Origin of the sequence: Acinetobacter sp. MF4640 (assembly GCF_002018895.1) — a bacterium.
GTDB lineage: Bacteria > Pseudomonadota > Gammaproteobacteria > Pseudomonadales > Moraxellaceae > Acinetobacter > Acinetobacter johnsonii.
Genome location: NZ_MVOM01000024.1, coordinates 1 through 54,755, shown reverse-complemented (window position 1 = coordinate 54,755; position 54,755 = coordinate 1). Strand labels below are relative to the sequence as shown.

Genomic DNA, 54,755 nt, shown 5'->3' with positions numbered 1-54,755 from the left:
ACTCTTTGTATCTTTCCATGGTTTCGCATTTTTTCTAGGTGGAATCACCGCATGCGCTTGCCGATCTGCAATGACCTGACGGCATTGCTTGGTGTCATAAGCTCCATCGGTATAAACAGAGTCAATCCGCTCATCTTGTGGAATCTGATTAAGTAAATCACCAAGCACCTGTGAATCACTGACATTATTGGTTGTAAGCTGAACTGCTCGTATTTGTAGGGTTTTAGCATCTATACCAATATGAAGTTTACGCCATTGGCGACGATATTCAGATCCATGTTTCTTGCGTTTCCATTCGCCCTCACCTAGAAACTTCATGCCTGTAGAGTCCATGAGTAGATGCAGCCCATCGCTACTTTTTTGGTAGCTGATTGCAATATCAATATGCTTTTGTCTTCTACAAAGCGTACTGTACGAATATCACTGATATTCGGGGCTGCTCAGCCGCAAAGTTTAATCAGACTTTGCACAAAGCCAGTGACCATATGTAAAGATAGACGGAATAAGGATTTAATCATTAAGCAGCATTGGATAGCTGCGTCGGAGTAGGTTTGATTTCGCCCTTGTTTGCCTTTTGATGGCGCATACCATTGCGTAGCAGGATCAAACCAAATGGCAATATTTCCGCGACTCATGAGTGCTCGGTTATATGCGGGCCAATTGGTTGTGCGGTAGATTTTGTGTGTAGGCTTCTTCATTTGAAAATTATATCGCTGAAAAACCCTTTACAGATAGGTTTGTGCAACAAAGCCCTTAAAAGATTAAAAACACTATATATAGTGAAATTTACAATTTAATAACACAATATAGGGTGCGCAACCCTTGACTCTCCTATAAAAAATACGTGAATATTATAGCTTATTTTTCAGCCACTTGGCATAAATATGGGGAGACATCAGCATATGTCTATAAAAAAAAAGCTATTAAAAGTCATCGTGTATCTTCAAAAAACTTACAATTAATGTGTTATCCAAAATGTATGCATGCCTACCAAATCTGGATTGCTCTATTTTTTCAGCTTAATGAGAAACAGCAAAACTATCACTTGAATTTAACTTTTAAACAGAATATCGAAATTCCTCTTCTGACAACAGACAAAGCTGATCACTATTTTTTTAGTAGTCATTTCAGCTGGATCTATGCTTATTTTTACAATAAGTATAAAACTGAATTTACGTTTAGAGCTTATGAAAAAAATAATTCCTACGAATTCACCATCATGGCTTTAAGCGAAGTAAAGGCATTACTATGTTCCGGATTACATCACTCAATTCATGGCTTAGATATCATCGCACATTGGCTAAATGAACAATACTTAGCCGCACATCTTCAGGAAGTTTTCGGTCAGGAAGTTCTAACTATCAATCATCTACGAGAATTATCAGGGCTGTCTAAATCCAAAAGTCCAGTAAGTCCTATTTCAAATTATGCTGGTCCACTTTCATTAGAAAAAATTCTGGCTGGAATATCATCATGAACGGATATAGTTACTTAGAAGATACTCAAGAATTAAAGCTTGAGCCGTTTCGAGAATTCTATCAAACACTAGCAGAAGCAAAGCTGGAAAGTTTTCAAAATTCAATCAAACTCAATGAGTTCATTAAACCTACTAAAATTATTGAACTTAACAATATTATAAATCAAAAACTTGTAGAACAATCAATCAGTGAATATCCTCTCGTTCATTATCTTATTGCAGTCATTAATACGCCTTCAGCATATCAAGCCAATGCCCTGAAATGGGCCATTTTTAATACTCGATGTATTGAATTGCTTGATAGCAAAGAACATGCAGCCACTGTAGCTAACCTCTGTAGACGTTTTCGTTTAGCCAGCAAAAAACAGGAATACCATTGGCTTTATAACTTATTACCACCTCTCCCTATTGAGTTGGAGGATCTTCTTAAGTTTTTAAATAAAGCTGAAACAGAGAATAGAGAGTTACTTAACCGCTCCACACCAAATTTAGATGAAAAACAAATTGGCCAGCTGGCAAATCTACGTGTCATCTATCAATATGTCTTTACTCAGTCTGAACGTTTAAAACGAAATCGCCAAAGCAGTTCAGGTGCCAAAGAAGCTCCTCAAACTGATGTTCAAAAGATATCAAGAATATCTCTCGATGATGAACAAACGTATCAGACTCATTTTGAACAAGGTACAGCTAAACAACCACGCGAAGATAAAACTATAGAAAAAGTTGAAGATCATAATTTTGAATTTAACTCACTAGAGCAATGTTCTATCACAGCTCAGATCAATAATCTCAAAAATCAAATTCTGCATCAAAACAAGAATGAGCTAATGAGCAAGCCGAATCCTCGGGTCTTCGATTTGCCTACCGCACAGTACATTATGCAAATTTTATTAGAACAGGCAGAAAACTCTCCAATTCATACCCTGCTTTTATTTTCAGTCCTCAGTCTTACTCATTATAAAGATCTGCCGGTATTTCAAAAAAATTTACGAGTCAGTACAAAAAACAAAGAAGTATCACTGCAACCCCAAAAATGTTTCTTTAAGCAAAGCTTTGAAGTCTCTAAATTCAAGGATTTTGTTTTAAGAAAACATCGGTTGAATACCGTGAATTCTTTTACGATTCCTCTGCCTCAATATTATCTGGAAAATCTAAGTCAGTTGAAAAAAATGGATGGTGTTGAGATTGATTCCAAGATACAGGAGTATTTACAAAAAATTAATAAAGGGCTGACCTTCCAGTTAACAACACAAAATCTTCCGCGCTTACTCAGTGATATTGCATTGAATGAACTTGAGTATGAACTGGAAAGCAAATTGCTTAATGGAGAAAGTGTTCAGCACTATATTCCATGCCATTACTCTTCAACACAAATCGTGGATATTATTAATATTTATACTCAAATTCTAACTTTGACTGTTCCTCAGCTGGAAACTGAATATCTTGAAGAATTCAGTAACCCGCATTCTTTTGGTAGTCAGCAGACACCTAATCTACCATTTGTTAAATCATTTTTTCACCAGCTTGACCAACGAGTGAGGGAACATCCGAATCCTTTTGAGACTTTAAAATATTATTCAATCTGGCTATGGCATATTTGCATGCTGATAACGTCAGCACGACCAAGTGAGTCCTTCCCGCCCAATCTAGATTATATTGACCTCGACAATCAATTGATGGCTGTTGCAGATAAAGAGCAGCGTTATTCGGGCACCATTGGACGATATCTACCGTTTAACGATTATCTTCGTGATGAAATACAGCATTACCTAAAATATTTAAAACACTTTCTCTACCTCACAAAAGCCTATCTGTCCAATGAACAAGTACAAGCAATCCATGAGGTCTTCGAGGGTGAACGCCCCTTTCTATTATTTTACGATCCACAAGGATATATCCGAAATTTAGAACTTTCTGATATTCAAAAATACTGTACAGAAATAGCCCTTCAGCGCAATTGGACCCGCCACTTTGCTCGTTATTTTTTTGCACAAGACTGCAATGAAGATGTAGTTAAAGGCATCTTTGGTCATGACGAAGCAATGCAGGGACTGTTTGACCGCTATTCAGCTTTTCAGGCGACTGATTACGATCAAATCAGAACAGCACAAGATAAGCTAATTGAAATATTAGAGCTTAAAAGTATGTCGACATTCAACGGGATCATGATTAAATGAGCAGACATCCACACTCCCTAAAACGACAAAAAAAACTTATAAAAAATAAGGAATTTCTTCTTAAATTATTTAGTGAGAAATGCCTAGAGCTTACACCTGAAAACTATTCCGATGTATATAGACAAGTCGATAATCAACTTTTGGAAAAGTACAAATCTAATACTCGTAGTCATAAAATGGCACGCTTAGAATTCGCGAAATATATCAAGCGTTTTAATCGTTTATCAAATCAAAACTACCCTATTCCTGCAACACCTGTTCGTCATGAAAGCCCCCCACCCCAACAAAATATTGAGACTTTAAAACATGGTAAAAGGGTGACTCAATTTGCCAAAAATTTGATTGCTCACTGGACAGAACATAATGACTTCAGTCCAACTCAATCCCTCGCTTTTTGTTTGATCAGCACAATATTATTTAATGGCATTTATAATGAGAACGAACTACAAAAGTTTTTAAAAATCATTTTAAAAACAAAGAAATTTCAAAGCTTTTCAAACCTAAATCATATTGTTTCACTTGAGATCCCGAACCGGCATTTCGGTAATCAGCGTATAAATAACCTGAATTTTTCAGTGAGCTATACAAAAACGTTTGTGTTAAACGATATTGTGAAATGCTGGATCTACAGACTAAAACATCAAAAATTTGATTTATTTTCAGATATTGATGACGCAGAACAAGTGATCAACACTTGCATCATCGAATGCTTTCCTGAGGAAAAGGTACGTTATAAAGACCTGTTAAAATATGGTTTTTACTACACACAGTTCCTAAAAAACAGTGGACTGGATCAAATGTCCATTTGTATCTTAAAAAATGAAATTTACAGTTCCAGTCCTCTCGAAAAACAATTAGCAGCTTATTTTATTCAGCCTGAACCCACGCCTACCCATACGATTCAGGAAGTTTATGAAAACCCTCAAGACCAGTCTAAAGTCACTATTGCATTAGATGTTGCCGATATTTTAGTAGAAATACGTCAAGCTATTCGTGCAAAAAACTATAGCGATCAACTCATAGAATTATATGCCAGAGAACAATCTTCAGCCTTGGAACGTTTGCTGCTGTGGAGCATTCTACGCTCAAAATTAACGGAACCTCAACTGGACCTTCTCAATCATATTATTCAGCAGCAGCAACGATTTAAGCGCAAGCTTATACGTGCAGATTTTCAGCCGCTCAAGCAAAGTTCTCTGAAGACCATGTTTTCACAGTTTGCAGTCCATTGGCTGCAGGCAACGCAAGACAAAGATATTTCATCATTTTCAGATGCTGATTTTGAAGATCTGTATGGAGAAATGCTTTTATTAAAGAAAGAAACAACTAGAGCGACTTTACAAAAATGTCTACAGGAGTTTCATCACAAACAGACCTTATTCTTTAACGCACCCACTATCGATCTAGATAATTTAATCCAGGTAAAAATCTGCAGAACCGCATTGATCTCGCCCCATATTTTTCACCACATGCTAGAGCAGCTCGAAAATACTCAAGATATTTCGATTCAGGATAAAAATATATTTAAACTGATTTTTATTCTAGGATTCAGAGTCGGACTACGGATCAATGAAACATTGAATATCTTCGTACGTGATCTATTTATTAGTGAAGATGCTGTGATACTCACCATTCGCAACAATCGCAATAAAAATCAAAAAAGCTACTCAGCTTACCGCAAGATTCCCCTGCATCATCTACTTAAAGCCGACGAATTACATACATTTAAAACATATAGTCAGAATAGAAAACGTCTGCTAAAAGAACAGGGAAAATCAGTTACACAACCGCTGTTTTTAAAACAGTCCTTAGAAGAAACTCATGAAAATGAAGTGAATTCCCTATTGAAACAATTGATCCAGACAGTTTTTGGAGAACACAATTTTACTTACCATAGTCTGCGCCATTCTGCATTTAATCATCTTTACCTGATTTTAAAAAACTCAACACTTGCAGATGCATTTACTGACTATAGCCCACATGAGCAATTACGTATCCGTTATGCATTGTTGCGAAACAGAAATACTCAGCAAACCTGGTATGCACTTTCTCATTTTGCCGGGCACCTAACGCCTGAAACCACTTGTTCAAGCTATCTGCATTTAATGCATCTAGCAATTAGCTACCAGCTGAATCAAATGCACAGCCCGCTTCCTAAAGAAGCCTATTTTAACATTCTGAAACATGATGATGCCATTAAATATCCTGTTCAGCAGCGGGCGATCAAACAGTTTTTATTTCATCAACTCACTAAAGACCGTTACAGGCAACATGATCATCAATTTCAACTAGGTCAACAGAAATCGCCTGATTCACTGATGCTAGGAGCTCATGACTCAGAGATGACTTTTGAATTATTGCATCACATTCTTGCAGTAGAAAAAGAACAAGACCTTATGTTACCTGAAACTATTCCTTTGCAAATCGCGCAAAAATTACGTGCTAGAGCCAAGCATTTGAAAACCTCCTGTGTAAACCAAAAAAAATCATCGAGGTTATTTACCACAGATTTTTTAAGGAAAACTCCGAATGCATTGGTCACCATGTTGCCAACCAATCAGGAGGAAAAAAAGGTCATTCAACATGTTCAGGAGCGTTATGCAAATGTACAAAGTAAATACAAAAAACAGCTTCATACAATCTACTCAATTTATCTTGAAAAAGCTCAGCCCAATTCAGCCCAGTTAATTTTTGAACTCAATGAAAAACGGCAACTGAAGAAACTTCTTTCTTTTATTCATAGCTTATTTCCCAAAAAATATCTTCATTTAGAACTCTCTCAGCAGAGCAAAACAGAGCTCAAAAAGACATTACAGGATTTAACATTACGGGCAGAAAACTTCAGCCTGACTGAAAATGAAAGGCGAATTAAGTTCTGCTTCAAGGGTAAAGATGCAAAAGCACTTGGGGTATTCAAGTTACTGATGTATCTGATGATAGTTTCTCATCTTTAATGCAAATTATTGGATAAGTTTGCCACGCATTCTTATTCGTGGTTTACCAGTCATTCCTGTAATGATTTAATATAGACTTCCAAGCGTGAGTGGTAAAATTAATCATCTTAAAGAGCAATAACTGTTTGTCCCACTAGCCAAATAATGTCTGTCCAAGTTAGCACAAAATTTAATGATCATTTAAACAAGAATTTGCAGTATTAGTTTACAATTCGAAGTGAATAAAAAGCATAAATTGCCGCAGCACAATGAAATTGAAGAAATATTTTCAGAATATGATGAATAAGTTGTGAATCGGTACCCAATAAGTTATCTGAAAAGATAAACCCCTGCCCATAACCTCATTGCTCCAAACCACTTGTGCCAAATATTTCAGATTAACCTGATAGCAAATACTGGTTCCTCGCGACATCAGGCGAAACTGATTAAGCTTAAAGCAGGTTGTTAGACTCTATTAAATTGTAAATGTCTAATTAGACTTCTTTAGTCTAATTAGATCTAATCAGGCCAATTAAGCACCCTCCTTACATCAAATGGTTTATTTTTATAAATTCATTATTTTGTGTTTTAATAGACATATATAGATATAAGACCCAATATTATGGATTTAAAATTCAAAAAGCCTGAAGAGGTTGTCACGTTATTATGTGAAAGGCTTCGCAAAGAACGACTTTATCTGGAAATGACTCAGGCAGACGTCGCTACACGTGCTGGTATTAGTGTGAATACAGTATCTAATCTGGAAGCCGGTCGAAATGTTTCATTTGAAAATTTAGTACGCGTTGCCATGGTATTGGGCCGATTAAAAGAATTAGAGGAACTCTTCAAACCTCATTTAAACAGTGTAAATGACATTCTCCGCTATGAGAGCAATACGGCTCGCCAACGTATCAAAAGGAAATAAGTCCATGCTCAAAAAACTTAATGTTTACTACAATGGATGGGGTGAATATTGGCTTTGGGGTACACTGGTCTCCTCAACCGCAATCACAGGTCGGCCATTAATTGCCTTTGAATACAGTGCAGAAGCGATCAGTAAAGGTTTAGAACTTTCCTCTTACCTACTTCCATTAAAAGGTGACTCATTAAGAACGAACTTTCCTACACATCAAATGGGATTGCCAGGTCCTATATATGATGCCTTGCCCGATGGTTGGGGCATGCTTCTTATGGATCGCTTATTTAAAAAAAATGGATTTAATCCTGCGCGGATTGGGCCATTAGAAAGACTCACGTATATTAATACACATGCGATGGGAGCATTATCCTTTGAACCTTCAGCAACTGAGTTCGCATTAACTGAAAATATCCCACTGATTAAACTCGCTCAAGAAGTTCAGGAAGTTCTCAAAGGAGAAGGTGCAGAATTTTTACAGCATTTATTAATTATGGGTGGATCTCCACAAGGTGCAAGGCCAAAAGCGCTCATCTATCGTGATCCTGTCACCAACGAATTCTCAACAGTTAGCTCACATCAACATGAAGCTTGGCTGATCAAATTTCCCGCTCAGCAAGAGCATCCTGAAGTTTGTGCAATTGAAGCTGTTTATGCAGAATGTTTGCGTCATTGTCATATTGATACCCCTGACACTCAATATTTTACTCTTCCGAATGGATTAACCGCATTTGCATCAAAGAGATTTGACCGCCACGATGGCATGCGTATCCCTATGCAAAGTTTAGCGGCCTTCACCGGAGCTGATTTTAAATCACCAGGGAGTTTAGACTACAGTAACTTTCTTCGCGCTGCACACTTTTGCACCAATGATGTTCGCGAAAAAGCAATTGCATTCAAGCGAGCTGTTTTCAATGTAGTCTTCAATAATCGAGATGATCATTGCAAAAACTTTTCATTTCTGATGTCCCAAAATGGGCAATGGAAACTCTCCCCTGCCTATGATGTTACTTTCTGTGAGGGGCCAGGTGGATATCATCAAATGGATATCATGGGTGAGGCACTGGATATTCCTCGACAAGCTCTTGTAAAACTTGGTACTCAGGAAGCGGAACTTTCTGCCCAAGAAGTCGATGAAATTATTGGCTCGATTTGTAAGGTTGCAATCCGATTCAGCAATATCGCTCATGATCTATTACCTGGACAAATTCAAACAGAGACTCTCCAGATGATCCAAAATAGGATTGAGCATAATATTCATTTATTGAATTGAATATAAAAAATTTTCATGAGGATCAAGAATCATTATATTAAATTATATAATGTTGTTGTTTCTCATGAAAATTCGCACCAAAATACAGGTGACTTTTATAGACTAAAATTTCCAATATGAAGTGACCAAAATACCCTAAAATGATCTAAATTGCTAAAAATTTCACCGCATTAAAAACTACACACAATCAATTAAATCATATACTTATAGTTAACATCATTTAATGGCATAAATCTCGGTAACCTTGCCAAGGTTGGGGTCGCGAGTTCGAGTCTCGTTTCCCGCTCCAAATTCAAAAAAGCCCTCATCGAAAGATGGGGGCTTTTTTACTATCGAATTGAGCACTGCGTATAAGCAGTATTATATTAAGTCGTGCTTTTAAAATCATTTTTCAGTCATGAAATACTTCAGCAAAAATAATATTATTTATTCTCAATAGAGTTTCCATCAAGGTCATAAAGATTTACTGCTCGTGCACCAGTATCAAGAAATAATTCTTTAAAAGCTCGTATTTCAATCTTAGCTAAATTAGCCTGTATTGGCTCCATTATTTGGACAATTGCAATAGGAGCTGTAAACTTGAAAAAAGATAAACTATTAGAATGATGTTTCATTAAAGCTTTCAATGTTGTTGTAGCACTTTCAAAATCTGCCAAAATCATTCTCGGGTGATCATAAGGTATTTGAGGAATTTCTGTTGCCTTGACAGTACCATCCCCTGACATCAAATCCATACGGTTTTTATAAAAATGTACCCATATTGCTTTAGGGTGTTTCTTTAAATCGTCGCTTATCATCTTGGTTCTTAATTTTCTCTAAATTAACATAATACTCTTATACGAAGTGCTTGAAATTTTCCTTTTAGCATCAATTCCCTAGCCAAAAAAATTCTAGGAGTCCGCGTACTAGAACAGCTTTTCATCATTAGTTTTGCTTCACATTTATTGTTTAAACAAGATAAAGCCACTGAGCCTAACCGCTCATGAAAACCGCTGACTTGAGCGATAAAACCATGATTATCTTATATCAAGCCGAGCCTTTCTCTTGTTTATAGAAAGACCCAGCCCACTAGATCACATTAGAATTTTACCAAATCCCCTTTCAACGCCACACCCGCCATAGCTGTGCCTTTCGCGCATTGGTAAGTCGTCGTACTACGTGTTTCGTTCGACTTATAGAAACTCACTAGATTGGTCACAGCATTTGCGCCATTGGCTTTAGCTGTATTTTGGAATTGAATCAGTGCTGAACGAAGTACATGGTCACATGAACTTTCCGCAGATTTGGCAAAACCATTGGTCTTTTTATTGGTCACTAGGCCCTTTTCAATCACCTTTCCGCCCGACTTGGTTCCCGCCAAATAAAATTTTACCGAGCCATCTAGCACGCCATCTGTAACTGCACGGTTTACAGCTTCTTGAAATTTAAAATCATACATTTTGTCAGCCGCTTGAGCCGATGCAATCGCACCTAAAGACAACACAGCGACTGCACAGATTTTTTTGAATAACATAGTTCTACCCTTATTTTATTAGACACGTTTAAAAATCAGGGAGGTATTAATCCCCCCAAAAGCAAAATTGTTGCTCATCATCATTTGCGTTTCTGCTGAACGCATGTCTGAAACAATATAATCCAGATCACCACAAGCGCTGTCAATCTGATCTAAATTCAGTGTAGGCACCAACTGATTGCGTCGCATCATTTCAATACTCAGCCATGCCTCAATGGCGCCGCACGCCCCGAGCGTATGCCCAAAATAACTTTTTAATGAGCTGATCGGCTTTTTCCCCAAGATGCGCGCGGTTGCTTGTGATTCTGCAATATCCCCCTGATCGGTCGAAGTGCCATGCGCATTGACATAATCAATATCCGCGGCAGTAAGCCGTGCATCTTTCAATGCCAACCGCATACAACAGCCCATCATTTCAGAATCAGGTCGGGTTACATGCTGACCATCGGTATTACTGCCATAGCCAACGATCTCGGCATAAATGGTGGCCCCGCGCGCTTGAGCATGTTCATATTCTTCTAAAATCAAACAGCCTGCGCCCTCACCCACCACCAAACCATCCCGGCCTGCATCAAACGGGCGTGGCGTTGTCTCAGGTCGATCATTTTGCACACTGGTCGCCAACAGCACATCAAACACGGCAGAACCGGCAGCACTGAGCTCTTCTGCTCCGCCTGCGATCATTACGGTTTGTTTGCCATATTTAATCGCTTCATAGGCTTGACCAATGGCCATGGAACCTGAAGTACAAGCACTGGAGGTCGGCAACGTTAAACCTTTTAGGCCAAAATACACCGTCATATTGACTGCACTGGTATGTGACATCATACGAATGTAGGTCGTGGCATTCAGTTGACTCATATTGTGCTCAATCAACATCGAGCCAAACTCACGCACCGCATCCATACTGCCCGCAGAGGAACCAAAAGCCACGCCTGCATCACCACTTTTTAAGATATCCGCATGCAGTAAACCTGCATCTTCCAATGCTTTTTCAGCACATACGGCAGACATTAAAGCAACACGTCCCATACCACGGGTCACTTTACGGTTAAAATGCTTCGGTACGGTAAATGACTCCACGGGGCCAGCCAATTTACTGCGTAAATCAGGATAAATTTCCCAGTCAGGCATATAGCGAATGCCGCTTTTGCCTTGTGCAAATTGTTCAAAAATTTGCTCTGCGGTTTCACCCAAAGAGGTAATCCCAGACATGCCTGTCACAACAACACGTTTCATTAGATTAGGCCTCCATTGACTGAAATCACTTGGCGGGTGATATAACTGGCATCATCACTGCATAAAAACTTCACCGCTTTTGCGACTTCTTCCACCTGCCCCATCCGCTGCATCGGGATCATTTTCAAAGCATGTTCTTTCACTTCTTCCGTGACCATTTCGGTTTCAATCAAGCCCGGAGCCACACAGTTCACCGTGATTTTGCGTTTGGCCAACTCCAGTGCCAATGCTTTGGTCGCACCAATTAAGCCTGCTTTGGCAGCACTATAGTTCACCTGACCACGATTCCCCATGATTCCTGACACTGAAGACAAGGTCACAATACGTCCGCCCTTTTTTAAGCGGATCATCGGCATCATCAAGGGTTTCAGCACATTATAAAAACCGTTCAGAGAGGTTGAAACCACTTCATCCCAATCTTCATCAGTCAGTGCGGGGAAAGCACCATCACGGGTCAGCCCTGCATTCAACACCGCACCATAAAAAGCGCCATGCTGTGCCATATCTTGCTCTAAAATGGCGGCAATCTTTTCACGCTCATTCACATCGAACATCAATACATGGCTCGCCTGCCCAAGCGCTTGAATCTCCTTCGCTACTGCTTCGGCCTCAGACTGTCTTGAACGGGCATGTACCGTGACATCAAAGCCTGCCTTTGCCAACTCCAAAGCAATCGCTTTACCTATTCCACGACTTGAACCCGTAACTAAAATTCTTCTGCTCACACTAATTTTCCAATGATTTCATTCATATTTTCTGGCTCAAATACGCTCAACATGGCGCTGAACCGATGTTCTTGATATTCAATTTCACAATTAAACTGCCCCAAACCTTCGTGCAGATAACTTTGTTCTACTCGAATCCGCACGATTGTACCCAAACTAAAATAAGCACAAGGCAACTGCATTTTACGCGTTCCCAATAAAAAGCCAATTTTTGGTGGCAATCCCTGAGTTTGTCCTTTATAACCGGCATAGACGCTGATAGTCTGCGCCATCAATTCAATACTGCTCCATGTGGGCAAGCCTGCTGGCTCACAAAACATCAAATCTGGTTTGATGTGAAGTTCTGCAATCGCAAACGTATCATTGGCTTCAATCAGATGACTCACGAAAACCATCGGTTTTTCATGCGGAATAAATTGTACTGCATCCATCATGACAAAGCCGTCCCGAAAATTAAACTGATATTACTGCCGCCAAAAGCAAAAGAATTACTCATCGCATAGCGAATGGGGGTATTCAAATGCGGTGTAAACACATAATTTTGCCCAGCCAAAGCATCGTCCAATTCGCCTGCGTGATGCAGCGGCAACCAGGATTGATCTAATAAAACCTGCTGGCAAATAAAGGCTTCGATTGCACCCGCTGCCCCTAGACAATGTCCCGTTTTATGTTTGGTGCTGCTCAAGGCCACAGCTGCATCTGAAAAAACGGTCTGTACCGCCTTAATCTCCATCGCATCATTTTGCGGTGTGGATGTTCCATGCAAATTTAAATAACCAATATCGCCTGCTTCAAGCTGTGCCATATCTAACGCTTTTTGCATCGCCTCCGCCGCCCCTTTCCCTTCTGGATGCGGCGCTGAAATATGCCATGCATCCATTGACTCGCCACTCGACAACAACATCACGGGGGCAGGCGCTTTGGACAGTAAAAACAATCCTGCCGCTTCACCAATATTAATGCCGTCACGGTTGGCACCACAAGGCTGACAAATTCCGCTCGATAAGCTTTCTAAACTATCAAATCCATTTAAGGTCAGCTTGCATAGGGTGTCGACTCCACCCACTAAGACAGCATCAGCCAGATCTGCATTCAGCAGACGTTGCCCCGCCGCCAGCGCTTTAGCTGCCGAGGAGCAAGCGGTAGAAATGGTATAGGCAGGCCCTTCCCAGCCCAAATACTGTTGTAAAGCTTTCGCTAAACTGCCCATTTCTTGCTTTTGGTGCTGTACAGACTGCGATGTTGGTTGTTGAAACTGCGTTTTTAAGACCGGCTCATTATCCGCGATGCCTGAGGTTGACGTGCCAATAATCACAGCGAGACGTTGTTTGGGAAACTGTGCAGTATAAGCACGAATATCAGTTTCAATCTGCGACAAAGCAGTCAGGGCAAAGCGTAAATTCCGTGAGTCTGCATCGCTCAAGCTTTCAGGGACTGCTTGAACTAAGGTTTGATCAGATGCGCCGACCCAGACCGTACGCCCCGCAATCAGATCCTCGCATGGTGACAGGGTATTTTCTGTGTGTGTTAATGCATGTTGAAGCTCAGCTGCATTTTGTCCCAAAGCCGACAGCGCCGCACTGAACTGAATACCAACGGCTGAAATAGGTTGTACATTTTTAGTCATGATGGTCGCCTTGATCATCTTCTAAAGTATTGCTCACTGTACTAATGACCATCTGATAAGGCACTTGCAGATTATCCAGTTCAATTGCCCCCTCATTTCCCTGAATTTTCAACACAGGCTGCTGCTGTATATAAATGGTATCAGCTTTCTGTACGACCGCATTTTGAGCTGCATGTAACGCAGCAAAATTTGGATAGGTTGCATACAGAATATCGCGCACCACATAATCAAAAGGCAACAGTTTCATCGGCTCAATCCGTTGTTCAACGTCTACCTTTTGACCATCAAAACTGAGCTTAAACAACTGCTGCCCCGTAAGGCTGAGCGCTAACATGTCAAGCGACTGTCCCCGCTGTTGCTGGTACAGTAAAAAGCTGAAACTCTGGCTTTTCCACTGCACTTCAATTTGGTCTTGGCGCTGGTAATTTTGTGCCCCCCACTGCGGAGTTGCGAGCCCTTGCGCTTCAGGAATCCAGCTTTGGCAAGCACTACAAAATAATGTACTGGCTAAAATCCAACTGACGGTCTTTAAACGCAGCTTAAGTTTCATCGGTCAGCGACTCTTTTTTAGGTTGTTCTTCTCGGCAATATTCGGCCAAAGTGCTCAAACGTTGCTTGGCATTGCGATGAATCGGGTTGCTCGTATCCCATGCATAACCTGCCAGTAAAGATGCAATCATACGGCGAATTTTTTCATCCTGCTGAGTCGAAAATACCACATCCTGAAACTCACCTGAATACCATGATTCGACATAGGCACGGAACACTTGAATGCCTTTACGTAGCGGCTTTTCATATTGCTCCATCCAGTCTACCGTCTGACCTTGCAGCACTTGCTCGACCAATGGCACCGCTAGACTGGAAGATTTTAAGGCAATCGTTACCCCTGAAGAAAAGACAGGATCGAGGAACTCACCTGCATTGCCAAGTAGTGCATAGTTTTCAGATGCCAAGTGTTTCACATCGGCAGAGTAGCCCACCAAAGTACGTACAGGAGTATCATGTTTAGCATGACGCAGCACATGCGACAAGCTGGCATCATCGGCCAAAATACGCTTCTGTAAGGCTTCTAAGTCATAGTCCGCACTGCCGTCATAACCATATTTTTCAAAGAAATCTTGCTCCGCCACAATGCCAAATGAAGAGCGTCCATCAGCAAAGGGAATTAGCCAATACCACGCACGGTGGTCTTTTTCATGCACAGTAATTAAAATTTTCTCGCGGTCAAACTCAGGGTCATTCAATAGACCGTCTTCAATGTGGGTAAAGACCGCACGGCGCACGGGAAAATCCGATGGGCTTTCTAAGTCAAGAAACTTCGGCAAAATGCGGCCAAAGCCGCTGGCATCTAAGAGGAACTTGCCTTGAATTTGATAGCTGTCGCCTTGCTCACCTTTCACCGTCAAAATCGGTTGTGTAGATGCCACATCGACCGCCAAAACTTCATGACCAAAACGGATATCTGCGCCCATTTTTTCGGCTTGCTGTGCCAAAAGCTGGTCAAAGTTGGCACGTCTTACCTGCCATGTAGTGCCTGGACCTTCGCTAAAGTTTTGAGTAAAGTCATAAAAACTGCGCTGCGTACCTCTTAAAAAAGCCGCGCCATTTTTAAACTGAAAGGCATATTCACCGGCATGTGCGCGAACGGTCTCCAACAAACCCGCTTCTTCCAAAAACACCATACACTGCGGCAATAAAGATTCACCAATAGAAAACCTCGGAAAATATTGCTTTTCGATGACCGTGACTTGGTAACCTTTTTGACGCAGCAAAGCTGCAGCCGAGCTGCCTGATGGTCCTGCCCCAATAATTAAAACATCTGTTTGTTGCATGGTGCTCATTGCACTGTACCCTTTGACTCAGCTCTTTGGCTGATATTGTTGAACCACCACATGTTTTGCATCGGAGGATGTAAAAAGTGTGGCATAAATAAATGAAAAAATAACGCCCAGCAACACCGTTAAGCCAAAACTGTGAATAGCATAGGTGTGACTAAAAGACAGCAAACCAAAACTAAAAAACGTCGACATCATGCACAGGAACAAAGCCATGCCCACCACCTGCGGGTGATCATGTCCGTGGCGGTAGAAAATCGCATAGTCCACCCCAATTCCAATGATCAGGAAGGTACCCATAATGCTGAATAAATTAATTTCGACACCCAGCCATGCTTGAATCGCAAACGTGGTCATTAAAGCCATGCTGACAGGTAACACCAAAGGCAGAATTGATTTTTTGCCATAAAGTGCCCCTAAGCCAATAGCTAAAATCACCAAAGCGCTGAGTAATAGCCACTGTGCCTGCTCACGGTGCTGTTTAAACAATTCAGACAGTTGATGAACGGGACGTAACAGCTGTACATCAGCATTCTCAAGCTGTTGCACAGCGTGTACATCATGCACATTTTGCAGCATCACCAAACGTTGTGTCGGGCTCATCTGCAGAAAATGTAGAGGATGATCTTTAAAGACTGCTTCGGTCAGCAATGGTTGGTCTTTTAATCGTGCTTGCCAGTTTAAAACATCGGCTGTATTGAGCTGTAACGCTTGCGCATATTTCACTAAAGCGGGCTGAGGAATCGCCTGTAACATCGCAATATTGTGTTTTTGCTGCTCAAGCGAGGGAATCCACTGCCCTAAAGCCTGCACAGCATCCAACTTGCCAGCCTGCTGCAAGGGCGTAAGCTCTGCCAACAGTTGCTGTTCATGCTGTTCTAACTCTGCTGGGGTTCTGCCCTGTACCACAAAATATTCGCTGCTTTGCTGTTGCATAAAACGCGAACGAATATATTGATCTTCCTGCTTTAAGGTGGCATCCATACTTTGCAAATTGCGGATGTCATCATTGCTTTTCAGAAGGACGAGACTACTACCCGTCACCAGTAGAATCAGTGTAATCATGCCATAACGTAGCGTGTTGTGGCTCTGCACATAACTACGTGCTTTGCCAATAAAGCCCAGTGCACGTATCGCAGGTTCCGCATTCAACGCAGGCAAACGTGGCAGCAGTAAAATACTGGTCACCCATGCGGCACTCAGTCCAACCATAGAAAAGACTGCAATCTGTTTAAAGCCCGGAAATGGGGTAAAACTCAGCACCACATAGGCCAACAGCGTGGTCATTAGCCCCACAAATAAACTCGGCAATAATGGTTTTAAAACAGTAAATCCATCGATCTGTCGGTGCTGAGACTGCATGGCCATGAAGTAAAATGAAAAATCGACACAGACCCCAATCAAACTGGCACCAAAAACCAGTGTCATCAGGTGAATTTCGCCGAAAACCCAATAGGTCACAGCAAAGGCCACTAAGCTGCCTGTGCCGACTGCAACCATTTCCGTCAGCATGGGTCGTATCGAACGGAAGCCAAACCAGACCAGAAGCAAAATCCCGATGGTCGAACCGACGCCAATGGTGGAAATTTCCTCTTTAGCAGAGTTAGTGCCGAACTGTGCAAACAGCAGCGTACCTGTCCAGTGCGGTTTAACTTGCAACTGGCTAAACTGTGAATTGATGTGTTGAATAAAGGCAGCGGTCTGCTCTTGGTAGGCAATGTTATAGGGACTATTGTTAAGCTGAAGTACCATCAGGCGCGAGATGCCTTGCTCATCACGAATCGTGGCGAAGCCCTGCTCTAAATTGATATCGGCATTGCTTTGTAAAGCACTTAAACCCACGACATAACGAGGAAACAACAGCAAGGGATCTTGCTTGAGCATTTCAGCCGTGATCGGCATGCCGGGACTCATCAGTTGCAATAAGCCCTGCTCCATCAAAGCAACATCATCTTGCCCTTGCACAATCTGCTGATCGGTCTTGGATAATAACCCCGCCTTGTGCTGATACAGCGTTTGGGCAAATTGATCAGGATCAAGCTGCGGACGAACTGGTAAAAACAGCTGACTTTGGTCGGCTTGGGTTTTGAGTTCTTGCGTTGCCTGTTCAAGTTGCTGATCCGTTTTGGCATCCAGCACCACAAAGACTTTGTCATTTAACTGCTGACTGACATATTGCTGTGCTTGTTCCAGATGCGCATCTTGATGTGCCTCAGGCAGCAAAGCAAAAATATTGGTCTCAATCTTAATGCCTTTATTCAGCCAAGCCGCGCCCAGTGCCAAAGCAATGACACACAGCACCAACAGCCATAGGGCGCTAAATTTATTTTGCCAATTGGAAAAGCGCATTTTCCGCAGCCGTTAAAGTTTGAGGTTGAGCCGTTTGCTGGCTAAAACGAATGATGGTGCGATTATTGGCTTGTTCCAAAATCGTGATACGGTCCACATAACGCTGACCTTGGGCATCGACTTGGACAAAAAGCTTTTTAAACAGGCTGCTTTTCGGCGTTAAGCTGACATTCCACTGCGTCGGGCTGTAATTGGCAGACACCACATTAAAGTTTTTAGCGAGCGCCGCTTCGTTGCCCGACATCAACTGTAAAAACATTGTCGCTACAGAGCCATACGGAGTCTTATCGACTTCAATTTGACTGCTAGTCCGCTGTGTCTTTTGTACCAGCTTACGCGGTGTCACCACCAAATCGGCTTTGACTGGACTTTGAATCTGCCACAGCACGCCTTGGTTTTTGCTGAACAGCACCGTGCCTTTGGACACATAGATTTTATTTAAAGAGGCCAGTTTTTTCTGTTGCTCAAATTGAGCACGCACCACAGGCATTGCACCGAGCTGAGCAAACGCCTGCTTCAATTCAGTACTTTGTGCATTCGCTGCGGGAGCAAGCAAAGTCATCATACTGGCTGTACAGGCAACAAAAATCGGCTTAGAAAATTTGTATCGAATCATGCTCGCATTACTCCAGTTTAAACTCAGGCCATGCATTTAAACAGTCCAACAACACCTGTGGGGATTGAAAACACATTTCACGTTTTTTAATGTGTACCGCCACTTGCGAGGTATAGCCCTTGGTCAGCTTTCTGCCCGAAACCGCATCGAAAATCAGATATTCAATTTTCAGGCGGTTTTCCCATTCTTTTAAAATGGCGCGCACGCGAATTTTTTGCTCAAACTCAATACCTTGTACATAGCGCACATGACTTTCAATCACTGGCCATGCATAACCCGAGTCACGCATTTGGTTATAGTTATAGTGAAATTGATCCAGCAGTTTGCAACGCGCGATTTCAAAATATTTTAAATAATGCCCGTGCCACACCACGTTCATTGTGTCGACATCATGAAAGGGCACTTCAATGATTACATCAGCATGCATGCTCATTTCCTATGAATATTGAACAGCAACGCTGTCTAACAGTTCTAAATCCTCAAAGCGATTAACCAGCGCCTGAAGCTCTTGTTGCAAAGGACGATCTTCCTCTACATAGGTGAAGCTCTGAAGCACCCAGTGTTGAAATGCTGTTAAAACAGGGCTGAGTTCTGTATCTACACCTTTGAGTTTGACCGCCTGAACTGCTGCACAACTGAGTGCCGCAATCACTTGTTCAGTCAGAGTAATGACACGGCTGGCGTCACGCGCGGCAATGGTACCCATACTGACTTTGTCTTGATTATGACATTCGGTTGAACGTGAGAAAATCGACGCAGCGAGTGTGTGTTTCAAAGCTTCTGCTGTCCATGCCGAAACCCCGATTTGTACGGCTTTAAAGCCATGATTCAGCGGCAAGCGCTCAGGACTAGAACCGGTTAAATTACGCGGTAAACCATTGTTCATTTTATAGTCCACCAACTGCGCCAACTGACGATCCATCAAGTCAGCAATATTCGCGATCATGATTTTTAGACTATCCATGGCTTGAGCAATATGTCCGCCATAGAAATGTCCCCCATGCAGTACCCGCAGGTTCACTGGGTCAATCAATGGGTTGTCATTGCTTGAATTCAGCTCATTTTCAATAAACTGACGCAGCCACAGTTTAGAGTCTTCAAATACCCCGATCACATGCGGTGCACAGCGTAGTGAATAACGGTCTTGCAAGCGTGAACTTTGGTGTTCGGTCTGCACTTCACTGTTTAACCAGTCACGTAATTGGGCTGCAATATGTTGCTGTCCCGGATGTGGTTTTTGCGCAAACAAGACTTCATCAAAATGGCTTGGATTCCCTTCTAAAGCCAAAACATTCAATGCAGTAATTAAAGTACTGGCAAAAGAAATCTGTTCGGCTTTTTTATAATTCAGGCAAGCGATAGCAGTCATCACCGCTGTACCATTCATGAGAGCTAAGCCTTCTTTAGGACGCATCACCAAAGGCTGCACACCTTTTTCGGCATACACTTGCGCAATCGGCACGATCTGACCTTGATAGTACACATCGCGCTCACCAACCAAGGCCCCAGCGATATAAGACAAAGGCGTCAGATCCCCACTGGCACCAACCGAACCTTCCGAGGGAATCACAGGAATCACATCTTCATTCAACATCCAGACCAACCGCTGCAACAAGGCATGCGAGACACCCGAATAGCCGCGTGCCAAAGAACATAAACGCACTACAACTACAGCACGCGCCGTAATCAAGTCTAAGTTTTGCCCCATGCCACAACCATGAAAACGCGATAAATGTAGCGGCAGCTCATGCACTTGGTGGGCTGGAATTTCAACCAAGCACGAGTCGCCATAACCCGTGGTCACGCCATAAATGACGCCTTCGTCTTGCAACAGCTGATCGAGGAAATCTGCGCCGCGTTGGATCAGTGCTGTCCATTCCGCGGATACGGGCAAGACCACCTGTTTTTCTTTACGCGCTACAGCCACAACATCTTCAATACTGAGCGGATTTTCCCCAACAATTAACACAAGACTTATCCTTTATTCCAAAAATTATAAAAATTAAACCATTGATAGGGCGCGCGTATACAATGCTGTTCCAACAGCTCCACATACTGTCTTGTGGTCTGTTGCATGGCCTGTAAACGCTCTTTCCGTGGCCAATTTAACTGCTCCGCTACTTGGTGAATATGCACTTCAAAATGTGTATCTACTCGATAGCAAAACACCGCCAACACAGGTGCTTTCAACAAACTGGCCAAAATCCACGCACCTTGGGGCCACAGCGCTTGCTCGCCTAAAAAAGCAACTGATTGTACCCGATCCGACTGCACGGGTACGCGGTCTGCCGCTACAATCACCCATTCACCTTGATCCAACTTATCCTGTAAAATCAGTGCTGTTTCAATCCCCAACTCATCTACCGAAATTAAATTAACATCTGCCTGTTCATTCAATTTTTTTAAAAATTCATTGAACTTAGTCGCATGTTTTTGATAGACCAGTACATTAATTTTTTGTGGATGCTCTGATTTGATGGCACGAAGCAATTCAATATTGCCAAAGTGCGACACTACAATCACCGCACCTTTTTGATAGTGCGAACGAAAGTGTGCATGACCATGCAGCTTTAAGTTCTGCTCAGGAATATGCCCAAGCCATCCCTCAATTTTATCTAAAATACATTCGCCAAAATGCATCAAATGCGTATAGCTGTACCACAGCTGCGGCTCAGCCTGAAATGGCGACTGCGCACCTGCAAAATGATGCAGTTTTTTTAAGTACAACAGCGAAGCCTGACGCGCGGTATTGGAAAAAATCAAGTACCATAAAATTACAAAGTACAATATAACTCTGCACAACCAACGTCCACCCAAGCGGTAGAAACCGAGCATCAGCATCAGCGGTATCATCCCGCCCCGCTCTTTCACGGCGCTCCATTTCTGCATATGCTTCTCTGACCGCATTAGCCTTTCACTTTCTGATAAATCAGCTTGGGGAAACGCAGCAGCATGCCACCCAACAAACGACTATGCGCACGCGCCATGCCCAAATTGTCCCGCCAAACATCAAAGTGTGAAATACCATCTTCAGGGTAAATCACATGGGTAGGCAGATTAATAAACTGCACATTGTCCCATTTCAAACGTACCAAAATTTCTGAATCAAAGCCCATCCGCGGTTGAAACTTGGCTGTGTTTAGAATGTTCACTGTCTGCGCCAGAGGGTAAATGCGAAAGCCACACATGCTATCCTTAATGTCAAAAGACAGACTGTTAATCCACACCCAAATATGCGTTGCATAACGGCCATAGAGACGTTTTTTCGGAACAGTTTCATCAAAGATCGGCTGACCAATCACCATGGCTTCGGGATGCTGGATAGATGTGTCTAAAAAGCGTTGCACATCCTGCCAATCATGCTGTCCGTCAGCATCCAGTTGCAAGGCATGACTATAACCACATTGAAAGGCATGCTTTAGACCGGTGATCACTGCCTGCCCCTTACCCTGATTGTATATATGCTCGACCAAATCAACCCATGGGTAGTCACTCGCGAGCTGATGTAAAACTGCCGTACAATCGGCGTCACTGCCATCGTTCACCATAATAATAGGTAACTCAAAGCCACTCAAATGTGATAGCAACGCAGCCAAATAATGTGGATGGTTATACACAGGAATCACAAAGCAGTGTTTCATTTTTATCTCTCGGCTTAAACGTCTGAAAGGACAGCAAACAGCAAACGTCCTGATGCCAATATTTTGTCACGACTTTTCAGTTCAAAACTGACTTTATGCGCTTTACGACTGAGCACCAGTTCCACCACTTGATAGGGTTGGATCAGTCCTTGAAACTTTAACTGCTCAAAACCATTACACCACAATAAATCCGCCCAGTTTTGTTTGGCAAAATGCTGAATAAAACCAATTTGTCCTACGCCTGGATAAATCGGGAAGTTCGGGAAGTGGCCTTTAAAGCATTCCAGCTCTGGCACAAATTCTAAAGCATAACTGATCTGCGTATCCTGAGATTGCTGTATCAGCACAACGGGCAAGATCATCGACTGAAAGAGTGATTCTAAATACTGTTTATTCAGCTTCGATTGTGCATTTTGTGGCATTTGCATTAAGAATCGCCACTGCCGCGGAATCGCAATGCTTTCCAGTTTCTGTTGCAATTGTTTTTTCAGTTGTGCGGTGAATACTGCTTTACCCTTTTCAATGAGCAGTACACGAGCTTCCTCGGTCAGCACAGCCACCACCGCTAAAATCTGGCGCTGTTCTTTTTCATGAATTAGGACATGACATTGTTCTATTTCGACCAATTCAGCGATTTTTGCTTCTATTGCATCGAGACTTAAACGCTTTTCTTCGAGTTTGACAATGCGATCCAAACGCCCCAATAACTGAAATGGACTTTTGGGATTATCTGCATCCACAACCTGCACTTTATCCCCGGTCAAAATCCAATCCGCGCTAAAGGCATGGTTGGTTTTAACGGCTAACTCTTGCTGCTCGGCGCACTTAATTTCGACATTGGAAAAGGGTGTCCATACCGCATCATCCGCCTGACGGTGGGCGATCCCGCCTGTTTCAGAACTGCCAAACACTTCAGTAATCGGACGATTCAGCAAAGGACGCACATCAGCATCCAACCTCCCGCCAGAGGAATAGACCATCTGACAGTCTTGCAATACCACATCTGTGGTCCAGCGCTTCAGCAAAGCAGGACTGGAAATCAGATAATTGGGCAACTGCACATGGGCAATTTTCTTTTGAAGATCAACCACATCTTCAGGGAAAGCCAGTTGTTTTTGATAGAAACTGCGCCCACTGGCTAAGGGCCACAACAGCTTAAACAACAAACCATAAATATGTTGATGGCTCACCGTAGCAATCGCCACTGCCTGCTCAGGCAAATCAAAACTGGCCTCTAAGCCACAGACTTCATTGAACAACTGTTGCAAGCTGCGCGGAATCTTTTTCGGCTGCCCAGTTGAGCCCGAAGTATAAAAATACAGCTGGGCCTGATTGAAAAAGGCAGCATCAAATTGAAGTTCGAAGATTGGTGCTGCTGTCGACGGCAAACGTTTTAAAAAATAAATCTGCTGTTCAGCCAATTCTTTTTCTAAGTCGCTGACCCGATGCGGCGGCAACAGCACTTGCTTGCCTGCTTGCAATGCCGCAAACAACAATACTAAAAACTCATAACTGTCTTCTTGCCAAAGCGCCCATACAAGCTGTTCCAACTGCTGAATTTGCGCAGCCTGTTCAGCCACATCCAACCAAAAAGTGTGAAAGGAAACGAAACTTGAGTCTGCCTGAATACACAGGGGACGCAATGAATGGAGATGGTGTTGAAAATGACAAGACATAAAATTTGTTTTTAAAACCGTATTTCTAATCGCTATAGTTCGAGGCCACTGTTTTAAGTTGCCCTGACGGAAATGCTATTATTTCTGTGCCTGATGCAGTCGCTGCTGGCGTTTGCGCAACACAAATTCACCCAGTAACAACCCACCCATCAAGACATAAGAGATCAAGCCGTTATACAGTACCCAAATTTTCATTGGTGCAAAGAAAACACTGATCAGGGCAATGACCGCATTGATGCAAAAAAACACACACCAAACTTTGGTCACTTGACGGGTCCATTGTACCCCTTCTTCGGGCAAATTAGGCTCTGCCAAACGTGCAAAACGTTCAATCATTGAAGGCGGTCGAATCAAGGTGCTGGCAAAAATAAACAACGCCCCGAGACTCATAAAGACAGGATAGAGTTTAAGCCATGCATGATCTTTTAAAATCAAACTCAGCCCGCCACATAAAATGGCAAAACCCGTCAATGGCCACAGCAAAGTTTTGCCCTTGCTGAATAGACGCAAGACGCCCAGTGCAATCAATACCGCACTGACCCAGACATACTGTCCATGCGCCAAAGCATAAGCCACAAAAAAAGGATAGAGAAGCAATCCGACCCCTACTATCCCTTTTAAAATGTTGTTCATGCAGCCGACATATTCTGAATCACGAGCACCACATCTTGAACGGTACGTACATTTTTAAAGTCTTCAGGATTAACTTGCTTGCCTGTCAGCTCTTTAATTTTTACCACCAAATCAATGGCATCAATACTGTCGACATCGAGGTCTGAAGCTAGGTTTGATTCTAACTGCACATCTTCAGGTGCAATTTCAAATAGCTCTTCCATCCACTCACGTAATTTTTCTAACACGGTTTCTTGTGCAAGCATAGCAACCTCTTATGCTGTTTTCTGTGCTTCAACCAAAGCCTCTAAGCTTTGAATTGATTTAAAATGTTCTTTGGTTTCTGCGGACTCTGCATTTAGATGAATGCCATAGCGCTTTTTCAATGCCAAACCCAGTTCTAAAGCATCAATCGAGTCCAAACCCAGACCATCACCAAACAAAGGTGCGTCTGTATCAATGTCTTCAATACGGATGTCTTCAAGGGCGAGGACATCAATAATCATTTGCTTTAACTCATCAGCAAGATTGCTCATTTAGGGATAACTCTTGGTTAAAAAACCATTGTAATTGTTGATTTAACTGACGCACATTTTTGGGATTGACCGTTACATCATCCAATACGTCTTCCACTCGGATCGCATCCAACACTTTTACATGGATATGAAAAGGCTGTTCTGGAATGTGATACCACTTTTCATTTTTAGTCAGGGTCGATGGCGTACAGCTAAGTAGCACAGGACGAATCGGCACACCAGCACGCAAAGCAATATTGGCCGCACCACGCTGAAAGTCATTCAATTTCTCGCCTTTTGCTGTCCGTGTCCCTTCAGGAAAGATCAACAACGACGCCGCATGATCCTGCTGTAATTTTTGTACGCAGTCCTGAATAAATTGTTCAGAACCTGCATTTAAAATATAACCCGCACTTTGCACAGGGCCTTTGGTAAATGGATTTGACCACAGCGCCTGCTTGACGACGCAGTTTGCTTGTTCCATTAAACCAATTAAAACCACCACGTCAATCAGTGTCGGATGATTGGCAATGACCAACTCTTGTTGACTGTTTTGTAATTTCTCTAAACCTTCAACCGTATAGGTCATAATGCCCAGTTTCACCATCATTTCGGTGAAACCTTTAAAACTGTGCTTAATCACCTTTTGAGTACGCTGCTTTCGCAGCTCAGCGTCTGCTGAACTCAGCTTGACCAAGGGTGCAATCAAACCACCAATCGCCACACTGCCTAAGCCAAAGCTGGCAAAACTAAACCCTGTCGCTCCAACGCGCCAGACATAGTTGGCTTTTTGCTTAATCCGATTTAATTTCAGCATTTCGTCCACGCTTCAGATTCAGTTTGCTCAGGATTATTCCAAAACGTATTAAATGCTAAAGCCTGCTGATAGGCTGGCGTTGCATCCGTATGCTTTGGCGTCAACATCAAGTTGGCAGGCGCTAATGAAATCATCGCTGCCATCGCAAAAGCAGCAAATGGCTGATGCTCGGCATAAATGTCTGGCAAGGCTTCATCATAATACACCAGCAAAACCTGACGAGCTTCTGGCCTTGTTTTTAGCCACGCATAGGCTTCAATCAGCCCATCATTCCACGAACCCGCCAAACTGGTCGCAGGTGTCGCATCCTGACATAAAATGGAATATAAGCCTGAAATTGCATTATGTACCGACGTTGAAAATTGAGTCGGTGAAGGGGTTTGCTCGCGTAACACATCTGCTAAAATATTCAGTGTTTTTGCTTCATCGCCATATTGCGACACCCAAACAATATAATCGACCTTGCGGGTGGCTAAAGTCTGCATTGCGCTATTCAAAGCCAGCTTTGCCAGACGCGATAAGCGTCGGCGTTGCATCGCAGGAATGTGTTCTATAGCTGATAATTCTTGATCAACCAAGCTCATATTCAAGCGGGATACGTGGAGTTGCATCATCATGATCAGTGTTTAAAAGTTGATAAATTATCAGGCGCGCAATTATAGCACTGAGCCACATTTTTCACAAAAAATAACAAGCGCTGATATGTTCAAAAAAGGAGGATACAGCAACACTGATCCTCCTCCATAAAATAAGAGTGACTAGAGGTAATATTGCGTTCTTTTTTTGGCAAATTTATCCAATTGTTTTAAAAAGCCTTCGAAATAATCTTTCTCTTTTTCCTCAGTGCGATAGCCTGCATAAAGAGTCCTACGCAAACCTTCAGGCGCTACGCAGTCCAAACGACGCGAAGTCACCCAACCCTTTTGTTCATATTCGTTCACCACCCAATCGGGTAATGCCCCTATACCACGCCCACTGGCTACCAGCTGAATCAGCATTTGGGTGAGGTCGGTGGTGCGGATCTGTTTCGGCAGAATATTGGCCGGAATAAACAGACGCGACATAATATCTAAACGGTGCTTATCTACTGGATAAGTCACCAAGGTTTCTTCTGCAAGTTCTTGCACGGTAATATCTTTGGCACGAACCAAAGGATGGGTGTTGGATAAAACCAAACGCGATTCGTACTCAAAAATCGGGAAATATTCCACCCCTTTTAACGCAATCGGGTCGGCCGTAATCAATAAATCAAATTCACCTGTCTGCAATAACTCATGCGGATTGGCCTCAAAACCTGAAGCGAAGTCCAGATCAACATCTGGATACTGTTGGCGATATTGATTTAACAACGGCATTAACCAATCGAAACAGCTATGACACTCGGAGGAAAAAGTAATTCGTCCAGTTTGACCATGCACAATACGGGTGATGTCGCTTTGTGCAATTTGTACCTGCGGCAATACTTCATCCGCTAGTTTTAATAAACGCTGTCCAATATTAGAAAAGCTAACTGGACGGCTACGACGGTTCACCACCTCTACCCCAAACCATTGGTCTAACTCACGCAACTGGTGTGATAAAGCAGAAGGCGTTAAGCATAGGTCTCCCGCAGCAGCCACCAATGAGCCATGCTCTCTTAAAGCGGTTAAGGTTTTTAAATGGCGGAGTTCTAACATCTGGCACAGCCCAATTTTTTAATCTTGATGAATACGGTATAGCTTAACCTATAAAAGCCACATTTGATTATTTTTTCTCATCTTAATTTCTACTTAATTAGTTTATTTCACTTTAATATTTATGATCCACAACGAAAATATTCGCCCAATTTACAGAAAATGAAAAATTTAAGCATTTAAATTCATAATCTTCATGATCCGTGCATGAGCGCTAATCGAAGTAAGGCTTTCTTTTATAACTGTGGATGACTTTTAAGACTATCTCTTGGTCATGCCTAGGTTGAAGCGTGATCCCTTCAGTTTTTGAGAGGTACAACGACCGAATCCAGCCCACCAACGGTCCTATTTAACTCGTGGCTATGCATCGAACTCTTGTGATATCTCTACTTTGATATAGCGAAATCATTTTACAGCAAGCAGTATGCTCTTGTACCTGAGTTAAATTCAGTTCAAATATTGAGAACTGATGATTCTGATCTTCTATCCAAATTGAGCAGGCTAAAGCGCTGAAAAAGCATAACGTGCTGACAACAGAACTTCTCACAACCCTAGTCTTCGGGCTTTTTTATGTTCCACGTGAAGCATTATGTAAATATCAAATCAAAGCCGCTTGTCTCTCAAACTGGTGCGATGCCAAACAGAGCATGTAAAAACGAAAAAGCTTCCGACTAGGAAGCTTTTTTTAAATCTTAGATTTAACCATCAATCGTGAGCTTTAAAATCTCAGCTTTGGTATAACCCCGTTCTTTTAAAAGATGTTGAATGGCTTTTTTCTCATCTTGATCTTCAAGGAATTTACAGCGTTGGATCAAACGCATATCGGTCTCATACTGAAAGTTATGACGACACTCCAATTCCTTATTGGAAGGCGTAGTAAAAAAATGAAGCACAGCTAGATACTCTCTTTCATGCTGTTGAAGTGGCCCGCCTTCAACGAATACCTATCTAACACAACTGTTAAACACCCTTTGGGTAAATGATGACGAATCTCGCTCCATTATGCAAGTTTGGGCCTCTCAAATGTTCTCTCTCTACTCATCTACAGCGCTCAAAGCAGACCTTCATCATCTACCAAAGTCGATTTTAATCATGAAAATTCATCAGCTCATCCTGAGAATTCTTCATCCAATCGCCGTTGATCCGCTCGTTAGACGTTTTAAACTGTCTGGTTTAAATAGATAAAAATCATTCAATATGTCGAAGCTCGAACGTCAGAAACTTAGCCTCCCCACAGGTCATGACAAACTGCTCTTGCATTCCTGCTGTGCGCCTTGCTCAGGTGAAGTCATGGAAACCCTGATTGAATCGGGTATCGATTTTTCTATCTTTTTCTATAACCCCAACATTCACCCTGTAAAGGAATATCTGATTCGCAAAGAAGAAAATATTCGCTTTGCAGAAAAACATCATATTCCATTTATTGACTGTGATTACGACACAGATAACTGGTTTGCACGTGCCAAAGGTATGGAAAATGAACCAGAGAAAGGCATCCGTTGTACCATGTGTTTTGATATGCGGTTTGAACGTACGGCACTTTATGCAGCAGAACATGGCTTTAGTCTAATCAGCAGTTCTCTCGGTATTTCCCGTTGGAAGAAAATGCAACAGATCAATGAGTGCGGGCACCGTTCTGCTTCACATTATGCAGGCATTCACTACTGGGACTACAACTGGCGCAAACATGGCGGTGCTGTACGCATGCTAGACATCAGCAAACGTGAAGAATTTTATCAACAAGAGTACTGTGGCTGCGTATATTCACTGCGGGATAGTAACCGCTGGCGTATGAGCCAAGGCCGTGAACGCATCAAACTCGGACAAAAGTTCTATTCCAATGCCATGGATCAGGACAGCTGATTTCAGCTAGCAGCCTCCACATACCAATTTTTCCAAGAGCTGGTTCCTCGCACCGCAATCGACACGGTCGGAATCAGCTTTTCTTTTAAGATCTTGGTTTGTCCAACGGCTTTGGCTAAGCGTGCTTTGACTGAATGAATGCATTCACGGTCACCAAATTCACAGCGGTCTAAGCTGGTTCCACCACAGGGCCCATTGGCCAAGCCTTTAGGACAAGTTTCAGGGCAAATATACAGGGTCTCGCCTAAACGGCATTGACCACAACTCTCACAGCCCACCACTGCATGCTTACTCAAATGTTCTGTTTTCAGTAATGCTTGTTTGGCACGCGATCGATCCCAAACATTGAAATTGAAAATAAACCGCCCCACGCCTTTGGCCAGTTTAGATTCAAATAAAGCATCATGCATCAAATGCAGATGTTGGTATTTAATAATCTGACTTGAGGTCGCAGGCCGTGAATAATAAGCCAGCTTCGGATGAAACTCTGTACCAGTTTGCACCTGCCAAAGCGTATTCCAAAGTCGTTCACACTCAGCAAAACTCAAATGCCGATATTCTTCAATATTGCTTTCTAGCAACACTTGCTCCTCAGGCTGATGGCAAGCCGATAAATGCACCCCCGCAAAACCCAAATGTCGACACATTAGAATCTGTAATGCGCAGCGCACATAAACGCGATCACTTAAACCCTGTTCTTTTTCCTGTTGCAATACCTGCAACATATGCGGGGTGATCACTATACCCGCCACTTTATGCTTCAGCATAAACTTAGCCCGTGCCAAGGTCAGTGGCATGACGCAGGCTAAAATTTTCTGAGCATACTGATGCTGCACCAAAAATGCATGTGCATCTTGCAAAGCAGTCATGTCATAGCCCAATTGGGTAATCACATAATCAGCCCCTGCTTTCATCTTTTTATGCAGTTTCAGATATTGCGCCTCTTTTTCCGCTTCCGCATATTTAAACGGATTAAACGCCACACCAATATGAAAACCGCCTTGGCGTTTGGCTTCCATGACAGCATTCACCGACTCCAAATAACGTGTTCGTGGCTTTAGGTCATGGCTATAGTGGTGCTGTTTTAATTTATCGCCTGTTAAAAGCAACAGGTTCTTTTGACCCTGTGTTTTTGCATCTTTCAAAAACTGCTCAAAGTCTTGTATATCACGCGCTTTCCCCGAAAAGTGAATGACTTTCTCAATCTCTTGTGGATACTGTTTGGCGACTTGCAAAGGCGCTTCATCGTCATCTGCATGCACCCGATCGGCCAGCGTCATAGCCGCAGGAAAGCCTGCAAATTCAGTTTTCACAGACCACTGGGTTTGGTGTGCACTTAAGTATTCAACCAATACGCAAAATTGTTGCTGTGCAAAATATTGAGCAAGTAAGGACATCACAGAAGAAATAATCCAGAGGATTAAAAAAGAAGAATTATATCAAAAAATCAAAAATAGATGACGAATCGTCTGGTTGTTCGCTACGGCATATTCAATATATTTTTGGACCACCCCCTACCCCATGAGTGAACTCAAATATCCACCCCGGTCTGATTCATTAGTTGCAGTACCATGCTAAAACTGAACCTGATGGTCAAATTCAAAAAAGAACGACTTTACCGCTCAACCATAAGCCATCAATAGTGCAACATTTGTCTAGACCCCTTATTTACTGCGCCGATTGACTTATTTTCGATAAGATTGTTCTTTTTTATGCTTTTCAATCGCTTAAAGACTAAGCATATTTCAGCTTTTTAAAATAAAGGCATCTTTTCAAGCTGGGACTGACTGTGTATAACAATGGACGACTCAAGGAAATGATTCGCACATAGGCAAAAGCCTGAAAAAAGCTTAAACTATGTGCCAATGAAAACAAATGATATGTCGTCCATGGCGACAACGATGAAGGTGAAGGTTGATGCCGCTCAATACCGTTGAAGAGCTAGTTGCAGATATCCGTGCAGGTAAAATGGTCATCCTGATGGATGACGAAGATCGTGAGAATGAAGGTGATTTAGTTATCGCAGCGACCCATGTTCGCGCAGAAGACATCAACTTTATGATCACCCACGCACGTGGTTTGGTGTGTTTAACGCTCAGCCGTGATCGCTGTAAACAATTGAATCTTCCATTGATGGTCGATGCCAATGGCGCACAACATGGCACCAACTTCACGCTCTCCATTGAAGCGGCAGAAGGGATTTCTACAGGGATTTCGCCTGCGGAACGTGCGCATACCATTCAAACGGCTGTAGCAGCACATGCCAAACCATCAGACATCGTTCAACCTGGGCATATTTTCCCCTTGATGGCGCAGCCTGGCGGCGTTCTACACCGCGCAGGTCATACCGAAGCAGGTTGTGATTTATCTCGCCTAGCGGGTCTAGAGCCTGCATCGGTCATCTGTGAAATCATCAATGAAGATGGCACGATGGCGCGTCGTGCCGATCTTGAAATTTTTGCTGAAAAGCATGGTTTAAAAATTGGTACCATCGCGGATCTGATCCACTATCGTATGACCAATGAGCAAACGGTTGAACGGATTGATCAGCAAAGCATTGATACCGAATATGGGACGTTTGACTTATACCGTTACCGTGAATTAGGCAATCCAGATATTCACTTGGCTTTGGTGAAAGGTGAACCAAAAGAAGGGGTAACCACCGTTCGTGTCCATGGTTTCAACCCTGTTCGCGACCTGCTCAAGCTCAACAAAAAAGACGGTGAGCCAGCATGGAATCTCGACAAGGCCCTGCAAGAAATCGCAAGTAGCGATCGTGGTGTTTTAGTCTGGATTGGTCAGCGTCATTTACAAGACTTAGGCCCAGCCCTAGACAGCCTTACAGCACCAAAACCAACCAAATCCAATGCTGCTTTATCTCAGCAGTACCAAACAATTGGGGTGGGCGCACAAATTTTACGTGATTTAGGCGTAGAAAAGATGAAGCTTTTGAGCTCACCTTTACGCTTTAATGCACTTTCTGGGTTTAATTTAGAAGTGGTGGAATATATCACCGCACATCAAACAACTTAAAAAATCATCGAGGTTGCTATGGCAATTCGCCGTATTGAAGGTATGTTACATCTCGCTAGCGAAGGCCGTTATGCGATTTTAGTGGGTCGTTTTAATAGTTTTGTTGTCGAACATCTATTAGAAGGTGCAATTGATACATTGAAACGTCATGGTGTATCAGAGGATAATATCACTGTTGTTCATGCACCAGGCGCGTGGGAACTTCCTGTCGTGGCTAAAAAATTAGTGGCGTCTGAACGCTTCGATGCCATCATTGCACTAGGTGCTGTGATTCGTGGTAGCACACCGCACTTCGATTTTGTTGCAGGTGAATGTGCCAAAGGTTTAGGCGTGGTTGGCCTAGAATCTGGTCTTCCAGTGATTAATGGTGTATTGACTACGGACAGTATTGAACAAGCGATTGAACGCTCGGGTACAAAAGCAGGTAATAAAGGCGGCGAAGCTGCTCTTACTGCAATTGAAATGGTTAACTTGTTAAAGGCTATTTAACGCTATGTCGCAAACATTGCAAGCAACTTATGCAGCAAAACGTAAAGCACGTCGCTTTGCTGTACAAGGAATTTACGAATGGCAAATGAGCCACAATCCAGTCCATGAGATCGAAGCACGTACGCGTGTGGAAAATGCCATGCACAAAGTGGATCTGAGCTATTATCATGAATTGTTAACCCAAGTGGTTGCCAATCATGAAGCATTGGATGCGCTCTTAATCCCTGTGCTTGATCGCGAAGTTTCTGCGCTTGACGGCGTTGAACTTGCGACCCTCCGTTTAGGCGCATATGAACTCAAGGAACACCTTGAAATTCCATATCGCGTGGTTTTAGACGAAGCGATCGAGCTTGCTAAACATTTTGGCGGTGCAGACAGCCATAAATACATCAATGGTGTATTAGATCGTTTAGCAACAACTTTACGTGCAGCAGAAAAGCAACAAGCGAACTCACAGTAGTAGATTTGTTGTATGGCTGAGTTTTCGATCATTGATACCTATTTTAATCGTAAGAGTCCTCATTCTGTCGATTTAGGCGTCGGTGACGACTCAGCCTTGCTCACCCCGCCACCGCAGCAACAATTGGTCATTTGTGCCGATACCTTGGTTGCTGGACGTCACTTCCCGCTTGATACCAGCCCCCATGCGATTGGCTGGAAATCTGTCGCGGTCAATTTATCTGATATCGCCGCAATGGGTGCGAAACCTCAGAGTATTTTATTGGCCTTGAGCTTACCCCAAATTGATCATGACTGGCTCAAAGGTTTTAGTCAGGGTTTATATGATTGCTGTGATCAATTTGGCGTGAGTTTAATTGGTGGAGACACCACCCAAAGCCCACATCTCACCATTTCCGTGACTGCACTGGGCTGGGTCGATATCGGTCAAGCCGTTACTCGCTCTGCCGCTCAAGTGGGTGATTTGATTTGTGTCAGTGGCACTGTCGGCGATGCTGCTTTTGCCTTGCAACACTTGGGGCACCCTCTCCAACGACGTTTAGACTACCCCACCCCACGCTGTGAACTGGGTCAAGCACTCAAAGGTTTGGCGCATAGTATGATTGATGTGTCAGATGGCTTAGCACAAGATCTCGGTCATATCTTAAAAGCATCCCATGTGGGCGCGACCCTACAACTTGATCAATTGCCAATCAATACTGCTCTACAAGATGTAACACGAGAACAACAATGGCAATATGCTTTGGCGGGTGGCGATGACTATGAGTTATGCTTTACAATAAGCCCGCAGAATTATGAAAAACTTTTGCAACAACAAAACCATAGCAGCATCAGTGTGATTGGAAAAATTGATGCCGAAAGTGGTCTGCGTTTTCAACAAAATGGCTTAGACCATTCCTTGCAATTTAATGGATATCAACACTTTGCATAAGCCCCCTATCCTCTTTCGTCAGATGTCTTGGTATGACCGTTTCATCGTGTTTTGCGGTGTAGGGTTTGGCTCAGGGTTAGCACCCAAAGCACCGGGTACCTTTGGTTCTGCCTTCGCGCTGCTGTTCGTCCCGATTTGGCTTGCAATTGGCTTATCGAACACCATTATTGCCATCATCCTCATGTCTCTGATTGGCATTTATATCTGTGGGCATACTGCCAAAATGATGGGCGTACATGATGATGGGCGTATTGTATGGGATGAGTTTGCTGGCCAGTCCATCACCTTTTTGCCTGTCCTGTATTTAGGGCAAATGAATTGGCTCTGGCTGCTGCTGGGTTTTATTTTATTTCGTATTTTTGATGTGTGGAAACCGTGGCCTATTCGCGTCATTGACCAAAAAGTCGAAGGTGGTTTTGGCATTATGCTCGACGACCTAATTGCAGGACTATGGGCTGCACTTTGTATTTGGATTTATTTTTATTTCACTGTGGCTTAGGCCATTTTTAGGATTAGAACATGTCAACGACTGTTATTATTCTTGCTGCAGGTAAAGGAACACGTATGCGTTCTTCTTTACCCAAAGTACTACAACCACTTGCAGGACGTCCTTTACTTGGTCATGTCATCGACACTGCAAAAAAATTAAATGCAGCCAATATTATTACAATTTATGGGCACGGTGGTGCACGAGTTCAAGAAACGTTTACTCATGAAAAGATTGAATGGGTGGAACAAGCAGAGCAACTCGGAACTGGCCATGCGGTGCAAATGACACTCCCTGTCCTTCCACAGGAAGGCAGCTCACTGATTTTATCAGGCGATGTACCTTGCATCTCTCAAAACACGCTACAAAAATTACTCAATGCAACTGCCGAGACAGGCATTGGTCTAGTGACTTTAACTTTAGCCGATGCAGCAGGTTATGGCCGTATTGTGCGTGAGAATGGGAAAATTCAAGCGATTGTTGAACATAAAGATGCAACCACAGAGCAGCATCAGATTAAAGAAATTAATACCGGTATTTACTGTGTCAGTAATGCCAAATTACATGCGTGGTTACCACGCTTAAGCAATAATAATGCGCAAGGTGAATACTACCTCACGGATATCGTTGCAATGGCCTTAGCCGATGGGATGCAAGTCGCATCGGTTGAGCCGGAACAAGCCTTCGAAGTTGAAGGAGTCAATGATCGCATTCAGCTTGCCGCATTAGAGCGCCAATTCCAAATAGCCCAAGCCAAAAAGCTCATGCAGCAAGGTGTGCATTTGATTGACCCTCGTCGCTTTGACCTTCGTGGACATTTAACCGTTGGACAAGACGTCCGCATCGACATCAATGTGATTGTTGAAGGCGAATGTGAATTCGGCGACCATGTAGAAATTGGTGCAGGTTGTATCATCAAAAATACCAAGATCGCAGCAGGTACAAAAGTTCAGCCGTATAGCATCTTTGATAATGCTATGGTTGGTGAAGATGCGCAGATTGGTCCTTTCGCTCGTTTACGTCCAGGTGCAAAACTGGCGGCTGAAGTGCATATTGGTAACTTCGTTGAAGTCAAAAACACCAGCATTGGCTTCGGTTCAAAAGCCAATCACTTTACCTATTTAGGTGATGCTGAAATTGGTGCAGGCTCGAACATTGGTGCTGGGACTATTACCTGTAATTATGATGGTGCAAATAAATTTAAAACCATCATTGGTGATGCTGCATTTATTGGTTCCAACAGCTCATTGGTTGCACCTGTCACGATTGGCAATGGAGCAACCGTCGGCGCAGGTTCAACCATTACCCGTGATGTTGCAGAAAATAGTTTAGCGGTAGAACGCTCTAAGCAAGTTGAAAAAGAAAACTATCAACGTCCACAAAAGATGAAGAAATAAGAGGATTAAATTATGTGCGGTATTGTCGGTGGCGTTGCAGAACGTAGTATTACCAATATTTTAATTGAAGGTTTAAAGCGTCTTGAATATCGCGGCTATGACTCTGCGGGTTTAGCGCTGGTCAATCAAGGCCAAGTTTTACGCGAAAGACGTGTCGGTAAAGTATCCAATCTAGAAGAAGCCGTTAATCAATCAGGTATTCTAGGTTCTCTAGGTATTGCACATACACGTTGGGCAACCCATGGCAAACCTACTGAAGATAATGCACATCCGCACATTTCAGGCGATGTTGCTGTAGTCCATAACGGCATTATTGAAAACTATCAAGAACTCAAAGACGATCTTGAAGCTTTAGGCTATGTATTTACCTCACAGACCGATACTGAAGTGGTCGCTCACTTGGTTAAAGATGCTTTAAAGTCTACCCCAAGCTTGCTGGAAGCTGTGCAACAAGTTGTGCCTCAGCTTAAAGGGGCTTATGCACTGGGTATCGTACATACCGACCATCCAGATGAACTGATTACCGTGCGTGAAGGTTCACCTTTGGTCATTGGCGTCGGTATTGGCGAAAACTTTATCAGTTCAGATCAATTGGCTTTACTGCCTATTACCAATCGTTTTATTTACCTTGAAGAAGGTGATATTGCTCGTTTAACCCGCAATAGCATTGAAGTTTTTGTCGCTGGTCAACGGGTCGAGCGCCCAATCAAAGAATTAGATGCTGCGGTCAGCAATGCATCTAAAGGTGAATATAAGCACTACATGCTCAAAGAAATTTATGAGCAACCTGAAGCAATTCAACAAACCATTTCTCAAGCCCTAGATGGCAATGCACTGCGTGGAGACTTTCTTGCCCATGCAGTTGCTGATTTCCAAAAAATTCAGCAAATCCAAATCATTGCCTGCGGGACCAGCTACCATGCAGGGATGATTGCCAAATATTGGTTTGAACAACTGATTGATCTACCGTGCCAAGTAGAAATTGCGAGCGAATTCCGCTATCGCAGCCCTGTCATTGTCAATCACACACTTTATGTCTGCATTTCACAATCTGGTGAAACCGCTGATACTTTAGCCGCACTGCGTGATACCCAAAAGCGTGCTGCAGCAAAAGGTACTGACATCACCACCATGACTATTTGTAATGTCGCAACATCGTCTATGGTACGTGAGACCAATCATAGTTTGCTTACACTGGCGGGTCCTGAGATTGGTGTAGCATCAACCAAGGCGTTTACCACGCAGCTTGCAGCACTGATGTTATTGGTCCTAAAAATCGGTACAGTTAAGAAGAGCATTTCTGTACAGCATGTGGCTGAGATTACGGCTGAACTTTGGCATACCCCTAAAGTAATTTTAGATACCTTACGTAATGACCCTGAAATTTTACGTTTATCTGAACTCTTCGTAGAGAAGCAGCACTGCTTATTCTTAGGTCGTGGCACGAATTTCCCGATCGCACTTGAAGGGGCGTTAAAACTCAAAGAGATTTCATATATCCATGCTGAAGGCTATGCCGCAGGTGAACTTAAACATGGTCCGCTCGCTTTAGTCGACAATGACATGCCTGTGGTCATTCTCGCACCGAAAGATGATATGCTCGATAAACTCAAATCGAATATGGAAGAGGTTCAAGCTCGTGGTGGTGAACTCTTTGTCTTTGCCGATGAAAATAGTGGCATTAAAGCCAAAGACCGTCAGCATGTGGTTTATGTACCAAGCATTAGCCCAATATTGGCTCCAATTGTTTATAGCGTACCTGTACAACTGCTGTCTTATCATGTTGCAGTCCTTCGTGGCACGGATGTCGACCAACCTCGAAACCTCGCTAAATCGGTCACTGTAGAATAATTATTTAAATAAAGGCTGGATATCCAGCCTTTATTCTTTATCTAAATAGAGAATTGCATATGTCGCAACTTACCTGCTTTAAAGCCTATGATATTCGTGGCAAGCTCGGGACAGAGCTAAATGAAGAAATTGCCTATAAAATTGGCCGTGCCTATGGACAAATTTATCAACCCAAAACTGTAGTTATCGGTTGCGATATCCGTCTGACCAGTGAAAGTCTCAAACAAGCCACTATTCAGGGCTTAAATGATGCTGGGGTGGATGTCCTTGATCTTGGTATGACAGGTACAGAAGAGGTTTACTTTGGTGCATTTCATCTCGATGTTCAAGGCGGTATTGAGATTACGGCGAGCCACAACCCCATGGATTACAATGGGATGAAATTGGTTCGAGAACAAGCGCGCCCTATTGGTGCAGATAGTGGTCTGGCAGAAATCCAAGCCTTAGCAGAATCGGGGGCATTTACAGAAGTCACGCAAAAAGGCTCAACCACACCATATAATATTCTGCCTGAGTTTATTGAACACCTTATGGGGTATATTAATCCTGCAAAAATCCGCCCATTAAAATTGGTCGTAAATGCAGGAAATGGCGCCGCAGGTCATGTCATTGATGCGATCGAAGAAAAATTTAAAGCCCTAAATATCCCTGTTGAATTTATTAAAATTCACCATGAAGCCGATGGCCATTTCCCCAATGGCATTCCCAACCCAATTTTAGTTGAAAATCGTGATAGCACACGCCATGCTGTACTTGAACATCACGCAGATATGGGTATTGCATGGGATGGTGACTTCGACCGCTGTTTCCTGTTTGATGAAAAAGGACAGTTCATTGAAGGTTATTATATTGTTGGCCTTTTAGCACAAGCCTCCTTACTGAAACAATCAGGCGAAAAAATTGTCCATGACCCACGTCTAATTTGGAACACCTTTGATGTCGTAGAGAAATATCAAGGTATCCCTGTTCAGTCGAAATCAGGACATTCCTTTATTAAAGACAAAATGCGTGAGCACAATGCTGTTTATGGCGGTGAAATGTCTGCACACCATTATTTCCGCGATTTTTCTTATTGTGATAGTGGAATGATTCCATGGTTGTTGGTTGTTTGCGTACTGTCTGAAACTGGACAATCATTGTCCTCATTGGTTGAAGAGATGATCACTAAATTCCCTTGCTCTGGGGAAATCAATTTTAAAGTCGCAGATACTCAAGCCACGATTCAAAAGCTTTTTGACCATTTCGCAGATCAAAATCCAAGTATTGACCACACAGATGGCGTAAGTTTAGATTTTGGTGCTTGGCGCTTTAACGTACGTGCTTCAAACACAGAGCCCCTATTACGTTTAAATATTGAAACTCGTTTAGACCAACATCCAAAGCCGATGCAAGACTATGTTGATGAATTGACTCGGTTGATTCAAAATTAATTTCTCGGTTTTAAATATAAAAATAGGCACCTTAAGTGCCTATTTTATTGCGCGGAAAAATATTATAGAAAATTATGCTTTGTAGCCTGTGGGATTCTGCTTTTGCCAATTCCAACTGTCTGCTAACATATCTTCTAATGTCAATTCGGGTGTCCAGTTTAATTCTCGATTGGCTCTTGAAGCATCTGCATAGAAGCATGCTAAATCACCAGCTCTTCGCTCAACAAACTCGGAATTAACGATAACGCCATTCACTTTTTCAAAAGTCTCTTTAATTTTTAATACTGAAATTGGAATGCCTGTCCCAATATTCCACGCACGACAACCTTTATGCTTCAGTCTATTCTCAACAGCTAAAACATGCGCCTTTGCCAAATCAACCACATGAATAAAGTCTCTTTCACAGGTTCCATCATCAGTTGGGTAATCTTGTCCAAAAATAGACAGTTTTTCTCTGCACCCCACTGCAACCTGTGTCAAATAAGGCATTAAATTGTTTGGAATTCCTTGAGGATCTTCACCAATTTGAGCGCTTTTATGTGCACCCACAGGATTAAAATAGCGCAACAAGGCAATTGACCAATCATCATTTGCCTTCGACAGTTTTTCTAATAACTGTTCTACAATCAATTTGGTATAGCCGTAATTGTTGTTTGGCATCCCCAAAACCATATTTTCTTGATATGGCGGTGAGTTTTCTTCTCCATAAACAGTTGCAGATGAACTGAACACCAAGTTAAAAACGTGTGCACGCTCCATCGCTTGCACTAACTGGATTGAACCTGAAATATTATGATCAAAATAAGTCAGTGGTATTTGCTGGCTTTCACCTACTGCTTTTAACCCTGCAAAATGAATCACTGCATCAATGCGATTGGAAGAAAAAGCTTGATCTAAATCACTTTGATTACGAATATCGCCCTGAATAAACTTAAGCGTTTTTCCAGTTAACTCCTGAACACGTTTTAACGACTCTTCCGAGCTATTAGAAAGGTTATCGAGCACGATCACATCATGCCCAGCTTCAAAGAGTTCAACACAGGTATGTGAACCGATATAACCCGCCCCACCAGTCACTAAAATATTAGCCATCTATTTTTCCTAATAAAATTTTTAATAAACCCTGAGTCGAAACATCTAATGTAGATAGATCTTGTTGATGACCATTTAAAATAGGCAGTAACTGGTTGGCAATTTCCTTGCCTTTTTCAACACCCCATTGATCGAAAGGGTTAATATTCCAAAGTACGGATTGTACAAATACTTTATGTTCATACATCGCGATAAGCATACCTAAGCTATAAGGATTAAGCTCTTGCATTAAAATTGTTGTACTTGGCTGGTTACCCTCATACTTTTTATATTCAGGCAAAGAGGCTAATTCTCTCTGATCTAGCGCTTGATTTCCAAATGCCAATAAACGTGACTGTGCTAAACAATTTGAAAGTGCCAAATGATGTTGTTCAATTAATGCCTCAGCATTATCCACATAGGTAAACTGATTTGCGTTATAACGTTGTATTGGTGCAATGAAGTCACAACTCACCGAATGTGTCCCTTGATGCAACAGTTGATAAAATGCATGCTGTGCATTCGGTCCCACCTCGCCCCATACAATCGGACAAGTCTCCCATTCAACTTTTTCACCATTGCGTTGGATCGACTTACCATTCGACTCCATCTCAAGCTGCTGTAGATAGGATGCAAAGTACTTGAGGCGACCGTCATAAGGTAAAACAGCATGTGTCTGAATGTCTAAGAAATTATTGTTCCAAGCGCCTAAAAGCCCCATCAAGACAGGAATATTCTGCTCAAAAGGAGCATGTTGAAAATGCTGGTCAATTGCATAAGCACCCGCTAAAAACCGCTTAAATGCATTCACCCCAATGGTTAAAGCAATTGGAAGTCCAATACATGACCACAGAGAATAACGACCACCTACCCAGTCCCACAATAAAAATTGATTCTCTGGCGCGATACCCCAAGCAGTCATTTTTTCAGGCTTGGTCGAGACACCAATAAAATGGTGCTTTAAGGTTTGAGCCTCTTGACCTAATGCTTTTTCAAGCCACAGACGTACCGTTTGCGCATTGGAGAGGGTATCAATCGTACCAAATGACTTTGACGAGATAATAAATAATGTTGTTTCTGGACGTAGCTTATGCAGAAGTTCTGAAAGCTGACTGCCATCTATGGTTGAAACAAAATGCAGATTTAAAGGCTTTTGTGTCGATTTTTTAAAGTCAGATAATGCATGGCTGACCATCAGTGGTCCTAGGTCAGATCCCCCCACACCAATATTCACCACATCTTGAATCACTTCACCCGTCGCCCCCCGATATTGGCCCTCGTGAATTTTGTTGACCAATGCATACATTTTTTGCAGTTGTTCATGAACCTGATCAGCAATAGCTTGATGCTGTTGATCGCATTTTGGTAAACGTAACGCCCAATGCATGGCTGAACGGTGTTCAGTATAGTTAATTGCTGTACTTGAAAATAAGGTTTTAATCCAATTGGTTAAATCTCGTGCCTGCGCCCACTGTACTAAAGAATCAATTACGGTTCGATCAATACGATGTTTACTAAAATCAAAAATAATCGGCTCTAATACGACAGAGAGCTGCTCAAAACGAGTCGAATCATCTGCAAAAAGATCATTCAGATGATGCTGTTCAAAATGAGCTTTCAAGCCCTGCAGTCGGGCAATGGCTGTATTAATATCTTCGACGGGATACGGTTTATTTTGATTCTTCATCGCCCTACTCCCTGATAGGCAAAGCCTTGAGCTTTGACATAGCATGGATCATAAATATTTCGACCATCTAGAATCAGTGGGTGCTGCATTTTTTTGAGTAATTCTGGGTAATTAGGACTCCAGTACTGCTTCCAAGCGGTTAATAAGCACAAAGCATGTGCTCCCTCAACGGCCTCATATTGATCGGCACAGTAAATCAAATCTTCTCGATGCCCATAATGTTTTTCAATTTCTGCCAATGCCTGAGGATCATGCAATTTGACCACCATATTTTGTGCCCAAAGCGCTTTTAACATGGCATGAATTGGAGACTGCTGAATGCGAGACGTGTTTTCTTTAAATGAGGCCCCCCAAATTGCAATCACCTTACCAGCTAAATCCCCATGATAATAATTCCATAATTTACGGAAGAGAATTTCTTTTTGCTGCTCATTGATATCCCAAACTTGTGCCAATAACTGGCTCTTCGCTCCAGTACCTGAAACAGTATTTGCTAATGTTAAGACATCATGAGAGAAATTTTCACCGCCAAAGCCAGCTCCAGGATAGAGATATGATGCACCAATTCGACTATCCGCCGCCAAGCCTTGACGTACATGCTCAATATCAATGCCTAGCTTCTCAGCCACCACGGCTAAATCGTTAATATAGCTGATGCGGGTTGCCAACATGCCTGAAACACTGAGTTTAGTAAACTCAGCATCTAAAACAGGCATAAACAAATATTGTTGTTCTCTTGGAAATAAAGGACGAAGTAACTCTCGAATTTTAATTTGGCTTGTTTCGCTTGAGCAACCTACAGTCAACTGTTTAGCCTGTAGTAAACTTTGCAAAGCGTTACCCTCTTGGATCACGTCAGGCAAATACACCCAATCATCATCCGCTAAGATTTTTTCAAATTTTTCAGTGCCGTGTAACCCTAAAGTCGAGGCATTGATCATCAATTTAGGATGAATAATAGGGCGCTGTTTGAGTTCTTTGAGAATTTCAATGCCTTGCGATTCTTCTGTCGGACTCAGACTAAAAAAGTAAGCATCGATATCGAGAGGAATCGCATTAAAATTGCAGTATTGCAGAAATCCACTTTTTTCTTGCTTATGGAGTAGATTGATCACAGCATCATCTTGTGTATAGGCTTGCTCTGAAGCCGACCTTTTTAAGATATCGCACCAAAAGACCTGATGTCCACATTCAGCTAGCAATGCCGCCATAACACCTGAATACAGGGTTTGTCCAAATACTGCAACTTTCATAAGAGTTTCCCGCTGATCATTAAAGCTCTTGGATAAGCACTTTAAATGCCTCACCCAACGTCGGGTGATCAACCCCATAATGTAGAACGGCTTTTAAATAACCCAGTTTACTGCCACAATCAAAAGTTTGACCTTTCATACGATAGGCTTCAACCGTATTGGTCTGTTGTAGCATAGCAATTGCATCGGTTAATTGAATTTCGTTGCCTGCACCTTTCGGTGTTTGTTCCAAAAGTTGCATAATCTCAGCGGGCAAAATATAGCGTCCGACCACAGATAAATTAGAAGGTGCTGAACCCACTGCTGGTTTTTCAACAATACCTTGCATCACTATACTTTGACCTTCATTGGGTACAGAAGCTACATCAACAATACCATACTGATCAACCAAATGGTCAGGCACCGCTTCAACCATAATTTGTGAAGCATTTGTTTCATTAAAACGCTGAATCATTAAGCTCAAATCATTAGTTAGATCAGCATCTTTAACTAGAACATCAGGTAACAGCACAGCAAAATCATCATTTCCCACAATCGACTTTGCACATAAAACTGCATGTCCAAGTCCTAAGGGTTGCGGCTGGCGCACACTTACTACGCTGACATGTGGAGGCAGAATATCCTTAATCTCTTTGAGTAAATCAAATTTTTGCTTCTGCTCAAGCGTTGTTTCAAGCTCAAAGTTACGATCAAAATAATTCTCAATCGATGCTTTAGATGAATGCGTGACTAAAATGATCTGCTCAATACCCGCCGCTACAGCTTCTTTCACAACGTACTCAATCGCTGGGCGGTCAACGACTATCACCATCTCTTTCGGAATAGACTTACTTGCAGGTAAAAAACGGGTGCCAAGACCCGCAACAGGAAGAATGGCTTTTTTAATTGTCATCACAGATCCAGACATTTGCGTTAATTAAATCATTAAAGCTAGTTTACCTTAACTTCACTGCTACGTTGATAACCATCGACATAATGTTCTAACTGAGCTAATGCCCAGTCAATGTCTTGATCAATTGCAGTTAAGCCATAAATGCGTTCGAAAATCGGCAATAATTCATCTAAAGAGAAATGCTTTTCAAATGAACGTAAGATTCGACTATGCTCAGTTAACTGTGTATCTTCATGATCAATTAGCAACTCTTCATATAACTTTTCACCTGGGCGGAGTCCAGCATACTCAATCGAAATATCCCCCAGATCCGACCCTTCTTCACGAACTTTCAAACCACTCAACGCGATCATTTGACGTGCTAAATCTTGAATACGAACAGGCTCTCCCATATCCAACAAGAAAACGTCTCCACCTGTACCCAAAGCACCAGCCTGAATGACTAATTGTGAGGCTTCTGGAATCGTCATAAAATAACGCGTCACGTCAGGGTGAGTCACTGTAATTGGGCCACCTTTTGCTATCTGCTGCTTGAACAGAGGAACAACGGAGCCTGAAGAACCTAATACATTCCCAAAACGGACAATACTAATTTGAGTTTGCTGCTGCGCTTCTGCCATCGCTTGACAGTAAAGCTCAGCCATTCGCTTAGACGCTCCCATTACATTTGTCGGACGAACAGCCTTGTCTGTTGAAATCAGTACAAAAGTCTCTACACCTTTTTTAATCGCAGCATTCACACTAAAGGCTGTACCAATAGAGTTATTTTTTAGTCCTGCAATTGGATTACACTCGACCAATGGAACATGCTTATAAGCCGCTGCATGGTATACAGTTTGTACATTATACTGCTCAATCACACGCTCAAGTTTAGCTTCGTCGAGGACTGTTCCTAAAATTGGAATAATTTCTATTTGTGACTTAAGACGTAACTCTTTATCAATACTATACAGTGCAAATTCAGTAAGCTCATAAATAACCAATTTCTGCGGATTATTCTTAATAATTTGTCGACAAAGTTCTGAACCAATAGAACCGCCTGCCCCTGTGACCATCACTACTTTATGTTGAATATTTTTGGCCAATAATTCTGGAATCGGCGGAACAGGATCACGTCCAAGTAAATCAATAATATCTACTTCTCGGATGTCTGAGACTTTAATGTCGCCATCTACAAGCTTTGTAAGCCCCGGGATTTCTGTAATTTTAATATGTGCAGGTTCAAGAAATTGAACAATTTCACTTTTTCGCGTACGCCCTACAGATGGTAAAGCAATGAGAATTTCATCAACTGTTTCTCTTTCCAGACGTTTAAGCGCATGTTCAGCATTATAAACTTTTAAACCACCAATAATTTGCCCTGATAACGACTGTTCATCATCAATAAAAAATAAAGGAAAATGTTCATCTGAACGATTCAACATTGCCGCAATTTGTTGGCCTGCATATCCAGCGCCATAAATCACGATTTTTCTTTTTGGAATATCAGTTTGCAAACATGCCCGCACAATAAATCGAATAGCACCACGGCTAAACCAAACCCAGGAAAACATGAAGAAACCAAACATCAAAGGAATTGATGTCGGAATAAAAGCCTCTGTACAATATGCCAGCCCAAAAAGTCCAAGGACAGTTAATCCTGTTGCAATCGCTAAGCGTGTAAAGAACACCTCATTGAATGTACGAACAATAAAATGATATGTTCCACAAATCAATAACATAGTGATTGCTAAAACACTTACCCAGAGTGATCCGAATGAGATATTAGGAACAACTTCTGCCCCTAGGTTAAATTCACGTAATGCGTAGCTCAACCAAATCAAGACAGGAAAAACTAAAAAATCCAAAAGGATTAAAAATAATTGTTTGGCATATCGTGGCGATGTAACCAAAGGCAGAATGACTGATTTCACAGGGTGAGTCTTCTCTATGCTATTTATATAAGTAAACTAAATGTGTTTTTAAGTTATTTGCTACCCACAAACAAATGTAAAAATGTAAAGTGAATGCAAAACCGAAACATTCACTTTACATCAGAACATTTAAATTCTAGTAAGTACTTGTTCAATAGCAGAAATAGTTTGATTAATGCTATCTTCACTCAAAGTTGGATGAACTAAAAACATTAAACTACTTTCACCTAGTTTTTGTGCGTTCTTTAAACGCTGTTCAGGGCGCCACGGCGTCCCATCAAAAGCATGCTCCAAATATACCTCTGAACATGAACCACTAAAGCAAGGCACCTGTTGCGCATTAATCTCTTGCATGATTCGGTCACGTGACCAACCTTCAGGTAATGCTTCCAGATTGACTTGTACATAGCATTTATAATGTGCATGCACATAATCATTTGAAGGCAAGTGAACTGTAAAATAAGGAGAATCAGCAAAAGCTTTCAAAATGTGTTCCGCATTCTCGGTTCGCTTTTGTGTCCACTCTGCCATACGAGTCAATTGAATACGGCCGATCACCGCCTGCATTTCCATCATACGCCAATTGGTTCCAAAAGAATCGTGTAACCATCGGAAACCTGGTGGATGTTGCTTGTTATAAACGCTGTCGTAGCTTTTACCATGATCTTTATAAGACCACATTTTTTTCCAAAGGCTCTCATCATTGGTGGTGACCATACCGCCTTCACCACCTGTGGTCATAATTTTATCTTGGCAGAAAGACCAAGCTGAAATATGCCCAATTGAACCCGCTGGTTTACCTTTATATTGTGCACCATGCGCTTGCGCACAGTCTTCAATGACATACAGCCCCTTTTCTTCAGCCAGCTGCATGATCGGATCCATATCACACATCCAGCCCGCCAAGTGCACACAAATAATCGCTTTGGTTTTCCGAGTCAGTACCGCTTCAATGGTAGCTCGTGAAATATTTTGAGAGTCCAGCTCAACATCAGCAAAGATAGGATTAGCACCAGCGGTAACAATTGAGCTAGCAGAGGCAAGGAAGGTGCGTGAAGTGACGATCACATCATCACCAGCCCCAATTCCCAAAGCTTTTAAAGCCACATCTAGGGCAACTGTACCGTTGGTTAAAGCCACCGCATATTGAGTGCCAGCAAATGTTGCAAACTCTTTTTCAAATTCACGGCATTCTTGACCCGTCCAATAGTTTACCTTATTCGACATCAGTACTTTAGATACAGCATCTGCTTCTTCTTGCGTAAAGCTTGGCCATGGTTCAAATGCAGTGTTTAACATATTTATTTCCTAGTTAAATTCTTACAAAAATCTTTATTTTTTCTCTAAAATTCGGGCTGGATTACCCACGACGGTAACACCTGCGGGAACACTTTTGGTGACTACCGCCCCCATCCCAACGATTGCACCTTTACCAATAACCAATGGTTTGTCTGGTGTGCCTTGTTTGATCACAGCGCCAGTACCGATATAGGCATGGTCTTCTATATGAATATTGCCATTACATTTCACACCCGGAGCAAAGGTAACGTAGTCACCAATGACGCAATCATGCGCAACATAACTATAGATATTAGCGTGGAAAAATTTGCCAATTTTAATATTTGAGGTCAAACAAGTGAATGGGCAAAGTAGACTCCCTTCGCCGATTTCAACCTCATCTAGAATAACCGTATTCGCTGCTTGAATTTCTAAGTGCTGAACGCCGTCCTGATCTAAACGAGCCACCAATTTTTCACGTACTTGGCTATTTGCGATTGCAATTGTCACGCGTTTATCGGTTTTAGAATTATTTATAAAATCAGTGTAACTTAATACTTGATATCCATTTAAATCTGTATTTGCCTGACCGTCATCAATAAATACAAAATTTTCTTTATTTAATTCAGTAAATTGCGCACGTACCAGAGGCATAACCTCTTTACCAAATCCGCTTGCACCATAAACACCAATCAATTTATCCGACATTATTCTTTATCCTTATGTTTCGATCCTATAAAGCGAGTCATCGTCGCTTCTCCTTCTGCACTAATGTCATCTTTAGCAATCACTTTCTGAACTGTCTTCAACATGATTTTAAAGTCCAATATGGTTGACTGGTTTTCGACATACCATGTGTCTAATTTGAATTTTTCTTCCCAACCAATAGCATTGCGGCCATTCACTTGTGCATGACCTGTCATGCCTGGGCGCACGTTATGACGTTTGGCTTGCTCTTCATTATATAAAGGCAAATATTCCATAAGTAATGGTCGTGGGCCAACCACACTCATATCACCTTTAATCACATTCCAAAGCTCAGGCATTTCATCCAGACTGGTTGAACGTAACATTTTGCCAAAAGCTGTTAAACGCTCACTATCTGGTAAGGGATTGCCCTGTTCATCCAGTGCATCCTTCATGGTACGAAACTTAATCATTTCAAATGGTTTACCATGCAAACCTGGACGAACCTGACGAAACAAGACTGGCGAGCCTAGGTTCTTTTTTACTTTATGCGCCACATAAAAATATAAGGGTGAAAGTAATACCAAAGCAATTGAAGCAATAACGATATCCAGTAAACGTTTAAGCATATTACGCTCCTGCAACCCAATCAGAAAACTTCTGCGAAAGAATAGAACGATTAAACTGTTCTCTGGCAACCTGCTGACCATTTCTGCCCATTTCAATCAGTTTTTCGCGCTGATTCGCTGCCTGTTCCAAGGCATCAGCAAATGCTTGAGGATTCTCTGGGGGTACAGCAAAACCACATTGTTCTTTAGTAATTAACTCTGCTAACCAACCCGGATAATTATTTAAAACCGGCAAGCCTGCTGAAATATAATCAAAAAATTTGTTCGGCGACGTTCCATAATAAAAGGCTGGAACATTGGCTAAAATTTGTAACCCAATATCTGCACTGGCCATAAGACCTGCTAACTTTGCTTTATTAACAGGATCATGAAAAATCACATTATCCAATTGAAGCTCTGCCGCTCGTTCAAGCAATGCTTTTTTCTGCATGCCATCCCCAACCAGAACCAATTTAATGTCCGTTCTTTGGCGTTTTTTCAATTCAACTGCTGCGTCTAACACGGCATTAAGACCATTGGCCAAGCCATGTGTCCCAGTAAAAATTGCCATAAGGTCTGTTGGTTGAACACCCTCAGGTCGCCATGCTTGATGTTCAGATGCAAAAATATCTAAATCACAACCATTTGGAATAGAGGCTACTTTTTCAGGGGCAATCCCTCGTTTAATAATGCCGTCCACAATACCTGGAGACAATCCCACTAAACGATCAGCTGAATGATAAGAAGTCCATTCAAGTACAGACATCATCCATAAAACCACTGGGTTTTTGATCACCCCCATTGCTTTAGGAAGCTCTGGCCATAAATCCCGTACTTCAAAAACGAATGGTTTCCGTCTTAGCCACTTAGCAAAAATACCCGGAATACCTGCTGTCAATGGTGTTGTCGTTGCGAACACAACATCGTACTGTTCAGTTAAAGCAACTTTAATCGATTTAAAAGCAAAACTTAAAAAAATAAAAATACGTTTGAGGAAAGACAGCGTATTCGAATAATGCAATTCAAATTCAATAATATCGATGCCATCGACTACACCACGGCGCATTCCTTTATCAAAAGGCTGGGTTAAACCCGTTTGACCTGCACCAAAAGAACCACAAACCATCGTCACCTGATGACCATTACGAATGAGCGATTGAGCCATAGCATAGGAACGGATTCCTGCTGACCCTTTAGGTGTCGAGAAATGCTGATGGAAATATAAAATTTTCATGTTAAATCTTTAATTACAGTAAAAATTGTAGTCGCTTGTGTAGCAATCACTTCTAGAACAGGCACTTTGCTCTTTTGATAGTAGTACCTAGACTCCTCTCCCTCACCCCAACGAAGAGTGATCAGATGCTCAGCCTCTAAAGTAATCTCCACTTTACCATTGCTTAGAACATTGTTCTCAAGAGTCCAATGATCTGGTTGTAAACGCCAACGTAATACAGCTTTCTGCTGAAAGCCAGATATGTTATCTGCTACTTTAATTACATTATCCGTTAATGAAATTTTACGGTGATGTGTACAACCCCAATGATCTTGATAACCACAACCAAATTCATTAACGCTATACGTTAATTCTTTTGGCGTCAGCCACGCACCAAATAAAAACCGACTTAAACGCGGCATTTGTTGATGCTGATCAAACTGAACGGTATTATGACTGGCAACACCAGAAAAGTAATCTAAATCTTCAACTGTGGAATTATAACTGTAGGTCCCACCATCACGTAAAAGGTTTTGTCCTTTAAACCACACATCTAGATGCAAGGCATCACATTGACTTGGACGAAATTTGAATTTCGGTAATTTGAGTGCAATAAAGAAATTATTATTTTGAGAACTAATCAAACCACTTTCATAAAAAAATTGATTTCGCGAAGGCAGTTCAAAGTTTTCTTGCTTCAATTTTTGTATTCGAAAGAACTTTAGACTTTCATCATATAAATCCGGTTCTGGATAATAACTATGTTGATGGAATAAAGTACTTGCCAACTGTACTGTCGGTCTAAAATCACGATAATCCGTTTGGCTTACAGGAATCAGTCGCGCACCATCATTGGCACCTAAATTAGGGACATCCCCATCAGCTTGGGTTAATACATATAACCAGTCTGTCGCTTTCTGCAATTGACGGTATAATTGTCCTGAAAAAGGCTTCAATTCGAATTTTTGGCGAACTATTTCAGCTAAGCAATAAGAGTCTAGCATCACTCGATGGTAATTAATCGAATATTGGCTAAAACCGCCGTCTTGCATAATGAGCTTGCTTGCACGGTTCATCAACCATTTCTCACCCAAGGCCTGCCATTGTTGATATTGAGGCTTAGGTTTCCAAAGATTAAGAACAGCTCCACCAATATATAATGCAGCTGCCTCAGAGGTCCCATGATTATTATCCTGAGCAATTGCATAATCAATTGTAGGTTCAATACGCTTTAAATGTGCCTCAATAAATGTACAGACATTGTCATGCGGATACTGCTCTTGCTCTAAACCGATGAGTGCAGTAATGATATGCATGACACGGATGGATGCTTCCTGTCCACATTTCCAATTCGGCCCAAAATAAGCAGGATTCTTCTTACACCAATCATTCAACCATAAATCAAGCTGAACCAATGCTTGCCCATCTCTCACTTGACGCTCGTGTAGTGTAAGGTCTATTAGCCAGTCAAAACGAGAAGCCTCCCAGATGCCTTTAATATCACCAACATTTCCATCAAAATCTGGAATTTGATACCACGCCTTCTCTGTATTTTGAAAGGTATGTTGGGTTAAAGGGCTATAGAACCAATTCGGCAGCTGTCCAGCCACTGGATACTTGAGGTATCCAAAGGCTGTTAACGTTGAGTTTACGGGCACATTCATTGTGCCAGTGGGTGCGCTCTGACTAAAGAAGCAACCCGCTGGCAATTGTGCAGACAGCTTTTGTACAGGGTTTAAACCTGTTTTTACGCCCACACGATATTTAAACACTCTGAACAAATTAAACAGCCCTAATGCAAGCGCTGTTTGACCTTTCATGACTAAACTCATGTTTGTGCTCTTAAAATTTCGGCAACCTGAATGGTCACTCTAGCAACTTCAAAAATTTCATCGGCAGGAATTGGTGCTTCTTTTCCATCTCGAATACTGTCTACAAAGACTGCAGCACAAGCATCTTGACCTTTATCTTGACGCCACAGATTCATCTTGTTAAAACCAGGCCAGCCAAATGCTTTTAGCTTTCTGAAATTATCTAATTGTAGTACTCGACCTGCTGTAAAGACTTCTACACGCTCTTTAGGGAAGCTTGAAGCGCCATTTGCTAAGTAGAAAATGGTGCCAAATGACCCATCTTCAAAACCAAGCGTAATTGAAGCCTTATCTTCTAGAACCTGTACGGCATCAGTTTCGCCCATACGTCGAGCCTGAATAGAAACAATTTTTGAACCTGCTAGGAAGCGCATCAAGTCGATAAAGTGACATGCTTCTCCAATGATACGCCCACCACCAACTGCATTATCTTGTGTCCAATGATCCGCGGGTATCGCACCTGCATTCATGGTCATGATAAAGCTTTTCGGCTCTTTCACTGTATCTAGCAAAGTTTTCATTTTTTGCACTTGTGGTGAGAAACGACGGTTGAAGCCCACCATGACTCGTGCATATTGATTATTCTGGATATTTTGATTGTAAACAGTTTCAATTTTTTCAATTTCTTCGACAGTTAGAGCCAATGGCTTTTCAACAAAAACATTCTTACCTGCCGATAAAACTCTTTCTACAAAGTATGCATGGCTATTATGGCGGGTCGCAATCGCGACGGTATTGATATCTTTATTATTTAATAAACCATCCAGATCTGTCGAAGCTTCGGCAAATCCTGTTTTTTCTCCATGAATAACCCCATTAATGCCGCCAGAGGTTACGATGGTGTGTAATTGAGAAGATGCTTTTTTGAAAGCAGGAATCAAGATACGAGAAGCATAGTTACCCGCACCAATAAAACCTACGACAGCATTTTTTGGCTCAATAGAAATTGGACGTAATACCACTCGCTTTTCTAAACGGGTTTCGACTGGAGAGTTATATTTAAGCAATAAACCCAAACCAGATTTGTCTTCCGTCAATGCATCATACGCTTTAGGTGCATCTTCAAATTCAAATCGTTGCGTGATCAATGGCTCTACATTTAATGTACCCGCAGCCATCATATCCAAAACGGCAACAAAGTTACGTTGCTCTGTCCAACGAACAAAGCCAAGTGGATAGTCATTACCCTTGTCTTCATATTCAGTATCATAACGACCTGGACCATATGAACAAGAAACTTGGAAACTGAGTTCTTTTTCATAAAAATCGGCACGATTTAACTCTAAGCCAGTTACACCAACTAAAATAATGCGACCACGTTTTCGACTCATTCGTGCTGCTTGAATAACAGGATCACTGACCTTGGTTGACGCGGTAATAATGACACCATCTACACCCGCACCACGACTAAATGCCAGACCAACAGCCACTGGATCTTCTCCTTTGCCAGGATTACAGATCTCTGCACCGAATTGTTTTGCCAAATCTAATTTACTTTGGTCGAAATCAATAGCGAGAACGCGACAGCCATTTGCTCTTAGCATCTGAATGGTAAGTAGACCAATCAGGCCCGCACCTGTCACGACAAAGCTTTCGCCCAAAGTCGGTTGAGCAAGACGGATACCTTGCAAGCCAATACTTGCAACGACTGCAAAAGAAGCTGCTTCATCGCTTACATTGTCGGGTATTTTTGCACACAGGTTTTTCTGTACTTTGACCATGTCTGCATGTGGGCCATTTGATACAACACGATCTCCAACTTGGAAATCATCTACATTGGCACCTACTTCATGCACGATACCCACATTGCAATAACCTAATGCAAGTGGTTGAGCCAACTTAGACTTTACCGCATCGTAAGTTGTTAACAGACCATCTGTTTGTACTTTTTCAAGCACCATTTTCACTTTTTCAGGTTGCTGGCGTGCTTTATCAATTAGAGATGCCTTACCAAATCCAACCAACATACGTTCTGTTCCAGCAGAAATAAGCGACGTCGTTGTAGAAATCAGTAAATGACCTTTTGAACATTGTGGTACTGGCGCTTTGGTCACAGTCGTACCACCATTTGCCATATCTTGGAGAATTTGTTTCATAAAATATACCTTAGAAAAATGCCTGTATTTGATCCCATTCACCTGTAAAGCAGGTATGATTCGAAGGAATTTTTATATTTTTTACCTTCTCCAAATTAAACCGAACTTCTTTAGACTCTAGTATGATAAAGTTTAAATCATTAAATTTATTACAAAGATTTCTTACATAGTCTACATTATTTAAAACAACAGGTAGGCCATAATATTGAGCTTCAAAAATTGGGAGTCCTACTGTTTCAAATAAAGAGTTAAAAATTATTAGATTTGATTGACTATATAAAAAATGTAATTCAGAGTAGCTGCAATTTCCACAAAAAGAAAAAACATCATTATTTGAATAACCATGCTTGTCAGAAGTTACAAGTACTTTTATATTATTATCTTTAAAAAATTCATAAGCCTTGTAAATATCTTCAAATCCCTTATGCGACATTCTCACGTCAGTATAAGGACATAAAGCAATTATACTCTTAGAACAATAAAAATCATCGAACCACTCAGGCTTAATTATTTCACGAGGGATTTTTATTCCAGGCCACAAATCCACAACTTTTGTCTTGACATTAAAATCAAAGAATTTTTCAAAATTTTTTTTTATGGTTTTATTCTGACAAATAAATACACTTTTAGCC

At 42.0% G+C, this 54,755-nt stretch carries 49 protein-coding genes and 1 pseudogene; 14 read left to right on the top strand and 36 right to left on the bottom strand.

What is annotated here, in order from left to right; translation table 11 throughout:
- Positions 1 to 698: pseudogene (locus MF4640_RS09675) on the bottom strand (IS5 family transposase); the annotation flags it as partial.
- A 146-nt stretch (positions 699 to 844) separates the two neighbouring features.
- Here MF4640_RS09675 and MF4640_RS09670 point away from each other — a divergent pair.
- The 5 genes from MF4640_RS09670 (at position 845) to MF4640_RS09645 (ending at position 8,776) form a co-directional block, all read left to right on the top strand.
- Entirely contained in the window at positions 845 to 1,477 is a 633-nt protein-coding gene (locus MF4640_RS09670) for a hypothetical protein (protein ID WP_227518639.1), read from the top strand.
- Positions 1,474 to 3,654: a hypothetical protein gene (locus MF4640_RS09665; RefSeq protein ID WP_078389434.1), complete on the top strand. Its 2,181-nt coding sequence runs from the start codon at positions 1,474 to 1,476 to the stop codon at positions 3,652 to 3,654. Before MF4640_RS09670 ends, MF4640_RS09665 begins: the two co-directional genes overlap by 4 nt.
- Entirely contained in the window at positions 3,651 to 6,608 is a 2,958-nt protein-coding gene (locus MF4640_RS09660) for a tyrosine-type recombinase/integrase (protein WP_078389433.1), read from the top strand. The genes MF4640_RS09665 and MF4640_RS09660 overlap by 4 nt, the downstream gene beginning before the upstream one ends.
- Positions 6,609 to 7,209: 601 nt before the next feature.
- The gene (locus MF4640_RS09650; protein ID WP_000364388.1) at positions 7,210 to 7,512 is read left to right on the top strand and encodes a helix-turn-helix transcriptional regulator; all 303 of its coding nucleotides are present in this window, start codon (positions 7,210 to 7,212) and stop codon (positions 7,510 to 7,512) included.
- A gap of 4 nt (positions 7,513 to 7,516) precedes the next feature.
- Positions 7,517 to 8,776 carry a type II toxin-antitoxin system HipA family toxin gene (locus MF4640_RS09645; RefSeq protein ID WP_078389432.1) on the top strand — a complete coding sequence of 420 codons (1,260 nt, stop codon included), beginning with the start codon at positions 7,517 to 7,519 and terminating at the stop codon, positions 8,774 to 8,776.
- Between the two features lie 422 nt (positions 8,777 to 9,198).
- Here MF4640_RS09645 and MF4640_RS09640 read toward each other — a convergent pair whose 3' ends face one another.
- The 22 genes from MF4640_RS09640 to MF4640_RS19890 form a co-directional block, all read right to left on the bottom strand.
- Positions 9,199 to 9,573 carry a rod shape-determining protein gene (locus MF4640_RS09640; protein WP_078389431.1) on the bottom strand — a complete coding sequence of 125 codons (375 nt, stop codon included), beginning with the start codon at positions 9,571 to 9,573 and terminating at the stop codon, positions 9,199 to 9,201.
- 281 nt (positions 9,574 to 9,854) lie between these two features.
- Entirely contained in the window at positions 9,855 to 10,289 is a 435-nt protein-coding gene (locus MF4640_RS09635; protein ID WP_078389430.1) for an excinuclease, read from the bottom strand.
- 18 nt (positions 10,290 to 10,307) lie between these two features.
- Entirely contained in the window at positions 10,308 to 11,528 is a 1,221-nt protein-coding gene (locus MF4640_RS09630) for a beta-ketoacyl-ACP synthase (protein WP_078389429.1), read from the bottom strand.
- Positions 11,528 to 12,253: a 3-ketoacyl-ACP reductase FabG2 gene (locus MF4640_RS09625; RefSeq protein ID WP_078389428.1), complete on the bottom strand. Its 726-nt coding sequence runs from the start codon at positions 12,251 to 12,253 to the stop codon at positions 11,528 to 11,530. The genes MF4640_RS09630 and MF4640_RS09625 overlap by 1 nt, the downstream gene beginning before the upstream one ends.
- Positions 12,250 to 12,687 (bottom strand): 3-hydroxylacyl-ACP dehydratase, encoded by a 438-nt coding sequence (locus tag MF4640_RS09620; protein ID WP_078389427.1) that lies wholly within the window; start codon positions 12,685 to 12,687, stop codon positions 12,250 to 12,252. The genes MF4640_RS09625 and MF4640_RS09620 overlap by 4 nt, the downstream gene beginning before the upstream one ends.
- Positions 12,684 to 13,880 carry a beta-ketoacyl-[acyl-carrier-protein] synthase family protein gene (locus MF4640_RS09615; protein WP_078389426.1) on the bottom strand — a complete coding sequence of 399 codons (1,197 nt, stop codon included), beginning with the start codon at positions 13,878 to 13,880 and terminating at the stop codon, positions 12,684 to 12,686. Before MF4640_RS09615 ends, MF4640_RS09620 begins: the two co-directional genes overlap by 4 nt.
- Positions 13,873 to 14,430: a DUF3261 domain-containing protein gene (locus tag MF4640_RS09610; RefSeq protein WP_078389425.1), complete on the bottom strand. Its 558-nt coding sequence runs from the start codon at positions 14,428 to 14,430 to the stop codon at positions 13,873 to 13,875. The genes MF4640_RS09615 and MF4640_RS09610 overlap by 8 nt, the downstream gene beginning before the upstream one ends.
- Positions 14,420 to 15,721: an NAD(P)/FAD-dependent oxidoreductase gene (locus tag MF4640_RS09605; protein ID WP_078389424.1), complete on the bottom strand. Its 1,302-nt coding sequence runs from the start codon at positions 15,719 to 15,721 to the stop codon at positions 14,420 to 14,422. Before MF4640_RS09605 ends, MF4640_RS09610 begins: the two co-directional genes overlap by 11 nt.
- 18 nt (positions 15,722 to 15,739) lie before the next feature.
- Positions 15,740 to 18,064 carry an MMPL family transporter gene (locus MF4640_RS09600; RefSeq protein WP_078389423.1) on the bottom strand — a complete coding sequence of 775 codons (2,325 nt, stop codon included), beginning with the start codon at positions 18,062 to 18,064 and terminating at the stop codon, positions 15,740 to 15,742.
- The gene (locus MF4640_RS09595) at positions 18,039 to 18,629 is read right to left on the bottom strand and encodes a LolA family protein (RefSeq protein ID WP_413772694.1); all 591 of its coding nucleotides are present in this window, start codon (positions 18,627 to 18,629) and stop codon (positions 18,039 to 18,041) included. Before MF4640_RS09595 ends, MF4640_RS09600 begins: the two co-directional genes overlap by 26 nt.
- A gap of 58 nt (positions 18,630 to 18,687) precedes the next feature.
- Positions 18,688 to 19,107, bottom strand: coding sequence for an acyl-CoA thioesterase (locus tag MF4640_RS09590; protein ID WP_078389422.1), 420 nt, complete (start codon positions 19,105 to 19,107; stop codon positions 18,688 to 18,690).
- A 9-nt stretch (positions 19,108 to 19,116) separates the two neighbouring features.
- The gene (locus MF4640_RS09585) at positions 19,117 to 20,649 is read right to left on the bottom strand and encodes an HAL/PAL/TAL family ammonia-lyase (RefSeq protein WP_078389421.1); all 1,533 of its coding nucleotides are present in this window, start codon (positions 20,647 to 20,649) and stop codon (positions 19,117 to 19,119) included.
- 5 nt (positions 20,650 to 20,654) lie between these two features.
- Positions 20,655 to 21,569: an acyltransferase gene (locus MF4640_RS09580; RefSeq protein ID WP_078389437.1), complete on the bottom strand. Its 915-nt coding sequence runs from the start codon at positions 21,567 to 21,569 to the stop codon at positions 20,655 to 20,657.
- Between the two features lie 17 nt (positions 21,570 to 21,586).
- Complete coding sequence (locus tag MF4640_RS09575; RefSeq protein ID WP_078389420.1) at positions 21,587 to 22,321, bottom strand: glycosyltransferase family 2 protein; 735 nt, start codon at positions 22,319 to 22,321, stop codon at positions 21,587 to 21,589.
- 14 nt (positions 22,322 to 22,335) lie between these two features.
- Entirely contained in the window at positions 22,336 to 23,997 is a 1,662-nt protein-coding gene (locus MF4640_RS09570; RefSeq protein WP_078389419.1) for an AMP-binding protein, read from the bottom strand.
- Positions 23,998 to 24,075: 78 nt separating this feature from the next.
- Positions 24,076 to 24,630 carry a septation protein IspZ gene (locus MF4640_RS09565; protein ID WP_078389418.1) on the bottom strand — a complete coding sequence of 185 codons (555 nt, stop codon included), beginning with the start codon at positions 24,628 to 24,630 and terminating at the stop codon, positions 24,076 to 24,078.
- Complete coding sequence (locus MF4640_RS09560; RefSeq protein WP_004684310.1) at positions 24,627 to 24,875, bottom strand: acyl carrier protein; 249 nt, start codon at positions 24,873 to 24,875, stop codon at positions 24,627 to 24,629. The genes MF4640_RS09565 and MF4640_RS09560 overlap by 4 nt, the downstream gene beginning before the upstream one ends.
- Before the next feature lie 9 nt (positions 24,876 to 24,884).
- A complete protein-coding gene (locus tag MF4640_RS09555) occupies positions 24,885 to 25,145 on the bottom strand; it encodes a phosphopantetheine-binding protein (protein ID WP_078389417.1) in 261 nt (86 codons plus the stop codon).
- Positions 25,129 to 25,941 carry a lysophospholipid acyltransferase family protein gene (locus MF4640_RS09550; protein WP_078389416.1) on the bottom strand — a complete coding sequence of 271 codons (813 nt, stop codon included), beginning with the start codon at positions 25,939 to 25,941 and terminating at the stop codon, positions 25,129 to 25,131. The genes MF4640_RS09555 and MF4640_RS09550 overlap by 17 nt, the downstream gene beginning before the upstream one ends.
- A complete protein-coding gene (locus tag MF4640_RS09545; protein WP_078389435.1) occupies positions 25,935 to 26,555 on the bottom strand; it encodes a beta-ketoacyl synthase chain length factor in 621 nt (206 codons plus the stop codon). The genes MF4640_RS09550 and MF4640_RS09545 overlap by 7 nt, the downstream gene beginning before the upstream one ends.
- 144 nt (positions 26,556 to 26,699) lie before the next feature.
- Positions 26,700 to 27,617: a LysR family transcriptional regulator gene (locus MF4640_RS09540; protein WP_078389415.1), complete on the bottom strand. Its 918-nt coding sequence runs from the start codon at positions 27,615 to 27,617 to the stop codon at positions 26,700 to 26,702.
- Positions 27,618 to 28,312: 695 nt separating this feature from the next.
- The gene (locus MF4640_RS19890; protein WP_004684300.1) at positions 28,313 to 28,435 is read right to left on the bottom strand and encodes a hypothetical protein; all 123 of its coding nucleotides are present in this window, start codon (positions 28,433 to 28,435) and stop codon (positions 28,313 to 28,315) included.
- A gap of 376 nt (positions 28,436 to 28,811) precedes the next feature.
- On the opposite strand from MF4640_RS19890, the gene MF4640_RS09535 reads away from it, so the two are divergent.
- Entirely contained in the window at positions 28,812 to 29,477 is a 666-nt protein-coding gene (locus MF4640_RS09535; protein WP_078389414.1) for an epoxyqueuosine reductase QueH, read from the top strand.
- A 2-nt stretch (positions 29,478 to 29,479) separates the two neighbouring features.
- On the opposite strand, the gene MF4640_RS09530 is transcribed toward MF4640_RS09535, so the two are convergent.
- The gene (locus tag MF4640_RS09530; RefSeq protein WP_078389413.1) at positions 29,480 to 30,874 is read right to left on the bottom strand and encodes a methylenetetrahydrofolate reductase C-terminal domain-containing protein; all 1,395 of its coding nucleotides are present in this window, start codon (positions 30,872 to 30,874) and stop codon (positions 29,480 to 29,482) included.
- 520 nt (positions 30,875 to 31,394) lie between these two features.
- Between MF4640_RS09530 and ribBA the strand changes: the two genes are divergently transcribed.
- From ribBA to MF4640_RS09490, 8 genes are read left to right on the top strand one after another with little or no spacing between them, the layout of a single operon-like run.
- A complete protein-coding gene (ribBA, locus tag MF4640_RS09525; RefSeq protein WP_004983924.1) occupies positions 31,395 to 32,510 on the top strand; it encodes a bifunctional 3,4-dihydroxy-2-butanone-4-phosphate synthase/GTP cyclohydrolase II in 1,116 nt (371 codons plus the stop codon).
- Positions 32,511 to 32,528: 18 nt separating this feature from the next.
- Complete coding sequence (gene ribE / locus MF4640_RS09520) at positions 32,529 to 32,999, top strand: 6,7-dimethyl-8-ribityllumazine synthase (RefSeq protein ID WP_004684294.1); 471 nt, start codon at positions 32,529 to 32,531, stop codon at positions 32,997 to 32,999.
- A 4-nt stretch (positions 33,000 to 33,003) separates the two neighbouring features.
- Positions 33,004 to 33,459, top strand: coding sequence for a transcription antitermination factor NusB (gene nusB, locus MF4640_RS09515; RefSeq protein WP_004983920.1), 456 nt, complete (start codon positions 33,004 to 33,006; stop codon positions 33,457 to 33,459).
- Between the two features lie 12 nt (positions 33,460 to 33,471).
- Positions 33,472 to 34,389 carry a thiamine-phosphate kinase gene (thiL, locus tag MF4640_RS09510; protein ID WP_078389412.1) on the top strand — a complete coding sequence of 306 codons (918 nt, stop codon included), beginning with the start codon at positions 33,472 to 33,474 and terminating at the stop codon, positions 34,387 to 34,389.
- On the top strand, positions 34,367 to 34,888 hold the full coding sequence (locus MF4640_RS09505) for a phosphatidylglycerophosphatase A (RefSeq protein WP_078389411.1): 522 nt from the start codon (positions 34,367 to 34,369) through the stop codon (positions 34,886 to 34,888). Before thiL ends, MF4640_RS09505 begins: the two co-directional genes overlap by 23 nt.
- Before the next feature lie 20 nt (positions 34,889 to 34,908).
- On the top strand, positions 34,909 to 36,273 hold the full coding sequence (glmU, locus tag MF4640_RS09500; protein ID WP_078389410.1) for a bifunctional UDP-N-acetylglucosamine diphosphorylase/glucosamine-1-phosphate N-acetyltransferase GlmU: 1,365 nt from the start codon (positions 34,909 to 34,911) through the stop codon (positions 36,271 to 36,273).
- A gap of 12 nt (positions 36,274 to 36,285) precedes the next feature.
- Positions 36,286 to 38,124 (top strand): glutamine--fructose-6-phosphate transaminase (isomerizing), encoded by a 1,839-nt coding sequence (gene glmS / locus MF4640_RS09495; RefSeq protein WP_078389409.1) that lies wholly within the window; start codon positions 36,286 to 36,288, stop codon positions 38,122 to 38,124.
- Between the two features lie 59 nt (positions 38,125 to 38,183).
- Positions 38,184 to 39,554 (top strand): phosphomannomutase, encoded by a 1,371-nt coding sequence (locus MF4640_RS09490; protein ID WP_078389408.1) that lies wholly within the window; start codon positions 38,184 to 38,186, stop codon positions 39,552 to 39,554.
- Positions 39,555 to 39,626: 72 nt separating this feature from the next.
- On the opposite strand, the gene galE is transcribed toward MF4640_RS09490, so the two are convergent.
- The 12 genes from galE to MF4640_RS09430 all read right to left on the bottom strand — a co-directional run.
- A complete protein-coding gene (galE, locus tag MF4640_RS09485; RefSeq protein ID WP_078389407.1) occupies positions 39,627 to 40,646 on the bottom strand; it encodes a UDP-glucose 4-epimerase GalE in 1,020 nt (339 codons plus the stop codon).
- Positions 40,639 to 42,312 (bottom strand): glucose-6-phosphate isomerase, encoded by a 1,674-nt coding sequence (gene pgi / locus MF4640_RS09480; RefSeq protein WP_078389406.1) that lies wholly within the window; start codon positions 42,310 to 42,312, stop codon positions 40,639 to 40,641. Before pgi ends, galE begins: the two co-directional genes overlap by 8 nt.
- Positions 42,309 to 43,565 (bottom strand): nucleotide sugar dehydrogenase, encoded by a 1,257-nt coding sequence (locus MF4640_RS09475; protein WP_078389405.1) that lies wholly within the window; start codon positions 43,563 to 43,565, stop codon positions 42,309 to 42,311. The genes pgi and MF4640_RS09475 overlap by 4 nt, the downstream gene beginning before the upstream one ends.
- A gap of 19 nt (positions 43,566 to 43,584) precedes the next feature.
- Complete coding sequence (gene galU / locus MF4640_RS09470) at positions 43,585 to 44,457, bottom strand: UTP--glucose-1-phosphate uridylyltransferase GalU (RefSeq protein ID WP_078389404.1); 873 nt, start codon at positions 44,455 to 44,457, stop codon at positions 43,585 to 43,587.
- Positions 44,458 to 44,495: 38 nt separating this feature from the next.
- Complete coding sequence (locus tag MF4640_RS09465; protein WP_078389403.1) at positions 44,496 to 46,370, bottom strand: polysaccharide biosynthesis protein; 1,875 nt, start codon at positions 46,368 to 46,370, stop codon at positions 44,496 to 44,498.
- A gap of 129 nt (positions 46,371 to 46,499) precedes the next feature.
- Entirely contained in the window at positions 46,500 to 47,669 is a 1,170-nt protein-coding gene (locus tag MF4640_RS09460; RefSeq protein WP_078389402.1) for a DegT/DnrJ/EryC1/StrS family aminotransferase, read from the bottom strand.
- A 33-nt stretch (positions 47,670 to 47,702) separates the two neighbouring features.
- Positions 47,703 to 48,356, bottom strand: a complete 654-nt coding sequence (locus tag MF4640_RS09455; RefSeq protein WP_078389401.1) for an acetyltransferase — start codon at positions 48,354 to 48,356, stop codon at positions 47,703 to 47,705.
- Positions 48,356 to 48,964, bottom strand: a complete 609-nt coding sequence (locus MF4640_RS09450; protein WP_078389400.1) for a sugar transferase — start codon at positions 48,962 to 48,964, stop codon at positions 48,356 to 48,358. Before MF4640_RS09450 ends, MF4640_RS09455 begins: the two co-directional genes overlap by 1 nt.
- Position 48,965: 1 nt before the next feature.
- Positions 48,966 to 50,177 carry a glycosyltransferase family 4 protein gene (locus MF4640_RS09445; protein WP_078389399.1) on the bottom strand — a complete coding sequence of 404 codons (1,212 nt, stop codon included), beginning with the start codon at positions 50,175 to 50,177 and terminating at the stop codon, positions 48,966 to 48,968.
- Positions 50,174 to 51,988, bottom strand: a complete 1,815-nt coding sequence (locus tag MF4640_RS09440) for a heparinase II/III family protein (protein ID WP_078389398.1) — start codon at positions 51,986 to 51,988, stop codon at positions 50,174 to 50,176. The genes MF4640_RS09445 and MF4640_RS09440 overlap by 4 nt, the downstream gene beginning before the upstream one ends.
- Entirely contained in the window at positions 51,985 to 54,123 is a 2,139-nt protein-coding gene (locus MF4640_RS09435; RefSeq protein ID WP_078389397.1) for a bi-domain-containing oxidoreductase, read from the bottom strand. The genes MF4640_RS09440 and MF4640_RS09435 overlap by 4 nt, the downstream gene beginning before the upstream one ends.
- A gap of 10 nt (positions 54,124 to 54,133) precedes the next feature.
- The coding region (locus MF4640_RS09430; protein ID WP_153042473.1) for a glycosyltransferase at positions 54,134 to 54,755 on the bottom strand (622 nt) is incomplete at its 5' end.

Excerpts from the sequence above, each read along its gene's own strand:
- MF4640_RS09595 (WP_413772694.1), bottom strand. The coding sequence starts at position 18,629 with ATGATGACTTTGCTTGCTCCCGCAGCGAATGCACAAAGTACTGAATTG.
- MF4640_RS09630 (WP_078389429.1), bottom strand. The coding sequence starts at position 11,528 with ATGAAACGTGTTGTTGTGACAGGCATGTCTGGGATTACCTCTTTGGGT.
- nusB (WP_004983920.1), top strand. The coding sequence starts at position 33,004 with ATGTCGCAAACATTGCAAGCAACTTATGCAGCAAAACGTAAAGCACGT.
- MF4640_RS09605 (WP_078389424.1), bottom strand. The coding sequence starts at position 15,721 with ATGAGCACCATGCAACAAACAGATGTTTTAATTATTGGGGCAGGACCA.
- MF4640_RS09560 (WP_004684310.1), bottom strand. The coding sequence starts at position 24,875 with ATGCTTGCACAAGAAACCGTGTTAGAAAAATTACGTGAGTGGATGGAA.
- MF4640_RS09475 (WP_078389405.1), bottom strand. The coding sequence starts at position 43,565 with ATGAAAGTTGCAGTATTTGGACAAACCCTGTATTCAGGTGTTATGGCG.
- MF4640_RS09620 (WP_078389427.1), bottom strand. The coding sequence starts at position 12,687 with ATGATGGATGCAGTACAATTTATTCCGCATGAAAAACCGATGGTTTTC.
- galU (WP_078389404.1), bottom strand. The coding sequence starts at position 44,457 with ATGACAATTAAAAAAGCCATTCTTCCTGTTGCGGGTCTTGGCACCCGT.
- pgi (WP_078389406.1), bottom strand. The coding sequence starts at position 42,312 with ATGAAGAATCAAAATAAACCGTATCCCGTCGAAGATATTAATACAGCC.
- MF4640_RS09535 (WP_078389414.1), top strand. The coding sequence starts at position 28,812 with ATGTCGAAGCTCGAACGTCAGAAACTTAGCCTCCCCACAGGTCATGAC.
- glmS (WP_078389409.1), top strand. The coding sequence starts at position 36,286 with ATGTGCGGTATTGTCGGTGGCGTTGCAGAACGTAGTATTACCAATATT.
- ribBA (WP_004983924.1), top strand. The coding sequence starts at position 31,395 with ATGCCGCTCAATACCGTTGAAGAGCTAGTTGCAGATATCCGTGCAGGT.
- MF4640_RS09615 (WP_078389426.1), bottom strand. The coding sequence starts at position 13,880 with ATGACTAAAAATGTACAACCTATTTCAGCCGTTGGTATTCAGTTCAGT.
- MF4640_RS09665 (WP_078389434.1), top strand. The coding sequence starts at position 1,474 with ATGAACGGATATAGTTACTTAGAAGATACTCAAGAATTAAAGCTTGAG.
- MF4640_RS09490 (WP_078389408.1), top strand. The coding sequence starts at position 38,184 with ATGTCGCAACTTACCTGCTTTAAAGCCTATGATATTCGTGGCAAGCTC.
- MF4640_RS09460 (WP_078389402.1), bottom strand. The coding sequence starts at position 47,669 with ATGTTAAACACTGCATTTGAACCATGGCCAAGCTTTACGCAAGAAGAA.
- MF4640_RS09640 (WP_078389431.1), bottom strand. The coding sequence starts at position 9,573 with ATGATAAGCGACGATTTAAAGAAACACCCTAAAGCAATATGGGTACAT.
- MF4640_RS09660 (WP_078389433.1), top strand. The coding sequence starts at position 3,651 with ATGAGCAGACATCCACACTCCCTAAAACGACAAAAAAAACTTATAAAA.
- MF4640_RS09570 (WP_078389419.1), bottom strand. The coding sequence starts at position 23,997 with ATGTCTTGTCATTTTCAACACCATCTCCATTCATTGCGTCCCCTGTGT.
- MF4640_RS09635 (WP_078389430.1), bottom strand. The coding sequence starts at position 10,289 with ATGTTATTCAAAAAAATCTGTGCAGTCGCTGTGTTGTCTTTAGGTGCG.
- MF4640_RS09440 (WP_078389398.1), bottom strand. The coding sequence starts at position 51,988 with ATGAGTTTAGTCATGAAAGGTCAAACAGCGCTTGCATTAGGGCTGTTT.
- MF4640_RS09445 (WP_078389399.1), bottom strand. The coding sequence starts at position 50,177 with ATGAAAATTTTATATTTCCATCAGCATTTCTCGACACCTAAAGGGTCA.
- ribE (WP_004684294.1), top strand. The coding sequence starts at position 32,529 with ATGGCAATTCGCCGTATTGAAGGTATGTTACATCTCGCTAGCGAAGGC.
- MF4640_RS09545 (WP_078389435.1), bottom strand. The coding sequence starts at position 26,555 with ATGATGCAACTCCACGTATCCCGCTTGAATATGAGCTTGGTTGATCAA.
- MF4640_RS09575 (WP_078389420.1), bottom strand. The coding sequence starts at position 22,321 with ATGAAACACTGCTTTGTGATTCCTGTGTATAACCATCCACATTATTTG.
- MF4640_RS09450 (WP_078389400.1), bottom strand. The coding sequence starts at position 48,964 with ATGCTTAAACGTTTACTGGATATCGTTATTGCTTCAATTGCTTTGGTA.
- MF4640_RS09550 (WP_078389416.1), bottom strand. The coding sequence starts at position 25,941 with ATGCTGAAATTAAATCGGATTAAGCAAAAAGCCAACTATGTCTGGCGC.
- MF4640_RS09505 (WP_078389411.1), top strand. The coding sequence starts at position 34,367 with ATGGATATCAACACTTTGCATAAGCCCCCTATCCTCTTTCGTCAGATG.
- galE (WP_078389407.1), bottom strand. The coding sequence starts at position 40,646 with ATGGCTAATATTTTAGTGACTGGTGGGGCGGGTTATATCGGTTCACAT.
- MF4640_RS19890 (WP_004684300.1), bottom strand. The coding sequence starts at position 28,435 with ATGCGTTTGATCCAACGCTGTAAATTCCTTGAAGATCAAGATGAGAAA.
- MF4640_RS09540 (WP_078389415.1), bottom strand. The coding sequence starts at position 27,617 with ATGTTAGAACTCCGCCATTTAAAAACCTTAACCGCTTTAAGAGAGCAT.
- glmU (WP_078389410.1), top strand. The coding sequence starts at position 34,909 with ATGTCAACGACTGTTATTATTCTTGCTGCAGGTAAAGGAACACGTATG.
- MF4640_RS09565 (WP_078389418.1), bottom strand. The coding sequence starts at position 24,630 with ATGAACAACATTTTAAAAGGGATAGTAGGGGTCGGATTGCTTCTCTAT.
- MF4640_RS09455 (WP_078389401.1), bottom strand. The coding sequence starts at position 48,356 with ATGTCGGATAAATTGATTGGTGTTTATGGTGCAAGCGGATTTGGTAAA.
- MF4640_RS09435 (WP_078389397.1), bottom strand. The coding sequence starts at position 54,123 with ATGAAACAAATTCTCCAAGATATGGCAAATGGTGGTACGACTGTGACC.
- MF4640_RS09645 (WP_078389432.1), top strand. The coding sequence starts at position 7,517 with ATGCTCAAAAAACTTAATGTTTACTACAATGGATGGGGTGAATATTGG.
- MF4640_RS09600 (WP_078389423.1), bottom strand. The coding sequence starts at position 18,064 with ATGCGCTTTTCCAATTGGCAAAATAAATTTAGCGCCCTATGGCTGTTG.
- MF4640_RS09590 (WP_078389422.1), bottom strand. The coding sequence starts at position 19,107 with ATGCATGCTGATGTAATCATTGAAGTGCCCTTTCATGATGTCGACACA.
- MF4640_RS09610 (WP_078389425.1), bottom strand. The coding sequence starts at position 14,430 with ATGAAACTTAAGCTGCGTTTAAAGACCGTCAGTTGGATTTTAGCCAGT.
- thiL (WP_078389412.1), top strand. The coding sequence starts at position 33,472 with ATGGCTGAGTTTTCGATCATTGATACCTATTTTAATCGTAAGAGTCCT.
- MF4640_RS09580 (WP_078389437.1), bottom strand. The coding sequence starts at position 21,569 with ATGCAGAAATGGAGCGCCGTGAAAGAGCGGGGCGGGATGATACCGCTG.
- MF4640_RS09530 (WP_078389413.1), bottom strand. The coding sequence starts at position 30,874 with ATGTCCTTACTTGCTCAATATTTTGCACAGCAACAATTTTGCGTATTG.
- MF4640_RS09650 (WP_000364388.1), top strand. The coding sequence starts at position 7,210 with ATGGATTTAAAATTCAAAAAGCCTGAAGAGGTTGTCACGTTATTATGT.
- MF4640_RS09555 (WP_078389417.1), bottom strand. The coding sequence starts at position 25,145 with ATGAGCAATCTTGCTGATGAGTTAAAGCAAATGATTATTGATGTCCTC.